Annotated in this window: 59 protein-coding genes and 1 tRNA gene (1 of these 60 only partly in view); 28 read left to right on the forward strand and 32 right to left on the reverse strand. The window is 67.5% G+C overall.

Annotation, left to right across the window (positions count from 1 at the left end; translation table 11 throughout):
• Positions 1–48: 48 nt before the first annotated feature.
• Together vapC and GO615_RS05970 are read right to left on the reverse strand one after the other, a co-directional pair.
• Positions 49–480: a type II toxin-antitoxin system tRNA(fMet)-specific endonuclease VapC gene (gene vapC / locus GO615_RS05965; protein ID WP_211166975.1), complete on the reverse strand. Its 432-nt coding sequence runs from the start codon at positions 478–480 to the stop codon at positions 49–51.
• A gap of 5 nt (positions 481–485) precedes the next feature.
• Entirely contained in the window at positions 486–716 is a 231-nt protein-coding gene (locus GO615_RS05970) for an AbrB/MazE/SpoVT family DNA-binding domain-containing protein (RefSeq protein ID WP_018988896.1), read from the reverse strand.
• A 207-nt stretch (positions 717–923) separates the two neighbouring features.
• Here GO615_RS05970 and GO615_RS05975 point away from each other — a divergent pair, with 207 nt between their 5' ends.
• The 6 genes from GO615_RS05975 (at position 924) to GO615_RS06000 (ending at position 6,818) form a co-directional block, all read left to right on the forward strand.
• A complete protein-coding gene (locus GO615_RS05975) occupies positions 924–1,823 on the forward strand; it encodes a LysR family transcriptional regulator (protein ID WP_169126133.1) in 900 nt (299 codons plus the stop codon).
• A gap of 153 nt (positions 1,824–1,976) precedes the next feature.
• Positions 1,977–2,795 carry a putative hydro-lyase gene (locus GO615_RS05980; RefSeq protein ID WP_169126134.1) on the forward strand — a complete coding sequence of 273 codons (819 nt, stop codon included), beginning with the start codon at positions 1,977–1,979 and terminating at the stop codon, positions 2,793–2,795.
• 74 nt (positions 2,796–2,869) lie between these two features.
• Positions 2,870–4,102, forward strand: coding sequence for an MFS transporter (locus GO615_RS05985; RefSeq protein WP_169126135.1), 1,233 nt, complete (start codon positions 2,870–2,872; stop codon positions 4,100–4,102).
• Between the two features lie 109 nt (positions 4,103–4,211).
• On the forward strand, positions 4,212–4,979 hold the full coding sequence (gene pxpB, locus GO615_RS05990; RefSeq protein WP_169126136.1) for a 5-oxoprolinase subunit PxpB: 768 nt from the start codon (positions 4,212–4,214) through the stop codon (positions 4,977–4,979).
• Entirely contained in the window at positions 4,976–6,055 is a 1,080-nt protein-coding gene (locus tag GO615_RS05995) for a 5-oxoprolinase subunit C family protein (protein WP_169126137.1), read from the forward strand. The genes pxpB and GO615_RS05995 overlap by 4 nt, the downstream gene beginning before the upstream one ends.
• Positions 6,048–6,818, forward strand: coding sequence for a LamB/YcsF family protein (locus GO615_RS06000; protein ID WP_169126138.1), 771 nt, complete (start codon positions 6,048–6,050; stop codon positions 6,816–6,818). Before GO615_RS05995 ends, GO615_RS06000 begins: the two co-directional genes overlap by 8 nt.
• A gap of 104 nt (positions 6,819–6,922) precedes the next feature.
• On the opposite strand, the gene GO615_RS06005 is transcribed toward GO615_RS06000, so the two are convergent.
• Both GO615_RS06005 and GO615_RS06010 read right to left on the reverse strand, forming a co-directional pair.
• Positions 6,923–7,717 carry a TIGR01458 family HAD-type hydrolase gene (locus GO615_RS06005; protein WP_169126139.1) on the reverse strand — a complete coding sequence of 265 codons (795 nt, stop codon included), beginning with the start codon at positions 7,715–7,717 and terminating at the stop codon, positions 6,923–6,925.
• Between the two features lie 130 nt (positions 7,718–7,847).
• Positions 7,848–9,821: a DNA topoisomerase IV subunit B gene (locus GO615_RS06010; RefSeq protein WP_169126140.1), complete on the reverse strand. Its 1,974-nt coding sequence runs from the start codon at positions 9,819–9,821 to the stop codon at positions 7,848–7,850.
• A 167-nt stretch (positions 9,822–9,988) separates the two neighbouring features.
• Here GO615_RS06010 and GO615_RS06015 point away from each other — a divergent pair, with 167 nt between their 5' ends.
• Positions 9,989–10,420 carry a gamma-glutamylcyclotransferase family protein gene (locus GO615_RS06015; RefSeq protein WP_169126141.1) on the forward strand — a complete coding sequence of 144 codons (432 nt, stop codon included), beginning with the start codon at positions 9,989–9,991 and terminating at the stop codon, positions 10,418–10,420.
• 32 nt (positions 10,421–10,452) lie between these two features.
• On the opposite strand, the gene GO615_RS06020 is transcribed toward GO615_RS06015, so the two are convergent.
• Together GO615_RS06020 and mutL are read right to left on the reverse strand one after the other, a co-directional pair.
• Positions 10,453–11,406 (reverse strand): hypothetical protein, encoded by a 954-nt coding sequence (locus GO615_RS06020; protein WP_169126142.1) that lies wholly within the window; start codon positions 11,404–11,406, stop codon positions 10,453–10,455.
• Positions 11,407–11,498: 92 nt separating this feature from the next.
• The gene (mutL, locus tag GO615_RS06025; protein WP_169126143.1) at positions 11,499–13,421 is read right to left on the reverse strand and encodes a DNA mismatch repair endonuclease MutL; all 1,923 of its coding nucleotides are present in this window, start codon (positions 13,419–13,421) and stop codon (positions 11,499–11,501) included.
• Positions 13,422–13,652: 231 nt separating this feature from the next.
• On the opposite strand from mutL, the gene purN reads away from it, so the two are divergent.
• The 5 genes from purN to GO615_RS06050 are packed head-to-tail and all read left to right on the forward strand — an operon-like array spanning position 13,653 to position 18,679.
• Positions 13,653–14,333, forward strand: coding sequence for a phosphoribosylglycinamide formyltransferase (gene purN / locus GO615_RS06030; RefSeq protein WP_169126144.1), 681 nt, complete (start codon positions 13,653–13,655; stop codon positions 14,331–14,333).
• Positions 14,312–15,493, forward strand: a complete 1,182-nt coding sequence (locus GO615_RS06035) for a DUF3108 domain-containing protein (RefSeq protein WP_169126145.1) — start codon at positions 14,312–14,314, stop codon at positions 15,491–15,493. Before purN ends, GO615_RS06035 begins: the two co-directional genes overlap by 22 nt.
• A gap of 9 nt (positions 15,494–15,502) precedes the next feature.
• Complete coding sequence (locus GO615_RS06040) at positions 15,503–16,786, forward strand: RsmB/NOP family class I SAM-dependent RNA methyltransferase (protein WP_169126146.1); 1,284 nt, start codon at positions 15,503–15,505, stop codon at positions 16,784–16,786.
• Positions 16,773–17,363: a phospholipase D family nuclease gene (locus GO615_RS06045; protein WP_169126147.1), complete on the forward strand. Its 591-nt coding sequence runs from the start codon at positions 16,773–16,775 to the stop codon at positions 17,361–17,363. Before GO615_RS06040 ends, GO615_RS06045 begins: the two co-directional genes overlap by 14 nt.
• Positions 17,360–18,679: a mechanosensitive ion channel family protein gene (locus GO615_RS06050; protein WP_339380147.1), complete on the forward strand. Its 1,320-nt coding sequence runs from the start codon at positions 17,360–17,362 to the stop codon at positions 18,677–18,679. Before GO615_RS06045 ends, GO615_RS06050 begins: the two co-directional genes overlap by 4 nt.
• Positions 18,680–18,689: 10 nt before the next feature.
• Here the strand turns inward: GO615_RS06050 and queD are convergent, their stop codons facing one another.
• Positions 18,690–19,145, reverse strand: coding sequence for a 6-carboxytetrahydropterin synthase QueD (queD, locus tag GO615_RS06055; RefSeq protein WP_169126148.1), 456 nt, complete (start codon positions 19,143–19,145; stop codon positions 18,690–18,692).
• 107 nt (positions 19,146–19,252) lie between these two features.
• Here queD and GO615_RS06060 point away from each other — a divergent pair, with 107 nt between their 5' ends.
• On the forward strand, positions 19,253–20,107 hold the full coding sequence (locus GO615_RS06060; protein WP_169126149.1) for a radical SAM protein: 855 nt from the start codon (positions 19,253–19,255) through the stop codon (positions 20,105–20,107).
• A 24-nt stretch (positions 20,108–20,131) separates the two neighbouring features.
• Here GO615_RS06060 and GO615_RS06065 read toward each other — a convergent pair whose 3' ends face one another.
• Positions 20,132–20,434: a helix-turn-helix domain-containing protein gene (locus GO615_RS06065; RefSeq protein WP_169126150.1), complete on the reverse strand. Its 303-nt coding sequence runs from the start codon at positions 20,432–20,434 to the stop codon at positions 20,132–20,134.
• Between the two features lie 260 nt (positions 20,435–20,694).
• Here GO615_RS06065 and GO615_RS06070 point away from each other — a divergent pair, with 260 nt between their 5' ends.
• From GO615_RS06070 to GO615_RS06080, 3 genes are all read left to right on the forward strand, one after another.
• The gene (locus GO615_RS06070; protein WP_169126151.1) at positions 20,695–21,921 is read left to right on the forward strand and encodes an aspartate kinase; all 1,227 of its coding nucleotides are present in this window, start codon (positions 20,695–20,697) and stop codon (positions 21,919–21,921) included.
• 51 nt (positions 21,922–21,972) lie between these two features.
• Positions 21,973–22,066 (forward strand) — tRNA-Ser (locus GO615_RS06075).
• A 173-nt stretch (positions 22,067–22,239) separates the two neighbouring features.
• On the forward strand, positions 22,240–22,428 hold the full coding sequence (locus tag GO615_RS06080) for an NF038104 family lipoprotein (RefSeq protein WP_169126152.1): 189 nt from the start codon (positions 22,240–22,242) through the stop codon (positions 22,426–22,428).
• A 113-nt stretch (positions 22,429–22,541) separates the two neighbouring features.
• Here the strand turns inward: GO615_RS06080 and rplS are convergent, their stop codons facing one another.
• The 4 genes from rplS to rpsP all read right to left on the reverse strand — a co-directional run bounded on the left by rplS (position 22,542) and on the right by rpsP (position 24,578).
• Entirely contained in the window at positions 22,542–22,919 is a 378-nt protein-coding gene (gene rplS / locus GO615_RS06085) for a 50S ribosomal protein L19 (RefSeq protein ID WP_169126153.1), read from the reverse strand.
• An 82-nt stretch (positions 22,920–23,001) separates the two neighbouring features.
• Entirely contained in the window at positions 23,002–23,790 is a 789-nt protein-coding gene (gene trmD / locus GO615_RS06090) for a tRNA (guanosine(37)-N1)-methyltransferase TrmD (RefSeq protein WP_169126154.1), read from the reverse strand.
• A gap of 7 nt (positions 23,791–23,797) precedes the next feature.
• Complete coding sequence (rimM, locus tag GO615_RS06095; protein WP_169126155.1) at positions 23,798–24,304, reverse strand: ribosome maturation factor RimM; 507 nt, start codon at positions 24,302–24,304, stop codon at positions 23,798–23,800.
• 22 nt (positions 24,305–24,326) lie between these two features.
• A complete protein-coding gene (rpsP, locus tag GO615_RS06100; RefSeq protein WP_018988869.1) occupies positions 24,327–24,578 on the reverse strand; it encodes a 30S ribosomal protein S16 in 252 nt (83 codons plus the stop codon).
• Positions 24,579–24,775: 197 nt separating this feature from the next.
• On the opposite strand from rpsP, the gene GO615_RS06105 reads away from it, so the two are divergent.
• A complete protein-coding gene (locus GO615_RS06105) occupies positions 24,776–26,287 on the forward strand; it encodes a cyclic-di-GMP receptor FimW-related protein (protein ID WP_169126156.1) in 1,512 nt (503 codons plus the stop codon).
• Between the two features lie 159 nt (positions 26,288–26,446).
• On the opposite strand, the gene GO615_RS06110 is transcribed toward GO615_RS06105, so the two are convergent.
• Positions 26,447–27,652: a YihY family inner membrane protein gene (locus tag GO615_RS06110; RefSeq protein WP_169126157.1), complete on the reverse strand. Its 1,206-nt coding sequence runs from the start codon at positions 27,650–27,652 to the stop codon at positions 26,447–26,449.
• A gap of 87 nt (positions 27,653–27,739) precedes the next feature.
• Here GO615_RS06110 and wrbA point away from each other — a divergent pair, with 87 nt between their 5' ends.
• Complete coding sequence (wrbA, locus tag GO615_RS06115) at positions 27,740–28,342, forward strand: NAD(P)H:quinone oxidoreductase (RefSeq protein ID WP_169126158.1); 603 nt, start codon at positions 27,740–27,742, stop codon at positions 28,340–28,342.
• Complete coding sequence (locus GO615_RS06120; protein WP_169126159.1) at positions 28,339–28,698, forward strand: DUF2069 domain-containing protein; 360 nt, start codon at positions 28,339–28,341, stop codon at positions 28,696–28,698. Before wrbA ends, GO615_RS06120 begins: the two co-directional genes overlap by 4 nt.
• Before the next feature lie 61 nt (positions 28,699–28,759).
• On the opposite strand, the gene GO615_RS06125 is transcribed toward GO615_RS06120, so the two are convergent.
• From GO615_RS06125 to GO615_RS06140, 4 genes are all read right to left on the reverse strand, one after another.
• Positions 28,760–30,295, reverse strand: coding sequence for a 2-isopropylmalate synthase (locus GO615_RS06125; protein ID WP_169126160.1), 1,536 nt, complete (start codon positions 30,293–30,295; stop codon positions 28,760–28,762).
• 425 nt (positions 30,296–30,720) lie between these two features.
• On the reverse strand, positions 30,721–31,458 hold the full coding sequence (locus tag GO615_RS06130) for a cytochrome b/b6 domain-containing protein (protein WP_169126161.1): 738 nt from the start codon (positions 31,456–31,458) through the stop codon (positions 30,721–30,723).
• Positions 31,455–31,970 (reverse strand): diheme cytochrome c, encoded by a 516-nt coding sequence (locus GO615_RS06135; protein WP_169126162.1) that lies wholly within the window; start codon positions 31,968–31,970, stop codon positions 31,455–31,457. Before GO615_RS06135 ends, GO615_RS06130 begins: the two co-directional genes overlap by 4 nt.
• 20 nt (positions 31,971–31,990) lie before the next feature.
• Positions 31,991–32,407 (reverse strand): DUF1924 domain-containing protein, encoded by a 417-nt coding sequence (locus tag GO615_RS06140; RefSeq protein WP_169126163.1) that lies wholly within the window; start codon positions 32,405–32,407, stop codon positions 31,991–31,993.
• Positions 32,408–32,609: 202 nt separating this feature from the next.
• Between GO615_RS06140 and GO615_RS06145 the strand changes: the two genes are divergently transcribed.
• Genes GO615_RS06145 through GO615_RS06160 form a run of 4 tightly spaced genes read left to right on the forward strand, consistent with a single transcriptional unit; the run spans position 32,610 to position 35,958 of the window.
• Positions 32,610–32,945, forward strand: a complete 336-nt coding sequence (locus tag GO615_RS06145) for a PepSY domain-containing protein (protein WP_169126164.1) — start codon at positions 32,610–32,612, stop codon at positions 32,943–32,945.
• Complete coding sequence (locus GO615_RS06150) at positions 32,945–33,607, forward strand: response regulator transcription factor (RefSeq protein WP_169126165.1); 663 nt, start codon at positions 32,945–32,947, stop codon at positions 33,605–33,607. Before GO615_RS06145 ends, GO615_RS06150 begins: the two co-directional genes overlap by 1 nt.
• Positions 33,595–34,962: an ATP-binding protein gene (locus tag GO615_RS06155; RefSeq protein ID WP_246262172.1), complete on the forward strand. Its 1,368-nt coding sequence runs from the start codon at positions 33,595–33,597 to the stop codon at positions 34,960–34,962. Before GO615_RS06150 ends, GO615_RS06155 begins: the two co-directional genes overlap by 13 nt.
• A gap of 54 nt (positions 34,963–35,016) precedes the next feature.
• On the forward strand, positions 35,017–35,958 hold the full coding sequence (locus GO615_RS06160) for a YcjF family protein (protein ID WP_169126166.1): 942 nt from the start codon (positions 35,017–35,019) through the stop codon (positions 35,956–35,958).
• A gap of 36 nt (positions 35,959–35,994) precedes the next feature.
• Here the strand turns inward: GO615_RS06160 and GO615_RS06165 are convergent, their stop codons facing one another.
• The 8 genes from GO615_RS06165 to GO615_RS06200 form a co-directional block, all read right to left on the reverse strand.
• Positions 35,995–37,263 carry a sensor histidine kinase gene (locus GO615_RS06165; protein ID WP_169126167.1) on the reverse strand — a complete coding sequence of 423 codons (1,269 nt, stop codon included), beginning with the start codon at positions 37,261–37,263 and terminating at the stop codon, positions 35,995–35,997.
• Between the two features lie 51 nt (positions 37,264–37,314).
• Positions 37,315–37,986: a response regulator transcription factor gene (locus tag GO615_RS06170; RefSeq protein ID WP_169126168.1), complete on the reverse strand. Its 672-nt coding sequence runs from the start codon at positions 37,984–37,986 to the stop codon at positions 37,315–37,317.
• Between the two features lie 46 nt (positions 37,987–38,032).
• Entirely contained in the window at positions 38,033–39,925 is a 1,893-nt protein-coding gene (locus tag GO615_RS06175) for a sulfatase-like hydrolase/transferase (protein WP_169126169.1), read from the reverse strand.
• A gap of 158 nt (positions 39,926–40,083) precedes the next feature.
• Entirely contained in the window at positions 40,084–40,887 is an 804-nt protein-coding gene (pssA, locus tag GO615_RS06180; RefSeq protein WP_169126170.1) for a CDP-diacylglycerol--serine O-phosphatidyltransferase, read from the reverse strand.
• 103 nt (positions 40,888–40,990) lie between these two features.
• Complete coding sequence (locus GO615_RS06185) at positions 40,991–41,641, reverse strand: phosphatidylserine decarboxylase (protein WP_169126171.1); 651 nt, start codon at positions 41,639–41,641, stop codon at positions 40,991–40,993.
• Between the two features lie 69 nt (positions 41,642–41,710).
• Positions 41,711–42,727 carry a ketol-acid reductoisomerase gene (gene ilvC / locus GO615_RS06190; RefSeq protein ID WP_169126172.1) on the reverse strand — a complete coding sequence of 339 codons (1,017 nt, stop codon included), beginning with the start codon at positions 42,725–42,727 and terminating at the stop codon, positions 41,711–41,713.
• A 112-nt stretch (positions 42,728–42,839) separates the two neighbouring features.
• Entirely contained in the window at positions 42,840–43,331 is a 492-nt protein-coding gene (ilvN, locus tag GO615_RS06195) for an acetolactate synthase small subunit (RefSeq protein WP_050417078.1), read from the reverse strand.
• Positions 43,332–43,351: 20 nt separating this feature from the next.
• Positions 43,352–45,061: an acetolactate synthase 3 catalytic subunit gene (locus GO615_RS06200; protein ID WP_169126173.1), complete on the reverse strand. Its 1,710-nt coding sequence runs from the start codon at positions 45,059–45,061 to the stop codon at positions 43,352–43,354.
• 120 nt (positions 45,062–45,181) lie between these two features.
• On the opposite strand from GO615_RS06200, the gene GO615_RS06205 reads away from it, so the two are divergent.
• The 5 genes from GO615_RS06205 (at position 45,182) to pepN (ending at position 49,793) form a co-directional block, all read left to right on the forward strand.
• Positions 45,182–45,751, forward strand: a complete 570-nt coding sequence (locus tag GO615_RS06205; RefSeq protein WP_169126248.1) for an RNA polymerase sigma factor — start codon at positions 45,182–45,184, stop codon at positions 45,749–45,751.
• Positions 45,748–46,119, forward strand: coding sequence for a DUF3619 family protein (locus GO615_RS06210; protein ID WP_169126174.1), 372 nt, complete (start codon positions 45,748–45,750; stop codon positions 46,117–46,119). Before GO615_RS06205 ends, GO615_RS06210 begins: the two co-directional genes overlap by 4 nt.
• On the forward strand, positions 46,092–46,541 hold the full coding sequence (locus GO615_RS06215; protein ID WP_169126175.1) for a DUF3106 domain-containing protein: 450 nt from the start codon (positions 46,092–46,094) through the stop codon (positions 46,539–46,541). Before GO615_RS06210 ends, GO615_RS06215 begins: the two co-directional genes overlap by 28 nt.
• Positions 46,541–47,032 (forward strand): RDD family protein, encoded by a 492-nt coding sequence (locus GO615_RS06220; protein ID WP_169126176.1) that lies wholly within the window; start codon positions 46,541–46,543, stop codon positions 47,030–47,032. Before GO615_RS06215 ends, GO615_RS06220 begins: the two co-directional genes overlap by 1 nt.
• A 73-nt stretch (positions 47,033–47,105) precedes the next feature.
• Complete coding sequence (pepN, locus tag GO615_RS06225) at positions 47,106–49,793, forward strand: aminopeptidase N (RefSeq protein ID WP_169126177.1); 2,688 nt, start codon at positions 47,106–47,108, stop codon at positions 49,791–49,793.
• Positions 49,794–49,851: 58 nt separating this feature from the next.
• On the opposite strand, the gene GO615_RS06230 is transcribed toward pepN, so the two are convergent.
• The 7 genes from GO615_RS06230 to pcnB form a co-directional block, all read right to left on the reverse strand.
• Positions 49,852–50,304, reverse strand: a complete 453-nt coding sequence (locus GO615_RS06230) for a CBS domain-containing protein (protein WP_169126178.1) — start codon at positions 50,302–50,304, stop codon at positions 49,852–49,854.
• Positions 50,305–50,437: 133 nt separating this feature from the next.
• A complete protein-coding gene (gene panC / locus GO615_RS06235; RefSeq protein ID WP_169126179.1) occupies positions 50,438–51,265 on the reverse strand; it encodes a pantoate--beta-alanine ligase in 828 nt (275 codons plus the stop codon).
• Between the two features lie 24 nt (positions 51,266–51,289).
• A complete protein-coding gene (gene panB, locus GO615_RS06240) occupies positions 51,290–52,105 on the reverse strand; it encodes a 3-methyl-2-oxobutanoate hydroxymethyltransferase (protein ID WP_169126180.1) in 816 nt (271 codons plus the stop codon).
• A 78-nt stretch (positions 52,106–52,183) separates the two neighbouring features.
• Positions 52,184–52,825, reverse strand: coding sequence for a deoxynucleoside kinase (locus GO615_RS06245; protein ID WP_169126181.1), 642 nt, complete (start codon positions 52,823–52,825; stop codon positions 52,184–52,186).
• A gap of 15 nt (positions 52,826–52,840) precedes the next feature.
• Positions 52,841–53,203, reverse strand: coding sequence for a DMT family protein (locus GO615_RS06250; RefSeq protein WP_169126182.1), 363 nt, complete (start codon positions 53,201–53,203; stop codon positions 52,841–52,843).
• 24 nt (positions 53,204–53,227) lie between these two features.
• Entirely contained in the window at positions 53,228–53,740 is a 513-nt protein-coding gene (gene folK, locus GO615_RS06255) for a 2-amino-4-hydroxy-6-hydroxymethyldihydropteridine diphosphokinase (RefSeq protein ID WP_169126183.1), read from the reverse strand.
• Positions 53,737–54,339, reverse strand: the 3' portion of a protein-coding gene (pcnB, locus tag GO615_RS06260) for a polynucleotide adenylyltransferase PcnB (RefSeq protein WP_169126184.1). Its footprint extends 756 nt past the window's final position; 603 of the gene's 1,359 nt are visible here — the last part of the coding sequence; its start codon lies off the right edge, out of view; its stop codon occupies positions 53,737–53,739. The genes folK and pcnB overlap by 4 nt, the downstream gene beginning before the upstream one ends.

Genomic DNA, 54,339 nt, shown 5'->3' on the forward strand with positions numbered 1-54,339 from the left:
GGGCCGGCGGGGGGCTGCTGAAGAGGTCCAGGGATTCGGAGTCTGTGGTCATCGAGCGTTCAAATAGGTAGCGGCGGGTTCCATCAGGTTCGGTTCCACCCAGTTTTCCAGGTGGAGGCCGTCGACCCGCGCGAATTCACGAGAGTTGTTGGTGACCAGGATGCAGCCGAGCGTCAACGCGTGGGCGGCAATCTGGGTGTCGAGGGCGCCGATCGGGGCGCCGCGGCGTTCGAGTTCGGTGCGCAGTTCCGCGTAGTGCCAGATCGCGTGGTCGTCGAAGGGAGCGATCTCGAGTGGCAGCAGGAAGGTTTCCAGCGCGCTGCGGTTGCGGGCCGAGCCGCTTTTCGCGACGCCATAGGCGAGTTCGGCGGCGGTGATCGCCGACACGCCGATGTCGCCGATCGCATGTGCTTCGAAGCGGGCACGCACGTGGGCCGGGCGGTGGTTGATGAGGTAGATGCAGATGTTGGTGTCGAGCATGTACCTCACGGCAGCAACGCCTCCCGGGCGGGCTGCTCGGGCTGGTTGCGTTCGATCGCGAAGCCCGGCTCGAACGCATCGAGCGCCGCGAAAAGCGTGCCCCAGCCGCGGCGCGGAAGCAGGACGACCGCGTCGCCGACGCGCTTGATGAACACCTCGTCGCCTTCGAAGCGGAATTCCTTGGGTAGCCGCACGGCCTGGCTGCGGCCATTGATGAACAATTTGGCGGTTTCCATGTGGGCCTCGATAGTGGCGTATCTATCGTTAGTATATATCAGCGCCCGTGGCGCCGGCCGATGCGAGGCAAATTGCACCGGCGAACCGATCGGCCTAAAGTCCTTGTCGCCGCCAGTCGGCGAAAGCGCGCATTCTGGCAGCGTTCCGGGCCGAAATTCAAGAATGTCGAGCCTTGTCGGCCCTTCCTCATCACACCGATCTCATCCATGAACCTGCGTTTCGTCGAAGCCTTCCTGTGGGTGGCGCGCCTGAAGAGCATCACGCGCGCCGCGGACAAGCTGTGCCTGACGCAGTCCGCGGTGTCGAGCCGCATCGCCAGCCTGGAGGAGGAGCTGGGCGTGGCGCTGATCGACCGGCGCGAGCGGCACTTCCGCCTTACCAACTCCGGCAACCGCTTCCTCATCTACGCCGAACGCCTGCTCGCGATCCAGCGCGAGCTGAAGGACGAGATCGGCATCGCCGAGCCGCAGGCGATGACGATGCGCATCGGCTGCATCGAGTCGGTGCTGCATACCTGGCTCATCCCGCTCGTCGAGCACCTGCGCCGCACGCAGCCGCACATCGAATTCGAACTGGCGGTGGAAATGACGCCCGTGATCACCGAGCAGTTGCGCCGCGGCGGCCTGGATCTCGCGTTCGCCGCCTTGCCGGCGGCGGGCGAGGGCATTCGCGTCACCGAACTGCCGTCGCTGGAGATGGTGTTCGTCGGACGTCGCAGGGAAGCGGAACGCGTCGGAAAATGGACCTTGCCGGAGATCCTCGAACACGACGTGCTGACCTTCCAGCGCGGCTCGCAGCCGCATGTCGCGCTGATCGAAGTGATCCGTCGCGCGGGCCTGGAGAGCGGGCGCATCCACACGATCTCGTCGATCTCGGCGCTGGCGCGGATGGTCGAGGGCGGTTTCGGCTTCGCGACCTTGCCGCGTGCCACGGTGCCCGGATTCGCCCGTGGGGCCGATCTCGCCGTGCTCGATTCCGAACCGCGTCTCGCGCCGCTGCCGATCCATGCGTCGTATTGGGCCTACCCGGGCGCGCCGCAGATGGAGGCTGCCGTACAGGAGGCGATCGCCTTCGTGCGCGGCTTCCCGATCGACGGCACGACTTGATCGCGCTTGTCGCGCAGGCGGATCAGCTGCGGCCGGCATCGAAAAAATCGATGAGCTCACAAAGAAATTTTGCGTTTGTCTAGCTTTCTGCCCTTGCCGATACTTTGATCACGACGCGATCACAGCGTCGGGCAAAGGATGAGGAGGCAGTCGGTGGAAAGGAATCTTGACAGGGCAGTTGCGTCCGCTGAGGAACTGACGACCGGGGTCGCCGCACGCCGCGCGATCCGGGCGGGGCTGTGGACGTCCCACACCAGCGGCATCGCACCGGGGCACGTGCAGGGCAACGTCGTGATCCTGCGTTCCCGCGACGCCGACGAATTCCTGCGCTTCTGCCAGCGCAATCCCAAGCCCTGCCCGCTGCTGGCGGTGTCCGAGCCGGGCGAGCCGCTGCTGCCGACGCTGGGTGAGGACGTCGACATCCGCTTCGACGTGCCGCGCTATCGCGTGTGGCGCAAGGGCGAGCTGGTCGCCGAGCCGACCGCGATCGACGAGCTGTGGGAATCGGACTTCGTCACCTTCGTCATCGGCTGCTCGTTCTCTTTCGAGCAGGGGCTGCTCGAAGCGGGCATCCCGCTGCGCCATATCGCCCAGGGACGCAACGTCGCGATGTACCGCACCAACATCCCCACCAACCCGGCCGGCAAGTTCCACGGCCCGATGGTCGTGTCGATGCGCCCGATGACCGCGGCCAACGCGATTCGCGCGATCCAGGTCACGTCGCGCCTGCCCAACGTGCATGGCGCACCGGTGCATTTCGGCGACCCGGCCGAGATCGGCATCGCCGACCTCGCCAAACCCGATTTCGGCGATGCGGTCGAGATCCTGCCCGGCGAAGTCCCCGTCTTCTGGGCCTGTGGCGTGACGCCGCAATCGGCGGTGATGGAAGCCCGCCCCGAGCTGTGCATCACGCACGCGCCGGGCTTCATGCTCGTCACCGACCTCCTGAATCACCAACTCGCCTTTTCCTGAACAGAGCCTTTCTTCGCTGCACTCCGGCACAGACCGGGGACGGCGTGTGTCGAACCACCTAAAGGAGATCCACCGTGTGGATTAACGAGACCACCAAGAACGAACGCAAGACGCTGACCGCCGCGTTTGCCGGCTATGGCGTCGATGCGTTCGACTACATGATCTACACCTTCCTGATCCCGACGCTGATGGCGGCGTGGGCGATGAGCAAGGTCGAGGCGGGCTATATCGCCACCGGTGCGCTGATCACCTCCGCCATCGGTGGCTGGGCCGCCGGCATCCTCGCCGACAAGTACGGCCGCGTGCGCGTGCTGCAATGGACCGTCATCTGGTTCACGCTGTTCACCTTCCTGTCCGGCTTCACGAATTCCTTCGAGCAGCTTTTCTTCACCCGCGCGATGCAGGGCTTCGGCTTCGGCGGCGAATGGTCCGTCGGCGCGGTGCTGATCGCCGAGATGATCCAGCCGAAGAACCGCGGCAAGGCGGTCGGCCTGGTACAGAGCAGCTGGGCCGTGGGCTGGGGCCTGTCGGCGATCGCGTTCTGGGCAGTGTATGCGCTGATGCCCGCGGAGTATGCGTGGCGTGTGCTGTTCTGGATCGGCATCCTGCCGGCCGGGCTGATCTTCTACATCCGCCGCAACATCCACGATCCCGAAGTCTTCCACGTTGCCCGCGCCAAGGTGAAGGCCGAGGGCGGCGGCAACTTCCTCGAGATCTTCTCGCCGCGCCTGCTGCCGACGACGATCTTTGCCAGCCTGCTGTCGACCGGCATGATGGGCGCCTACTACGCGGTCACGACCTGGCTGCCGACCTTCCTCAAGATGGAGCGCGGGCTGTCGGTGCTGGGCACCAGCGGCTACCTGCTGGTGCTGATCCTCGGCTCCTTCGTCGGCTACCTGACGAGCGCCTGGCTGTCGGACCACCTCGGGCGGCGCCGCTGCTTCATGCTCTTCGCCACCTGCGCCGGCGCCCTGGTCTACAGCTACACGCTGCTGCCGATCAACGACACGATGATGCTCTTCCTCGGCTTCCCGCTCGGCTTCTTCCTGTCCGGCATCTTCTCGGGCATGGGCGCCTTCCTCGCGGAACTCTTCCCGAACGAGCTGCGCGGTTCGGGCCAGGGCTTCTGCTACAACTTCGGGCGCGCGGTCGGCGCGACATTCCCGGCACTGGTCGGCTATCTGAGCACCAGCATGCCGCTCGGCGAAGTGATCGGCATCCTCGCCGTAGGCGGCTACCTGCTGGTGATCGTCGCCTGCCTGCCGCTGCCCGAGACGCGCGGCCGGGATCTGGTCCTGCAGAACTGAGCGGGTCGGCGCTCTGCAAGGCTTCCCGCGCCGTGTCGTACGGCAGGGTGCGGGAACTGCCGAACGCAATTCACTGGGCGCGAGCCCTCCCCAGCGGAATAATCCCGCCATGACTACTGAGCTTGCACATCCGCCCGCGCGTCTGTTGAGCGTCGGCGACGCTGCCTGGACGGTCGAGTTCGGCAACGCCATCGACCCCGCGATCCACGGCCGCGTGCTCGGCTTCTCCAGCCTGCTCGACACCCTGTCGAACGACGGCCGCCTCGACGGCGTCGTCGAATGGGTGCCGACCTTCCGGTCGGTGACGGTCCACTTCGACCCGCTGCGCACCGACGCGATGGCGTTGCACGACCTGCTCGCCGACCTCGCCGGCAAGAGCGGCAGCCTGTCGGCGGCCGGCTGCCGCTGGCGCATCCCGGTCTGCTTCGATGCCGATTGCGCGCCGGATCTCGACGAGGTTGCTGCCGCCAAGGGCATGCCGCGCGAGGAGGTCGTGCGCCTGATGACGGAGACCGTCTTCACCGTCTACATGCTGGGCTTCCTGCCCGGTTTTCCCTACCTCGGCGGCCTGCCCGAGGCGCTCGACATGCCGCGGCTCGCGACGCCGCGCAAGGTCGTGCCGTCGCGCTCGATCGCGATTGCCGGCCGCATGTGCGCCGCCTATCCGTGGGAAAGCCCGGGCGGCTGGCACCTGCTGGGCCGTACGCCGCTGCGCCTCTTCGACGCGGCCAACGCGCGCCGTCCGGCCTTGCTGGCGCCCGGTGACCAGGTGGTGTGGCAGGCGATCGACCACCAGACCTTCGATGCGCTCGAGCTGGAATGTGCCGCCGGCCGCTTCGACCTGTCGAGCCTGCTGACCGAAGGAGAGACGGCATGAGTGCGGTCCTTGAAATCATCGACGCCGGCCTTGCCGTCAGCGTGCAGGACCGCGGCCGCACCGGCTACCGCAACATCGGCGTGCCGGTGTCCGGGGCTCTCGATCCGGTGCTGATGGCGGCGGCGAACGCCCTCGTCGGCAATCCGTCGGACGTTGCCGTGCTCGAAGTGGGCCTCTCCGGACCGTCGCTGAAGGCGCTGTCCGGCACGGTGCGCGTCGGACTCTCCGGCGAGATGGGCGCGCAGCTCGTCAATACGCGCGGCCAGGTGCTGAAGGTGGCGCCGTGGCAGACGGCGACGCTGTTTCCCGGCGACGTCATCCGCATCGGTGGCGTATCGCACGGCGTGGGCTACGTTGCGCTCTCGGGCGGCGTGCAGGTGTCCGGGCAGCTCGGCAGCCGTTCGACCTACCTGCGCGCCGCGATCGGCGGGGTGCAGGGCAGGGCGCCGAAGGTCGGCGACCGCCTGCAGTGCGACGCGGTGCGCGGCGACCCCTGGCTCGAATACCGCGCCCGTGCGCCCTGGCACCACGACACCGGGCCGATCCGCGTGATCCTCGGGCCGCAGGAGGACCACTTCACGCCCGAGGCGCTGGCGAACTTCCTGTCGCGACCCTACGCCGTGACGCGCGACATGGACCGCATGGGCCTGCGCCTCGATGGTGAAAAGCTCGCCCACAACGACAAGGGCGCCGAGATTGTCTCCGACGGCGTCGCCCCGGGCACGATCCAGGTGCCCGCCAACGGCCAACCCATCGTGCTGATGGCCGATTGCCAGACCTCGGGCGGCTATCCGAAGATCGCGACGGTGATCCGCGCCGACCTGCCGCGGCTCGCCCATGTGCGGCCGGGCGACGAGTTGCGCTTCGTCGCGGTGAGCCATGCCGAGGCCGCAGCGGCCTTGCGCGAACAGGTCCGGCGGCTTGCCGAGTGGATCGGCATGATCCAGAGTTTCCGCCCGCCCGGCGTCATCGACGAGGCCGCGCTGTACGGCGCGAACCTCATCTGTGGCGCCGTGCGTGGCGACGAATGGAACCTGCACGGCGTCAATCTGCAATTTGGAGCACAGCATGTCTGAGCGCATCAACCTCAACGCCGACCTCGGCGAAAGTTTCGGCGCCTGGAGCATGGGCGAGGACGCGGCGATGCTGGAGGTCGTCAAGTCGGCCAACGTCGCCTGCGGCTTCCACGCGGGCGATCCGCTCGTGATGCGCCAGACCGTCGCGACCGCGAAACGCTGCGGCGTGAGCCTGGGCGCCCATCCGGGCTTCCCCGACCTGCAGGGCTTCGGCCGCCGGCGCATGGACGTGCCCGCCGCGGAACTCGAAGCGATGCTGATCTACCAGATCGGCGCGCTCGCCGGCATGGCGCGCGCCGAAGGCATGGCGGTGACCCACGTGAAGCCGCACGGTGCCCTGAACAACATGGCCTGTGCGGACGCGAAGCTGGCGGCGACGGTGGCGCGTGCGGTGCGGGCGTTCGATCCGAACCTGATCCTGCTCGCGCCGGCGCTTTCGCAGCTCGTCATTGCGGGGCGCGAGGCGGGGCTGCGGGTCGTCGAGGAGATCTTCGCCGACCGGGCGTATCTGGACGATGGCAATCTCGTCCCGCGCTCGCAGCCGGGCGCGATGGTGCATGGTGCGGATGCCTGCCTGCGCCACGTGCTCGCCATGCTCGAAGCCGGCGCGCTGATCTCGATCAACGGCAAGCGCCTGCCGGTCAAGGCGCAGAGCATCTGCGTGCATGGCGACGACGCCGAGGCCGTCGCGACCGCGCGGGCGCTGCGCGATGGCTTGCAGCGCGCGGGTTACCAGCTGGTGTCGATTCCCGAGCTCGCCTGATCACGCGGCGCAGGGTTCTTCACACCCGTTCGGGCTGAGCCTGTCGAAGCCCTGCCAATGCCCTTCGACAGGCTCAGGGCGAACGGATGTATCCGATCGACGCCTTAACCGCCGAGCGCGAGCAGACGCGTGACCGCGTCGGCGAAGTCGTTGGCGACGAGGCTGGGCCGGATCGCCGGATCCGCCTCGTCGCCCGCGCGGAACTTGCCGGTGCGCACCAGGATCGCCGGGATGCCCGCAGCGAGCGCCGCACCGATGTCGTCGTGCAGGTCGTCGCCGATCACGACGGCGTCCGCAGCCGACACGCCCAGTTCGGCCAGGGCCGTGTCGAAGAAGGCCGCCGACGGCTTGCCGACGACCTCCGCCTGCACGCCGCTGCTGAATTCGAGCCCTGTGACGAAGGCACCCATGTCGAGCGACAGGCCGTCCTCTTCCATGAAATAGCGGTTCCTCGCCATCGCGATGAAGCTGCCGCCCGCCATCAGCAGGCGGAACGCGACGTTGAGCCGCGTGTAGTCGAGCTGCGGGCCCATGTCGCCCATCACGACGGCATCCGGATGTTCGGCGCTTGGCCCCATCTCCGCCGCAAGATCGGGATGGACCAGATACATGGGCTTCAGGCCGCGCGCGCGCACCAGCTGCTGCGCCGCGTGCGGCGCGGTCTGGAGCTCGTCCTCGTCGATCGCGAAGCCCATGCGCTGCAGTTTCGCGACGAGGCTGCGTCGCGGCGTGCGTGTCGTATTGGTCAGGAAGCGCAGCGGCAGCCCCGCGTCGCGCAGGCGGGCCAGCGCGTCGATCGCACCGCCGATCGCGCACTCACCCACGTGCAGCACACCCGCCAGGTCGATCAGCGCGGCCTTCGGTCGGTGGACAAGCGATGGGACGGTACTGGGGCGCATCGGCGACTCCTCGCGGCTCGAGGGTTCGAACATTTCCAGGCTTCGCGGTTCAAAGGGGCCGGCTGCGGCGCGATGCCGAAATCGCGCCGTCGACGGACGACGCCCGAACTGCGATCCGCTCAGCCGCGACTCAGATGTCCGCTTCGACCGTATCGCCCTTCGCTTCCATCCAAGCGCGCCGGCCCGAGGCTTCGCCCTTGCCCATCAGCAGCGTGAACATCTTCAGCGTGTCGTCGAGCGCATCGGCGCGCACCTGCACCGGCAGCACGCGGCGCGTCGCCGGGTCCATCGTCGTCTCGCGCAGCTGGTCGGGGTTCATCTCGCCCAGGCCCTTGAAGCGGCCGACCTCGATCTGCTCGGGCCTGAAGCCTTCCTTCTCGACGCGGTCGCGGATTGCCGCGAGCTCGCCGTCGTCGAGCGCATACAGGCGCCGCGCCGGGCGCTTCTTCCCTTGGGCCGGTACGTCCACGCGATACAGCGGCGGCTGCGCGACATAGATGTGGCCGCGCGCGATCAGCTCCGGGAAGTGGCGGAAGAACAGCGTCAGCAGCAGCGTCTGGATATGCGCGCCGTCCACGTCCGCGTCGGACATGATCACGACCTTGCCGTAGCGCAGCCCCGAAATGTCCGGATTGCTGCCCGCCGCGTGCGCATCGACGCCCAGCGCGACTGCGATATCGTGGATTTCGGCGTTCGCGAGCAACCGGTCGGGGTCGATCTCCCACGCGTTCTGCACCTTGCCGCGCAAGGGCAGGATCGCCTGCGTCTCCTTGTTGCGCGCCATCTTCGCCGAACCGCCCGCGGAGTCGCCCTCGACGAGGAAGAGCTCGTTCTCGGCGATGTCTTCCGATTCGCAGTCGGAGAGCTTGCCCGGTAGCACCGCGACGCCCGAGGTCTTCTTCTTCTCGACTTTCTGCGCGCTCTTCTGCCGCGCGAGCGCCTGCTTGATCGACAGCTCCGCGATCGCCTTGCCGGCCTCGACGTGGTTGTTCAGCCAGATCTCGAAGGGGTCGCGGATCATCGACGACACGAGCTTCACCGCCTCGCGCGAGTTGAGCTTTTCCTTCACCTGGCCCTGGAACTGCGGGTCCAGCAAGCGCGCCGAGAGCACGAAGCTCATGCGGCCCGCGACGTCTTCCTGCTGCAGCTTCACGCCGCGCGGCAAGAGCGCATGGTGCTCGATGAAGCTCTTCACCGCATCGAACACGCCCGCGCGCAGGCCGCTCTCGTGCGTGCCGCCTGCCACCGTCGGGATCAGGTTCACGAAGGACTCGGACGGCACCGACTGCTCGAACCAGCCGATCACCCAGGCCGCGCCTTCGCCCGGCGCGAAAGTCGCATCGTCCTTGTCAGCGTACTTCTCGGCCATGTAGAGCGGTGCGACCGCTTCGAGGTCGCCCGCCTGCTCGCGCAGGTACCCGGCCAGCCCGTCCGGGTAGGACCAGGTCTTGGTCAGCGCCGGCCCGTTCGCCTGCTCGATGTCGAGCCGCACCGACACGCCCGACAGCAGCACCGCCTTCGAGCGCAGCAGGCGCTCGATCTCGGCCTGCGGCACGCGCGGGTTCTCGAAATACTTGCCGTCCGGCCACACGCGCACGCGCGTGCCGCTCTGGCGGCCGCAGTCGCCGACGATCGCGATCGCGCCGATGTTCTCGCCGCCCTCGCTGAAGTCGATGCGATGGACCTTGCCCTCGCGTTTCACCTCCACCTCGACGCGCGTCGACAGCGCATTCGTCACCGCGACGCCGACGCCGTGCAGGCCGCCCGAGAAGGCGTAGGCGCCGTTGCCTTCGCGTTTGTCGAACTTGCCGCCGGCGTGCAGGCGCGTGTAGGCGAGCACGACCACCGGCACGCCTTCCTCGGGGTGCAGGCCCACCGGAATGCCGCGGCCGTCATCGGCCACGCTCACCGAGCCGTCGAGGTGCAAGGTCACGTGGATCTTCTTCGCGAAGCCGCCGAGCGCCTCGTCCGCGGAGTTGTCGATGACTTCCTGGATGATGTGCGCCGGCGAGTCGGTGCGGGTGTACATCCCGGGCCGTTCGCGCACCGGTTCGAGTCCCTTGAGGACGCGGAAGGACGATTCGTCGTATTGCTTGCCTGTCATGGTGTCTGAGCTGTGTTGCGGTCCGGCCAAGTGCCGGGAGGCGTGCAAGGATACCCGCTGCGCGACCTTCTGGCACGGCGGTGTTGGCGGGGGCGCGAAAGGACGCGGCGTCTCGCAGCGCTTTCGCACCTAGAATGAGGCTTTGTCGTCGCCGAGGGCGCGGGGCCATGCAGCATTGCTTTACCTACGGTTCGCTGATGTGCGAGGACATCATGGCGGCGGTCTGCGGCGCGCGCAGCCGCTTCGTCGCCGCCTCGCTGGACGGCTATCGACGGCAACCGGTGTGCGGGCAGGCATATCCGGGGATGGTGCCGGCGGCGGAGGCGTGCGTAGCGGGGGTGTTGTATCTGGACCTGCCGGCGTCCGCATGGCTGCGGCTCGACCGTTTCGAGGGTGAGGAATACGAGCGCCGGCGGGTCGTCGTGCGGCTGCCGGACGGGCGGACGGAGACCGCGTGGACCTACGTCTTCCGCCCGAAATATGCGGCGCGGCTCGTCGACGGGGAGTGGGATTTCGAGCGCTTCCTGCGCACCGGCAAGGCGCGCTTCACGGCGCAGTATGTCGGTTTCGACGCCCTGGAGGGCGACGGCCCGGCGTGACGCGAGGGGAGGGCCGCTCCCGGGGCCATGCGCTATCGCTCCATCTGCTGCTCGTTCCTGCCGCGCCGGCCGCGTTCCTCTTCCTGCTGCGGCTGTTTGCGTCCGTGGGGCTGGGCGCCGCCACCGCGGTCCTGCGGCGCGCGCTCGTCCATGCGCGGGCCGCCCATCTGGCGGTCACGCATGTGCCTTTCCTGCATCCGTTGTTCGCGCGCGGGTTCCATCCGGCGCGGTTCCATCTGTCTGGGTTCCCGTTGCCGCGGCTCCATCTGCCGGGGCTCCGGCTGCATTCGTTCGGTGCGCCGCTGGACGGGAGCGTCGGGAGCCGAACGCGGGCGATCCTGCTCGATCGTGCGCGGAGGGCGTTCGCGGCGCGTGGCTTCGCGTTCCTCCCGATCCGGCCCTCGCATCCTCGGGGGCGCCGGCGGCGGCAGGAACTCGCGGGCTGTGGCGTCGCGTGGCCGGTAGCGGTAATGCTCACCGCTCAGGTTCCGCTGTTCGTGGATGTCGCGCGGATAGCGGTCGCCCGAGTAACGTCGCTGATAGATCGGCAGCGGTGCCGGCGGCGGTGCTGCGCGGCGGTCCCAGCGGTCCCAGCCGCGACGGTGTTCCGCCCAGTCGTCGCCCCAGTGCTCGCGCCAGCGCGGCGGGGCCTCGCGGCGCCAGGTGCGGAAATAGATCGGCGGGTCGCGGTAGTAGCGCACCGGAATCCGCAGGATGAACACCGGCACGGCCAGCGGCGCGACGAGCGTCCACGGGCCGTTGTACCAGGAACTCACGTACCAGTCGTCGTCGTAGAACACCCAGTACAGCCCGTCGTAGAAGAAGAAGTTCCCGGCCACCCGCGGCGCGTAATACACCGGATAGCCGGGTACCCGCACAAGCTGCGGATATACCGGCAGGTTGATGCCGATGAACACCTGTACGGAGGCCGTTGCCGGCGTGATCCCGGCCAGCAGCAGCCACAACACCACCAATAGCGTGCGCATGCTCATGTCTCCTTCGCGTAGGTTCCGCGAGTGGCGTTTCGTCGCGCGTATACCTTTATAGATCGCGGAGGTGCCTCGGCGTTCGTGACCGCCTACTGCCCGCGCATGAAGAAGCGGTCGAGATCGCCCATCGTGAGCTGGGTCCAGGTCGGGCGGCCGTGGTTGCACTGGTCGGCGCGCTCGGTCGCCTCCATGTCGCGCAGCAGCGCGTTCATCTCGGGAATCGTCAGGCTGCGGTGCGCGCGCACGGCGCCGTGGCAGGCCATCGTCGCCAGCAACTCGTTGCGCCGCGCGGTGATCACCTCGGAGGCCGGATACTCGCGCAATTCCTCGAGAAGCTTCCTCATCAGTTCCGCTACCGACGCACTGGCGAGCAGTGCCGGCACCGCGCGCACCGCCAGTTCCTGCGGGCCGGCAGGGGCCACCTCGAAGCCCATGCCGGCGAGCACCTCGGCGCATTCCTCGGCGGCGGCCATGTCCTTCGCGCTCACCGAAAACACCGCCGGGATCAGCAGGCGCTGCACCGAAGGCGTGCCGTCGAGCACCGTCTTGAGCTTCTCGTAAAGGATGCGCTCGTGCGCCGCGTGCATGTCGACGAGCACGAGGCCCTTCGCGTTCTGCGCGAGGATGTAGATGCCGTGCAGCTGCGCGAGCGCGTAGCCGAGCGGCGCGGAGTCGTCGCCATGCAGCGGCAGCGGATTCGAGAGCGCAGCCGATGCCGCATTCGCCGGGCGGCTGGAGGCGGGCGTGAAGGCGGTCGGCCGGAAGGTGTCGGCCACAGGCGTCGGGGCCGTGCCGCCGGTGGCTTGGCGTGCGCCGCCGACGAAATCGAAATAGCTGCGGCTCGCGGACTCCATCGCCAGGCGCCCCTGCACGGGTGGTGCACTGCCGTAGCCGCCGAACGCCTGCGGGCGGCGGGGTTCGGTATCTGCCGCGACATTTCCGTGGACGATCCCGCGGTTCGGCGCAGTCTCGTCGACGGCCGCCGACGCATCGGCCTGGTCAAGGGCGGACGCCGCACGGCCGGCCAATGCCGCGCCCGACTCGGCGAGCGTGCGCGACAGCGCGTGGAACACGAACTGGTGGATCGCGCGCGATTCGCGGAAGCGCACCTCGATCTTGGCCGGGTGGACGTTCACGTCCACGCCCGCCGGGTCGAGTTCGAGGAACAGCACGTAGGCCGGATGCCGCTGGCCGTGCAGGATGTCCGTGTAAGCTTGGCGCACCGCGTGCGTGAGCAGCTTGTCGCGCACGAAGCGGCCATTGACGAAGAAATACTGCGCGTCGCGGCTCGCGCGTGAATACGCGGGCAAGGAGGCGAAGCCAGACAGGCGCAACGGCCCCGCATCGGCGTCGAGCGCGCGCGCCTGCGCGAGGAAATCGTCGCCCATCAGCGCCGCGACGCGGCGGGCGTGGTCGGCTACCGGCAGGCGATGCACGACGCGGCCGTTGTGTGCGAGCTGCAGCGCGATGTCGGGCCGCGCGAGCGCGACGCGGCGAAACATCTCGTCGCAGTGCGCGTATTCGGTGCCTTCCGACTTCAGGAACTTGCGCCGCGCCGGGGTGTTGTAATAGAGGTCCGCGACATCGACGACCGTCCCTGCGCCGAGCGCGGCCGGCGCGATGCTGCGTTCGCTGCCGTCGATGCGCCACGCGTGCGCGCTGCCCTCGGCGCGGCTCGTGAGCGTCGTGCGCGCCACCGCTGCGATCGCCGCCAGCGCCTCGCCGCGGAAGCCCATCGTGCCGACGCGCTCGAGGTCGTCGAGATTCGCGATCTTGCTCGTCGCGTGGCGCTCCAACGCCAGCGCGAGTTCGTCCTTCGCGATGCCGCAGCCGTCGTCGGCGACGCGGATGCGCCGCACGCCGCCCTGTTCGAGCTGCACGTCGATCGCGCGCGAGCCCGCATCAACCGCGTTCTCCAGCACCTCCTTGAGCACCGAGGCCGGCCGTTCGACGACCTCGCCGGCGGCGATCTGGTTGATCAGGAGGTCGGACAGCAGGTGGATCGAGGGCATGGGGGCGGGGGAAAGCGCGATGCAACGCGCAATTATACGGAGTCCGTCCGGGCTCCGGTCGCCGCGTGGCAGCGGCCGGGTTTCGGGGCCGCGGCCCCCTTCCGGTATGATTGGCGGAAATCCACCCGCCGCATGCAGCCCTCCGCCCGCCCGCGGAACCAGGCCGGCCGGTCCCTGTCCCATTCCCCCGACGCGCAAGCGCGCATCCGAAACGAACGCCAAGAAACCTGCATGAAGTCCATCGTCATCCTCATTTCCGGCCGCGGCAGCAACATGGAAGCCATCGTTAACGCGGGCATTCCGGGCGCGCGCATCGCCGCGGTGATCAGCAACCGCCCGGACGCGAAAGGGCTCGCATTTGCCGCCGCGCGCGGCATCCCCACCGCCGTCGTCGACCACAAGGCCTTCCCGTCGCGGGAAGCCTTTGACGCCGCGCTGGCCGAGACGATCGATACGCACGGCGCGGAGCTCGTCGTGCTCGCCGGCTTCATGCGCGTGCTCACCGACGCCTTCGTGCGCCGCTACGAGGGGCGCCTCATGAACATCCACCCCTCGCTGCTGCCGTCCTTCCCCGGCCTGCACACGCACCAGCGTGCGATCGAGGCGGGTGTGCGGGCGCACGGGGCAACGGTGCATTTCGTGACCCCCGCGCTCGACTGCGGGCCGGTCGTGATCCAGGCGGTCGTGCCCGTTTTGCCGGGCGACGACGAGGACAGCCTGTCGGCCCGCGTGCTCCGGCAGGAGCACCGCATCTACCCGCAGGCGGTGCGCTGGTTCGTCGAGGACCGGCTGACGGTCACCGCGCAGGGCCAGGTGCGCGTGCGTGACGAAGCGGTCGATGAGGCCGGGTGGACGATCCCGTCGCTGGATCGCGTTCCCGGGGCCGGAGCGTGCGACAGCCGACCGTCCTGATCCTCGCCGCGGGCGTTTCGGTGCTCGCGCACGCGCTCGTGCTGAGCCTGCCCGGCTGGCCCGTGCACATCGGCGAAGAGTCGCCGGTGCTGCATGCGACGCTGGTGATTCCCGAGCCGCAGCCCGTGGTGGCGCTCGCGCCGGTCGCGCTGCCTCCGCCGCCGCCCGTCGTGCCGGAAATGCCCAAGCCGCGGCCCAAACCGAAGCCTCGCCCCGCGCCCGCGGTCCCGCTGACGGCACCATCGGTCGGAGAAAGCGGCGAGATTGCCATCGCGGCGCCGGCCGCGGCCGAGGCGCCGCCTGCGGCGGAGCTGCCGCCGGCCGTCGATGCCGCGCCCGTTGCCGACGTTGCGCCGGAACTCGTCGCGGCTGCCGACCTCAAGGGTTTCAGCATCGCCGGATGGCCCGAGCGCGGCAGCATCCGCTTCCGCGTGCATCTGGGCGAAGGCGGTTTCGCCGTCGGCGAGGCGCAGCACGAGTGGTCGCACGACGGCAAGCGCTACCGCATGTCCGTCGCCGTCCGCACGACGGGGGTCGTCGGCATGTTCCGGTCCTTCCACTATGCTCAAAGCAGCGAGGGCAGCGTCGGGCGGGAAGGCCTCAAGCCCGAGCGCTTCAGCGTCGAGCAGACGCGCAAGACGCCAGCCAGCGCCCGGTTCGACTGGGATGCAGGGAAGGTGACGATGACGCGCGGCGCCAAGGAACGTGTCGCCGAGCTGCGTCCGGGCGACCAGGACCTCCTGAGCCTGTGGCACCAGATCGGTATCGTCGGCGCGGTCAGCGGATCGACCGAGCTGAACGTTATCACCGGACGCGAGGCCACGCCCTCGACAGTCGAAGTGATGGGGCCCGAGAAGCTGCCGCTGCCGATCGGGCTGCTGGAGACCCTGCGCGTGCGGGCCGAGGCGCGCAACGGCAGCCTGACCATCGACATCTGGCTCGCGCGCAACTACGGCATGCTGCCGGTGCGCATCCGCGTCATCGACGACAAGGGCGAGGTGCTCGACCAGCAGGCCGTCGAGCTGCGCCTGTCGCCTCCCGGATCGGCTGGCGAGGAGCCCCCGGTGGCGGGGGGCGGTGGCGGCACGGAGGCGGAAGAAGAAATGATCGAATTGCGGGCGGAGGACAATGCCTTCGCCCATCCAACCATCGGAAACTGAAGAACAACTATGGCAAGACATGAAGAGGCTGCCTCGCGCGGCCTGCTGATCCACGCCGCCCAGGTCCTCGGGGCGGTGCTCACCTTCGAACATCCGGCCGACGTCGTCCTCTCGCGTCACTTCCGCGAGAATCGGGAGATCGGCCATCGCGACCGCGGCTTCATCGCCGAGGCCGTCTACGGCATCGTGCGTCGCCTGCGCTGGCTGCGCCGCCTCGTCGGCGAGGACGCGCGCCCGCGCACCCTCTTGCTGGCGTGGCTCGCGCGTGGCGAGGGCTGGCCGATGCGCAACTTCGAAGGCCTCGCGTCGGCAACCGAGCGCGACTGGATCTCGGGGATCAAGGCGAAGGAACTCGACGACGGCTCGCTCGCCGAGCGCGCAGACATGCCCGACTGGCTCGCCGAACGCCTGCTCGCGACGCACGACGAGGCTGCGCTGCTAGAACTCGCGCACAGCCTGAACCGGCCCGCGCCGCTCGACCTGCGCGTGAATGTGTTGAAGAGCGATCGCGACAAGGTGCTCGCCGCCTTCAAGGAGAACGGCATCCAGGCCGGCCCCTGCCCATACTCGCCGCAGGGCATCCGGCTGGCCGGCAAACCGGCGCTGCAGAAGCACCCGTTGTTCCTCGACGGCTCCTTCGAAGTGCAGGACGAAGGCAGCCAGCTGCTCGGCTTCCTCGTGCAGCCCAAGCGCGGCGAACTGGTCGTCGACTTCTGCGCCGGAGCCGGCGGCAAGACGCTGCAGCTCGGTGCGCTGATGCGCTCGACCGGCCGCCTGTACGCCTTCGACGTGTCGGAGAAGCGCCTCGCCAAGCTCAAGCCGCGCTTTGCCCGCGCCGGCCTGTCGAACGTGCACCCGGTGCTGATCGCGCACGAGCGTGACGCCAAGGTGAAACGTCTCGCCGGCAAGGCCGACCGCGTGCTGGTCGACGCCCCGTGCAGCGGTCTTGGCACCCTGCGCCGCAACCCCGATCTCAAGTGGCGCCAGACGCCCGAGTCGGTCGCCGAGATGGTCGCCAAGCAGGGCGCGATCCTTGAGTCCGCCGCGCGCCTCGTGAAGCCGGGCGGGCGGCTCGTGTATGCGACCTGCAGCCTGCTCGCCGAGGAGAACGACGGCATCGTCGACGCCTTCCTCGCCGCGCATCCGGCGTTCCGCCAGGTCAGTGCGGCGGACGTGCTCGCCAAGCAGGGCATCGCGCTCGACACCGGCGAGCGCCTGCGCCTGACGCCGCGCGCACATGACACCGACGGCTTCTTCGCCGCCGTGCTGGAGCGTGTGGATGCAGTGGAGTGATGCACGGGGGCGGCTGCTCGCAGGCGTCGCCCTCGCGTTATTCGCCGTGGCGGCGCAAGTCGCCACGGCCAGCCAGCGTCTGCCCGCGCGCGGTTCGGTCGAGGTCGCGTTCTCCCCGGCCGATCGACCCGAGGCGCTGCTCATCGACGTCATCGACGACGCGCGCAAGACGCTGCATGTGCAGGCCTACGCCTTCACCAGCAAGCCGATCGCCCACGCGCTGATCGGTGCGCACCGTCGTGGCGTACGCGTCGAAGTCCTCGCGGACGCTAAGATGAACAAGCGCGGCAAGGGCAACGTGCTGCCCGATCTGCTCGCCGCCGGCATCCCGGTCTCGCTCGAGACGCGCTTCGCCGCGGCGCATAACAAGGTCATGATCGCCGACGCCGAAGGCCCCGCCTGCGCGCTCGTCACCGGCTCGTTCAACTTCACCAAGTCCGCCGTCAAGCGCAACGCCGAGAACCTCCTGGTGCTGCGCGACAACTGCACGCTGACACAGATCTACCTCGACAACTGGCGCCGCCACCGCGCGGACGCCACCCGCGTTACGCGACTGCCCTGGAAACCCGGAACGTGACAGAAGAGATTCGTTTCGCCGCCATGCTCACGGATACCTGGAGCGACCTGCAGAGTCCCTCCGTCCTGTGGCAGCTCGGCTCCCTGGCCGGCTGCCTCGCGCTTGCCTGGCTGATCGAGCGCGCCATGCTCGAGCGCGTCGCGCGTCGCGGCGACCCCGCTACCGCCGCCCAGCGTTTCGGCCGCAGCGGCCTGCGCCGCGTGCTGTTCCCGCTCTCCGCGCTGATCTTCGTGTTCGCCGCGCGCGCCGTGCTCGCCAAATACCAGAGCGTGCACCTGCTCAATCTCGCGGTGCCGCTGCTCACCTCTTTTGCCGCGATCCGCTTCGTCGTCTTCACCGTGCGGCAGGGCATCGGCCGCTCGAGCTGGCTGGGCAACTTCGAGCGCGTCTTCGCGTCCCTCGCGTGGGCCGTGGTCGCGTTGCATATCCTCGGCTGGCTGCCGGAAGTGATCGATGCAATCGAGAGCGTGTCCTTCAAGGTCGGCAGCCAGAAGCTCTCGTTGTGGACGCTGCTGCAGGGCGCCGGCATGGTGATGTTCACGCTGCTGATCGCGTTGTGGGCGGCAGGGGCGCTGGAGCGCCGGCTGAGTGCCGCCGCGGGAATCGACGACAGCATGCGCCTCGTCCTGATGCGGGTCGCCAAGGCGCTCCTGATCGTCATCGCCGTGCTGGTCGCGCTGCCGATGGTCGGTATCGACCTGACGACGCTGTCCGTCTTCGGCGGCGCGTTGGGCGTGGGTCTCGGCTTCGGTCTGCAGAAGATCGCCGCGAACTACGTTTCAGGCTTCATCATCCTGCTCGATCGTTCGCTGCGCATCGGCAACCTCATCTCGGTCGGCACCGAGCGCGGCGTCGTCACGCAGATCAACACCCGCTACACCGTGCTGCGCGCGGCGAGCGGCATCGAATCGCTGGTGCCGAACGAAACCTTGATCGGGTCGGTCGTGCAGAACGAAACTTACAGCGACACGCGCATTGTTGTGCCAATCAACATCCAGGTGAGTTATGCGGCCGATCTGGAGCGCGCTATGCGGATCCTCGTCGAGGCGGCCAGGACGCAGGAACGCGTGATCGCGGACCCCGAGCCGAAGGCCTTCGTCGTGGCTTTCGGCGAGAACGGCATCGACCTGCGCCTCGCGGTGTGGATCGCCGATCCGCAGGAAGGCACGCTGGGCGTGATCTCGCACATCAACATGGAAGTGTGGAAGCGCTTCCGCGCCGAGGGCATCGAGATTCCCTACCCGCAGCGCGAAGTGCGTGTCGTGCACGGCGAAGCCGAGCTGGCGCAGGCGGTCGCTGCCGCTGCGGCCGATTGACCCGCCGGCGTCAGAGGCCGGCGTCGCCCCGCACGGCGTCGGCCCAGCAGTTCGGCGTTTCGTACAGGCGCACGCGCTCGAGACGCAGGTGGTTGCCGTAGCTGTCGTGGTAGCGCGGATCGAGGATGCGGAACGCTTCGCGCGCCAGGTTCTCTGCGGTCGGCACGCAGTCGAGCACCACCGTCTTGTGGCCCGGCATCGAGCCAAGGAACTGCATGACCTGCGTATCGCCGCGGAACACCAGGAAGGCGTGGTCCCACACGTCCACGACATGCGCCTTGGCGATCGTCTTCACTTCGCCGAAATCCATCACCATGCCATTCACGGGCTGACCGGCTGCCTCGATGATCCCGCCGGACAGCGTGATCTCGATCGCGTAACGGTGTCCGTGCAGGTGGCGGCACTGGCTGGCATGGTCCGGAATCCGGTGGCCTGCGTCGAATTCCAGGCGGCGGGTGATGCGCATGATTGACCTCGGGAGTGCAGGGCGCGGATTATAGCACCCGTCCCGATCGGCCCCTTTCGGGCCTCCATCTTCCCCCTTTTCGACCGCGATTCGCGGCACCTTCGGCAATGGCCTCCAGCGACCGGCAACTCACGATCCGCAACCACGACCGCGACCTCGCGGGCCTCACCTATGTCTATCCGGTGCTGTCGCGCCGTGCCGGCGGGGTGTCGGTCGGCATCAACCTCAATCCCAACAATGCGTGCAACTGGCATTGTGTCTACTGCCAGGTGCCCGATCTCGTGCGCGGCAGCGCGCCTCCCATCGACCTCGGCCAACTCGAGGCCGAACTGTCGGGTTTCCTCGATGCGCTCGTCAACGGCGATTACCTCGAGCGTCATGTCCCGGAGGGGCTGCGCCAGGTCCGCGACATCGCGTTCTCAGGCAACGGCGAGCCGACCAGCGCCGCCGAGTTCGCCGACGCGATCGGGATCGCCGTACGGCTGCGGGCGCAATTCGGATTCGGCAGCGAAGTGCCGCTGCGCCTCATCACCAACGGCAGCCTGATGGGACAGGCGACGGTGCGCGAAGGCGTGCGGCGCCTGGGCGAAGCGGGCGGGGAAGTGTGGTTCAAGCTCGATTCGGGAACGCGCGCCGGCATGCGCCGCATCAACGGCGTCGGCCCCGATCCCGAAGCGGTCGCGCGCCGCCTGCTGGCGAGCGCCGAGCGCTGCACGACCTGGGTGCAGACCTGCATGTTCCGTTGGGATGGACAGGCGCCGTCGGAGGCGGACATCGCCGAGTATCTGGCGGTGCTGGAAAAAACCGGCGTCGAGCGATTGGCCGGGGTGCTGCTTTACGGCATCGCGCGCCCCTCGATGCAGCCCGAGGCGCCGCGCCTGTCTCCGCTCACCGAGGCCGAACTCGAGGCGATCGCCGAGCGCATAAGAAAAACGGGGCTGACGGTTCGCGTCAGCCCCTGATGACCATCTGCTACTCCGCCCGGGTTAGCGCGACGTGCGCTCCTTGCGCTTCGCGCGGGCTTCCTTCTTCAGCGTCTTGAACAGGTCCGGGTTCGAAGCCTTCAGGAACTCGGCCACTTCGACGTCTTCCTTCTTGACCTTGTTGATATCGATCTGCTCGATGTGAACGAGGCGCAGCAGGGCCTGCACGGGACGCGGAATGTTGCGGCCGCTCTCGTAGCGCGATCCCCCACTTTGGGTAACGCCGATCTTCGACCAGAACTGCGACTGGTTCAGACCGAGTTTGCGGCGAATCTCGCGAACATCAATGGTTTCAGTGCTTTTCATCTCTTGGGCCTCTGTTGTGAAGTCGGTTGTGCTATGAGGTTTAGCTGCGCCCGGAGGCGATCATACGACTTAAGTCATATGGTACCCAAAGTATAGATTACTATTCCGGACAAATACAACGGGAAAATCAAAAGTCCTAGGGTTAACCGCAATCCATAAGTGCCCAAGTTGGGTTTGAGGGAGCGGGTCACGTCGCTCAGCAAAGTCCACTCGCTTTCGCTAGAATTGCGTGTTTTATCCACGGCTATTTGGATACGACGATGGCACTGATAGTTCAGAAGTACGGCGGCACCTCCGTTGGCAATCCGGAACGCATCAAGAACGTCGCCCGCAAGGTCGCGAAGTTCCAGGCGGCCGGCCATCAGGTGGTGGTGGTGGTGTCCGCGATGAGCGGCGAAACCAACCGCCTGATCGCGCTCGCGAAGGACGTGGCGAGCAATCCCGATCCGCGCGAACTGGACGTGGTCGTATCGACCGGCGAACAGGTCACCATCGGCCTGCTGTGCATGGCGCTTCAGGACATCGGCGTCAAGGCGAAGAGCTACACCGGCGGCCAGGTGCGCATCCTCACCGACAGCGCGCATACGAAGGCGCGCATCCTCAACATCGACGAGGCGCCGATCAAGAAGGACCTCGACGAAGGCAATATCGTCGTCGTCGCCGGCTTCCAGGGGGTGGACGAGCACGGCGCCATTACCACCCTCGGCCGCGGCGGCTCCGATACCACCGGCGTTGCGCTGGCTGCCGCGCTGAAGGCCGACGAGTGCCAGATCTATACCGATGTCGACGGTGTCTACACCACCGACCCGCGCGTCGTGCCCGAAGCGCGCAAGCTCGACAAGATCACCTTCGAGGAGATGCTCGAGCTCGCCAGCCTCGGCTCCAAGGTGCTGCAGATTCGCTCGGTGGAATTCGCGGGCAAGTACAAGGTCAAGTTGCGCGTCCTCTCCAGCTTCCAGGAGGAAGGCGAGGGCACGCTCATCACTGTTGAGGAAGAGCAGAACATGGAACAACCCGTCATCTCCGGTATCGCCTTCAACCGCGACGAAGCCAAGCTCACGGTGCTCGGCGTGCCCGACAAGCCGGGTATCGCGTACCAGATCCTCGGTCCGGTCGCCGATGCCAACATCGAAGTCGACATGATCATCCAGAACGTGAGCAAGGACGGCACGACCGACTTCTCGTTCACCGTCGCCCGCGGCGAACTGGACAAGGCCGTGAAGGTTCTCGAGGCCGTCAAGGAGCATATCGGCGCCCGCTCCATCGTCACCGACCGGACCATGGCCAAGGTTTCCATCGTTGGCGTCGGCATGCGTTCGCACGCCGGAGTTGCCTCGCAGATGTTCCGCACGCTCGCAGAAGAGGGCATCAACATCCAGATGATCTCGACGTCCGAAATCAAGATCTCGGTCGCGATCGAGGAGAAGTACCTCGAGCTCGCCGTGCGCGTGCTGCACAAGGCCTTCGGCCTCGACGTCGCTGCATAATTAAGTTTGACCGGCAGGCCCGGAGTCGCTATGATGTCGGGCTCAAAGGTTGGAGAGTTGGCCGAGAGGTCGAAGGCACTCCCCTGCTAAGGGAGCATACGGGCTAAAACTCGTATCGAGGGTTCGAATCCCTCACTCTCCGCCAGCCATACAGAAAAAGCCGCCGATTCCTGGCGGCTTTTTTCTTTTGTGTGCGGGGCGGGGATACCAGCCGAAACACACCGGACTCGGGGCGTGTTGAATAATCCCGGATCATTGCGTCGGCGGGAAGGGCTGCGCGGCTGAGGGCGCGTGCTATCGGAAACGGACTGGGTGGAAATGAGCGTGAAAAATGTGCTGTTCCTGGTGGCGTGCGCCGCGATGCTCGGCGGATGTGCGGTGTTTGCCGTTGCCGATGCGGCTGTCACGGTGGTGGCGACAACGGTCAAGGTGGGCGCCAAGGTCGTGGGCGCCGGTGTCGATGCCGTGATTCCGGATGACGATGATGAGGACGCGAAGAAGGAGTAGTCGCGTCCGGTGCGAGGTGGGCGGGTGTTGGCGGTCTCGCCGTATCCATCCTCGAGGATGAAAAAACGGGCCCCGCGGGGCCCGTTCCATTTGCTGCTGGCTGAATCGCGCAATCAGCCCTGCTTGGCGGCGCTCTTGTAGTTGAGCTTTTCCTTGATACGAGCGGACTTGCCCGAGCGCTCGCGCAGGTAGTAGAGCTTGGCACGACGCACGTCACCGCGGCGCTTGACTTCGATGCTGTCGACCAGCGGGGAGTAGGTCTGGAACGTACGCTCCACGCCTTCGCCCGACGAAATCTTGCGCACGATGAAGTTGGAGTTCAGGCCACGGTTGCGCTTGGCGATCACCACGCCTTCATAGGCCTGCAGACGCTCGCGCGAGCCTTCCTTGACCTTCACCTGCACCACCACGGTGTCGCCGGGGGCGAACTCGGGGATGGTCTTGTTCAGGCGGGCGATTTCTTCCTGTTCGAGCTGCTGAATCAGGTTCATTGTGCGACTCCTGTCGATTCAATGGCACTTGGCCTTGCGGCAGAGCAGGACGTGCCTGATGCGCGCGGTTTGTATTCGGGCTTCAGGCTTGGCCTTCTGCCCCTGCTTGCTCCTGCCTGAGTTCCTCAAGCAGTGACAATTCTTCCTTGCTCAGTCTGCGCCCTTCCAGCAGGTCCGGGCGTCGGCGCGAGGTCGTGCCCAGCGCCTGCTTCAGTCGCCAGCGACGGATCGCTGCGTGGTTGCCGGAGAGCAGCACCGCCGGCACCGGCTCGCCTTCGTAGATCTCGGGCCGCGTGTAGTGCGGGCAATCCAGCAGCCCGTTCACGAACGAGTCCTCGATCGCCGATACGGCGTCGTTCAGCGCGCCCGGCAACTGGCGCACGATCGCGTCGAGCAGCACCATTGCCGGTAATTCGCCGCCCGACAGCACGAAGTCGCCGAGCGAAATTTCCTCGTCGACGCAGCGGTCTATGAGTCGCTGATCGACGCCTTCATAACGTCCGCACAGCAGGGTCAGTGCGGGCAGTTCCTTCAGTTCCAGCACCTTCGCGTGGTCCAGCGGCCGGCCTTGCGGCGACAGGTAGATCACGCGTCCAGCGGCGCCGTGCAGCGCCTGTTGCGCCGCTTTAGCGCGACCGATCGCCTTTTCCAGCGGCTCGGCCATCATCACCATTCCGGGGCCGCCGCCGTAAGGGCGGTCATCCACGGTGCGGTGCGGATCGTCCACGAAATCCCGCGGGCTGTGGAAGGCGATGTCATAGAGACCGCGATCCAGTGCGCGCCGCGTGATGCCGCTGGCGGTCAGCGCCGCGAACATCTCGGGAAACAGGGTGATCACGTCGAAGCGCCTTGCGGCGGCTGGTGTGCTCACCCCGTCTTCACCAATCCTTTTGCCAGTCGACCCGGATCGTCCGGCTCGACAGGTCTACCTTCAGCACGTAGGCGGCGACGAAGGGGATCAGTCGTTCCTCTTCGCCGTCGCGGACCTGCAGCACATCGTGGGCACCCGTGGACATCAGGGCTTCGACCGTGCCGAGCGATTCGCCCGACTGGTTGATGACCGCAAGGCCCACCAGGTCGCCCCAGTAGTACTCGTCTTCGTCGGTGCCGGGCATCGCCTCGCGTGGCGCGGCGATGTAGCGTCCCTGCAGCGCCTCCGCGCCATTGCGATCCGTCACGCCTTCGAACGAGGCGATGAGGCCTGCGCCATGCTCGCGGAAGCCGGCGAGTTTCAGCGGCTGCCATGCCTCATCGGGAGCTTCGGCCTTGTCGGCCAGCCACCATTGGGGCATTTCACGCCAGGCGAGCGGGTCGTCCCCGAAGGGGTGTACCTTGACCCAGCCCTTGACGCCAAAAGGGGCGACAATGCGCCCCAGTACCATCATGACTGCAAAGAATCCGGCAGGATCAGGCGGCGGCTTTCGCGGCCTGCTTGGCCAGGCGCTCGACCGTCGGCGACAGCTGGGCGCCGTTCTGCTTCCAGTAGGCCAGACGCTCGGCGTTGATCACGAGACCCTTTTCGGACTCGGCTGCCATCGGGTTGTAGAAGCCAACGCGCTCGATGAAGCGGCCATCGCGACGGTTGCGCGAGTCGGCGGCGACGATGTTGTAGAACGGGCGCTTCTTGGCGCCACCACGGGCAAGGCGAATGACGACCATTGGGGTGTCCTGATGAGTGGATGCGAAAAGCAGGCGATTGTAAGGCAAGCGAGCGAGGGAGACAAGTGCGGATAAGGATTTGTCCGGAGAAAGGGGAGGGCCGATCCCCGCGCAAGGTCCGCGGGCTGCGGGGCTCCGCTCAAAAGCGTGATTCTTGAATAGAATGGGAGGACGTCTCAAAGCGGAAGTTTTCCCCGATGCCTGCATCCGATCCGGTTCCCGAACAGTTGGCTCCCGTGCTGGAGTGGCTGGCGAGCGAGCCGGCCGACGATCCGCGCGCGGAGCTGAACGCCTTGCGGGGGCATCTTGGGGGGCTGCCGGAAGCCGCCGTCGGGCAGTGTATCGATGAGTTCGAGGCGAGGGTCCTGGACGTGTGCGGCCGCCTGAAGCCGCGTCTTCTCAATGCCGCATTGCCCCTTTCGCATGAACTGCACGCGGTCGCGGGGGAACTCGTCGAGGCTCTGCTCGAGGTCGCCGGAAAGCTCGGGGAGATGGCTGCCGCGACACGCGAGCGGTGGCGTCCTGCGCGCCGTGGTGATGCGTTGGCGATGACGGGGCGTGCCTTGAGCCTGGTGCATGAGGCCTTCGTCGTCGCCGCGATGGGCGGCGGAGTTACGCCACCCGGTCTGTGGCTCGCGGCGTATGGCATCGTCGCAGCGGGAGGCGGCTTCGGCGCGCTGGTGTCGGCGAGGCCAGAGACGGCCGCCGCCGATGCCCTGCATGCATTGAAGCGTCTGCTCGCGCTGGCGGTGCTGCAGCCCGAAAGCCTGACGGCGCGCGAGCTGGTGTGGGCGAACGATTATCTCGAAGGGGTTGCGGACGAGGGGGCGTTGTCGACGGAATCCCTGCAGCCTGCGGCGTCGTCCTTCTGGATCGATCCGGGCGAGGATCTCCCGCCGATTGCGACGATCCGCAGTGCGGCGCCGGCGGCCGAGGGGCTGGTGTATTTCTCCGCTTTCGCGGTGTCGCGTGCGCTTTCGGGGCAGCTCGACTGGCTCAAGGAGCGCATGGCGGAGGCCGAGACCGTGGGCCTGGAACTCGACGGCGAGTTGCTCGAACCGGATGCATCCGGGTTGCCGGTGGGGCTGACGCCGGTGGAGATGGTTTCGCTGCTACAGCGCATGCGGGATCGTTGGGCGCTGCCGCCGAATCGTGGCCAGTCGCGCCGGGCATACCGGTATTCGGTGCAGGTGTGTGTGGGCCTGCGCGCGGTCTGGGAGGCTGCACGCTCGGATGGGGCGACGGAACGCATCTCCGAGTGGATGGTGTACAACGAGAGCCCCGGCGGCTATGCGCTGATGTCCGTCGAGGGCGTGACGGGCAGCCTGAGCGCCGGGATGGCCGTCGCGCTGCGGCGGGATGCGGGGCATCCCTGGGCGGTGTGCATCGTGCGCTGGATCCGCAGCGACAGCCCCGGGCAGGTGGAACTGGGCCTGCAGGTGGTGGCGCAGACTTGCACGCCGGTGACGATCGGCTTCCGCGGCGCCGAGGTGAGTTCCACGACGCACGCCCTCATCCTGCCGCCGCTGCCCGCGCTGCGCCGCAATCAGGCGATCCTCGCACCGGCGGGAACGTATGCGTCGCGGCGCTTCGTGCTGGTGCACGAGGGTGAGCGTCTCTATGTGGCACAGGCCCGTGTGCTCAGCCTCGACATGCAGACGGCGAACGTCGAGCTGTTCCAGTACGAGGTCGATCCTTACCCGATCTAGTGGTCTGCTTCGCAAATGCCGTGACACGAAAGCGCGTCTTGCGACCCGTGGCGGCGTTGCTCATCCTCGCAATAGCTACTGCTATTGCTCCGGTTCGCGCCTTGCCACAGCTCGCAATCCATCGCTTTCGTCCAGTCCCTTGATTTACGAAGCCGACCACTAGGTGTTCTGCTGCGTGGCCAGCGCCGCGATCGAAATGTCTGCGGCGCGGAGCGCGTTGTCGATGCGTTCGGCCGTGTCGCGCGACAGGTCGTTGCGGCCTGCCTTGCGCCAGCCCGTCGGCGACAGCGCTAGGCGGCAGATGACATCGGCGAACCCGATGCTGGCGGCGTCGCGGGTGAGCAGCCAGTTGCCGTCCTCGGTGCGCGCGACCCAGCCGGCTTCGCACAGGTCGCCGAGCAGGCTTTCCCCTTCGTCGCCGTTGAGACGGGCTGCCTGGGTCAGCGGCTCGAAGGCGACGGTGCGGCCTTCGGCCTGCGCGCGCGCGAGCATCGTCAATACTGTGGTTGCGGCCCATGCGCGGTCGCCGGCGAAGGGCGCGAGGACGCGCGTGCGCTCGAAAAATCCGGGCAGCGATGCGCTCAGGATCGCTCCGAGCAGGATCACGACCCACGACAGGTAGAGCCACAGGAGGAAGATCGGCACGGTCGCGAAGGTGCCGTAGATCAGGGTGTAGGTCGGGATGCGCGTGAGGAAGAGGGCGAAGAGCTGCTGCATCAGCAGGAAGGCGAGCGCCGCGGTGGTGCCGCCGGCAAGCGCATGGCTCGGGCGTACCTTGTGGTTGGGCACGGCGAAATACAGGAAGGTGAACACGACGCACAGCAGCGCCGCCGACACCAGCGTCGAGAAGGCTTCGACGACCCACGATCCCTTCCCGGCCAGCGCGACGGAGCTGGCGACCAGGTGGCCGGTGGCGAGCGCGCTGGCGCCGAGGGCGACCGGGCCCAGCGTGAGCGTCGACCAATGCACGGTCAGGCGCGTGAGCAGCGGACGCGGGCGGCGTACGCCCCAGATCTGGTTGAACACGCGGTCTATCGTCATCAGCAGCATCAGCGCGGTGACGACCAGCGCGGCGGTGCCGATCAGCGTGAGCTTGGCGGCTTTCTGCGAGAACTGGAAGGCGTAGGTGGCGATGATCTTGCCGGCACGGTCCGGCAGGAGGTTTTCCAACAGGAATATCTTGAGCGAGGCGCCGAGCTCGGAAAAGGCCGGGAAGTTGCTGAAGAGCGCGATTACGACGGTGACCAGGGGCACGAGGGCGAGCAGCGTCGTGAAGGCGAGGCTGCCGGCAACCTGGGGGCAGCGGGTGGCGACGAAGCGCTGCGCGACGAGGCGCAGGAAATCGCGTGCGGGATGCAGGGGCATGACGGACATGCGGTGAATGGATGGGATGATGCCGGGCCGGTGCCGGAGGGGCGGCTATAATGCCGCAATTCGATCCAGACCGTTCAGATGAAAGAGATTCTCGTACTGTATTACAGCCATCGCGGCTCGGTGAGGGCGCTTGCCGAACAGGTCGCGCTGGGAATCCATCAGGTGCCGGGCGCGGCGGCGCGGGTGCGTACCGTGCCGAAGGTGTCGACGGTGTGCGAGGCGGTCGAGGACGAGATTCCTGCGTCGGGGCCACCCTACGTCGAGGTGCGCGACCTCGAGGAATGCATCGGGCTGGCGATCGGCAGTCCGACGCGCTTCGGCAACATGGCGGCGCCGATGAAGTACTTTCTCGACGGGCTCGCGGGGCCGTGGGTGAATGGCACGCTGGCCGGCAAGCCGGCGTCGGTGTTCACGTCGACGGCGAGCCAGCACGGGGGGCAGGAGACGACGCTGCTGTCGATGATGCTGCCGCTGTTGCACCACGGCATGCTCGTCATGGGCCTGCCCTACACGGAGGCGGCCCTCAATCGCACGCGCACCGGCGGCACGCCGTATGGGGCGAGCCACGTTGCGGGGGCGGACGGCAATCCCGCGTTGAGCGCCGATGAGATCGAGCTCGCGATCGCACAGGGGCGTCGGCTCGCCGAAACTGCACTGACGCTGGCCGCGGGGCGGGCATGAACGCGCGCACCCTGAACCTCGCGGCGACGGTGCTGCTCGTCGCACTGATCGCGCTGTGCGTGCTGTGGGAGGCGTGGCTTGCGCCGCTGCGGCCGGGCGGCTCGTGGATGATCCTGAAGGCGCTGCCGCTGATGGCGGCCTTCCCGGGCGTGCTGAAGGGGCGGCGCTACACGTGCCAGTGGCTGTCGATGCTGGTGCTGCTGTACTTGGTCGAAGGCGTGGTGCGGGCGACGGACGCGGGGCTCGCCGGGATGCTCGCGGTCGCCGAAGCGGTGCTGGCGGCGCTGCTCTTTGCCTGCGCGGTATGGTACGCGCGGGTGTCCGCACCCTCGCGGCAGGGGGGCGCGTCGGCCTGAGCCGGCGGGATGCGGCTGCGGTGCATGGGCGCGGGGCGCTTGCCCGTGCCCATGCATCGGGTCAGAGCTGCGGGTTCAGTTTCTCGAACTTGCCGTGCAGCTTGTTGAGCGCGTTGAGGTAGGCCTTCGCCGACGCGACGATGATGTCGGTATCGGCGCCCTGGCCGTTCACGACCTTGCCGTCCTGCGACAGGCGCACGGTCACTTCGCCCTGTGCGTCGGTGCCGGTGGTGATCGCGTTCACCGAGTACAGCAGCAGTTCGGTGCCGCTCTTGGCGACTGCTTCGATGGCCTTGAAGGCGGCATCCACGGGGCCGGACCCTTGGGCGCTGGTGCGCGTCTCCTTGCCGCCGACGGCGATCGTGAGCTCGGCTTGGGGCGTCTCGCCGGTCTCCGAGTGGAAGCGTGAGGCGAGCAGGCGGAAGTGCTCGTGTTCGGGCGTGACGCCTTCGTCGCTCATCAGTGCGTGGAGGTCCTCGTCGAAGATCTCGTGCTTCTTGTCGGCGAGTTCCTTGAAGCGCGCAAAGGCGTGGTTGAGCTGGTCCTCGGACGACACGACGATGCCGATCTCCTGCAGGCGGCTGCGGAAGGCGTTGCGGCCCGAGTGCTTGCCGAGGACGAGCTTGTTGGCGCCCCAGCCGACATCCTCGGCGCGCATGATCTCGTAGGTCTCGCGGTGCTTGAGCACGCCGTCCTGGTGGATGCCGGATTCGTGCGAGAAGGCGTTGGCGCCGACGATGGCCTTGTTGGGCTGCACCGGGAAGCCGGTGACGCCGGACACGAGTTTCGACGCGGGCACGATCTGCGTGGTATCGATGCGCGTGTCACAGGCGAAGACGTCCTGGCGGGTGCGCACGGCCATGACGATCTCCTCGAGCGCGGCGTTGCCGGCCCGTTCGCCCAGCCCGTTGATCGTGCACTCGACCTGGCGTGCGCCTGCCAAGACCGCGGCGAGCGAGTTGGCGACCGCGAGGCCGAGGTCGTTGTGGCAATGCACGGACCAGATCACCTTGTCGGAGTTGGGTACGCGCTCGATCAGGGTGCGGATGGTGTTCGCATACTGGCTGGGCACGTTGTAGCCCACCGTGTCGGGCACGTTGATCGTCTTCGCACCGGCGTCGATGACCGCGGTGAAGATGCGTACGAGGAAGTCGATCTCCGAGCGGCCGGCGTCCTCGGCCGAGAACTCGATGTCGTCGGTGTATTCCTTCGCCCAGCCGATCGCCTTCACCGCCTGCTCGACGACCTGGTCCGGCGTCATGCGCAGCTTCTTCTCCATGTGGATCGGGCTGGTCGCGATGAAGGTGTGGATGCGCCCGCGTGCGGCCGGGCGGATCGCCTCGCCCGAACGCCGGATGTCGTTCTCGTTGGCGCGGGCCAGCGCGCACACGGTCGATTCCTTGATCGTCTCGGCGATCGCGCGAACCGATTCGAAGTCGCCGTTCGACGCCGCGGGGAAGCCCGCCTCGATCACGTCGACGCGCATGCGCTCGAGCTGGCGGGCGATGCGCAGCTTCTCTTCCTGCGTCATCGAGGCACCGGGGCTTTGTTCGCCGTCGCGCAAGGTGGTATCGAAAATGATCAACTGGTCTTTCATCGTCGGCTCCTGCTGGGATGTTGGAATACCGGATATGACAAGCGGCCTGCGTCGGGACGCGGGCGAAAGTTTGACAACACGAGGGGATGGGGTCTGATTTAGCGCGCGGGGCGCAGCAGCGGGCCGGGCAGCAGCAGGTCCGCCGGGAGAAGGCGTCGCGACAGGAGGAGGTGGCCGCTGACGGAGTTCATGCGTACGACTATAAACCGCGGATTTGGCCGAAGGCAAGGACGGCACGCTAAACCTCAGAAAGTCTGCACGGGGCTTGATGCGCGGCAATGTGGGAGCGGCTTCAGCCGCGAAGCGGTGGTGTCGCAAAGTGATCCGCTCATTCGCGGCTGAAGCCGCTCGCACAGGTTCGAACGAGCCCGGCGGCGTCCATGTTCAGATGCTGCCGTGGCGCGCGATAGGGGCGCGAAGTCGGCCTAATCGTCGTCGTGGTGTCGGTCCTGCGCGTCGGCGGTCGCGCTCGGCTGCGGCAGCCATGCCTCGGCCGCGCCGCTCTGGTAGGCCCACCAGAAGCCCAGTACGGCGACGAGGAGGGCCGTGCCGACGACGCGGTGCGCGTGGCGGATGCCTTGCGCCGGCGCGCCGGGCTTGTTTCCGGTGAACATCGCGCGGACGAGATTCTCGCGGTGCAGCAGGCTGCTGACGACGACGCCCGCTATATGTACCAGGACGATGGCGAGCATGGTGCTGGCCGCGCCTTCGTGCAGTTCCTCGAGCCACTCGCCGCCGATGTCCTGGTAGGTCGCAAAGCCGCTCAGGGCGATCAGCGCCCCCAGGCCCAGCATCGCGAAGATCGCGACCGCGCCGGCGGGGTTGTGGCCGAGGTAGTGCCGAGGCTTCATCGCGAGGAGCGATTTCAGGTAGGAAACGAGCTCGCGCGGCGGGAAGACGAAGCTCGCGAAACGCGCGTAGCGGGTGCCGACCAGTCCCCACAGGACGCGGAACACGGCGAGCCCGGCGAAAGTGTAGCCGAGCATGACATGCAGGTCGCGCAGGCGCTCCGAGTCGGACGTCAGCCAAGCGCCGGCGAAGCACAGCGCGAAGCTCCAGTGGAAGATGCGTGTCGGGAGGTCCCACACGCGCACGTTGGTGGCCGCTTCGGCGGCGCGGGACGCCCCGCCGGCGGCGCTGGGGGTGGTGATGCTGGTGTTCATGAGCGTGCTCCGTTCCTGGGGATGCGGATGTCGCGTTCGCTGTAGTCGCCCTCGGCCGCGTTGCGGTGGCAGGCGGCACAGTTGGCGGCGCTCTTGACGGCTTCGCTGCGGAAGATGCCCGGCGTGATGCCGTCGTGGCCGTCGCGGTGCTCCTTGCGGAACCAGGGGGTATCGCTGATGCGCAGCTGCGGGCGCCCGTCGCTGCCCGAGGTGTCGCGCCGCGCGGCGTTGGCGACGAGGAATTTCGTGATCACGGCCGAGGTCTCGGCATCGAGGCTGGCGTCGGAGCCGAAGTGCTTGTCGAGCCCGGCCATCATCGCGCGCCACGAGCCGGTGCCCAGCAGGGCGGGCGGGAAGGCGATGTGGCAGCTGCCGCATTCGCTGCGATATTCGGGGTGATTGATGTTCATGCGCTTGTTCTCGTCGTCGTCGGCGAGCGCGAGGCCGGCTGCGCCGGCGGCGACGACAAGGGCAAGGGCGCGCAGGGCGCGGGTGGGGAAGGTGGCGGTCATGTCATGGTGCTCCGTGTGGGTCAGCGGGGGGAATTCATCAGCCAGGCGACGACGTCGGCCTTCTCCGCGGGCGTGCAGACGCGACCGAGCACGTCCTTGCAGTTGCGCCCGAACCACTTCTCGACCGAGCGGGTGCTCGCGAGGCGCTCGGGATTGGCTGCCGGCGCCATCGGCTCGATCGCCTTGCCGGTGTTGGCGTGCTTGCCGCGTGCCGCGGGATTCTTCGTGTGGCAGGTGGAGCAGCTCCACTCGCCGCCGTGCGTGGTGGTGAAGAACTTTTCGCCGCGTTCGGCCGAAGCGCTGAAGCCGGGGGCGGATTGCCGCGCTTCGTTCTGGTAGCGGGCGAGGAAGTCGGCGGGGGTCTCCGCGGCGCGGGCGACTCCGCCTGCGAGCACTGCGGTGCCGGCGAGGAGGATCCACAGGGTGTGGCGTTTCATGTTTGCTCCTTCTGCTGATGGTGGAACAATGTCCTTGGAATCGGATCGCCGGAGTGTCCGCTCCGGTTTCGGAACGTACTTTGCGCGGCGCAGCCTGAACGCAAGGTGAAGGCGGCGTTCAGCCGCCGTTCAGTCCGGGGGCCGTACAAGGGATGCCGGAGGGCGGCGCGCACGGTGCACGCCGCAGGAAAGGGAGGAGTCGATGCGCACGCTGGTGACATCGGGTGTCGTGGGGATGGTGGTCGCGGCCTTGTCGATCTTGCCGGCTGCGGCCGGCGGGGACGACCACGATCACGACCGCGCGCGTGCGGCGCTGGAACGCGGGGAAGTGCTGCCGCTGCGCACGATCCTCGACAAGGTGGAGCGCGAACATCCGGGCAAGGTCGTCGACGTCGAGCTCGAACGCGAGCACGGGCGCTGGATCTACGAGATTCGCCTGCTGCGCGGCGGCGGCGCGCTCGTGCGGCTGGACGTCGATGCGCGCGACGGCACCGTGCTCGGCATTCGAGCGCGCGGCGACAAGGGAGGGAAGCGCTGATGCACATCCTGGTCGTGGAAGACGAGCCGACGCTCGCGGCGCAGCTGTCGCAGGCCTTGCGCGAGGCGGGCTACGCGGTCGATTGCGCCGGGAACGGGCGCGATGCGCATTTCGTCGGCGAGGTCGAATCGCTCGATGCGGTGGTGCTGGACCTCGGCCTGCCGCAGATGGACGGGCTGACGGTGCTGAAGAAGTGGCGTGCGGCGGGGCGGACGATGCCGGTGCTGATCCTGACTGCGCGCGACAACTGGCACGAGAAGGTGGCCGGCATCGATGCCGGCGCCGACGATTACCTGACCAAGCCCTTCCACATGGAAGAGCTGCTCGCCCGCGTGCGCGCGCTGATCCGGCGCAGCGCGGGGCACGCGAGCCCGGAGCTGCGTTGCGGGCCGGTGCTGCTCGACACGCGCGGCGGGCGGGTCACCGTCGACGGGCAGGCCGTGACGCTGACCAGTCACGAGCTGCGGGTGCTGAGCTATCTCATGCACCGCAAGGGTGAGGTGGTCTCGCGCGCCGAGCTGACCGAGCATATCTACGCACAGGACTTCGAGCGCGATTCGAACACCATCGAGGTCTTCGTCGGGCGTCTGCGCAAGAAGCTGCCGGCGGGCCTGATCGAGACCGTGCGCGGCCTGGGATACCGCCTCGCATGCCCGGAATGAGCGTGCGCGGCTCGCTGCGTGCGCGGCTGCTGGCCGGCAGCGTGGTATGGATCCTGGGGGCGTTGACGATCACCGGGTGCGTGCTCGGCGATCTCTTCCGCCGCCACGTCGAGGATCGCTTTCAGGCCGAACTGCGCATCCACCTCGACCAGCTCACCGCGAGCATCGAACTCGCCCCCGAGGCGGACCTGCGCCTGCGCACCGACCTGAGCGACCCGCGCCTGCGCAAGCCGCTGTCAGGCTTCTACTGGCAGGTGGACCGCGAGGGTACGGAGACGGCGCGCGGCGTGCTGCGCTCGCGCTCGCTGTGGGATGCGACGCTCGCCGTGCCGCCGGACGGTCCGCGCGATGGCGAGGTGCATGTGCATCGCATCGAAGGGCCCGATCGCGAACGCCTGGTGATGATGGAGCGCATAGTGCGGCCGGAGGAAGCCGCGGGCCAGCCGTTGCGGCTGATCGTCGCCGCCGACGAACGCGGTATGACGAACCCGGTGCGCGAATTCGTCGGGCTTCTCGTCACCGCGCTGGGTGTGCTCGCGGCCGGGGTGATCGCCGCGGTGCTGCTGCAGGTGTCGGTGGGGCTCGCTCCCCTGAAGCGCCTGCGCGAGCAACTCGCCGAGGTGCGCGACGGTCGCAGCCGGCGCCTGGAAGGGATCTTTCCGAACGAGGTCCGGCCGCTCGTCGACGAACTCAACGCGGTGCTGCAGCACGATGCCGAGGTCGTCGAGCGCGCCCGCACGCAGGCCGGCAATCTGGCGCACGCGATCAAGACGCCGCTCGCTGTGCTCGGCAATGCGGCGCTGCGCGAGGAAGGGCCCCTCGCGCGCCTCGTGGCCGAGCAGGTCGCGACGGCTCAGCGCCAGGTCGATTACCACCTCGCGCGTGCGCGAGCTGCGGCGGCGACGCAGGTTCCCGGCTTGCGCAGCGTGCTGCGGCCGGCCGTCGAGGGGCTCGTGCGCGTGATGCAGCGCGTGCATGCGGAACGGAATTTGCACATCGCGATCGAAGCGATTCCCGGCGATGCGGCCTTCCGTGGCGAGGAGCAGGACCTGCAGGAGATGCTCGGCAACCTCATCGACAATGCGTGCAAGTGGGCGCGCGCGTCGGTCGGCGTGAGTGCGACGGTGCGCGCCGGCGAGCTCGTCGTCACCGTCGACGACGACGGGCCCGGCCTGCCGCCGGAGGCGCGCGAGGCCGTATTCGCACGTGGCATGCGCGCCGACGAGGCGGTGCCCGGATCGGGGTTGGGCCTTGGCATCGTGCGCGACCTGGCCCAGCTCTACGGCGGGCGCATCGAGCTGGGCCAGGCGCCGGCCGGGGGGCTGCGCGCCACGCTGTTCCTGCCCGCTGCTTGAGATCGTCGGGTCGGCCCCAACTGAAACCCTATTGTTGTTGCGAGAAGAGAAACGATGACTCCCGAACAGAACCGCTCCCTGATCACCGTCTGCCTGATGGCGGCCTTCGCCGACGGCCACAACGACCCGCGCGAGCGCGAGCACGTGCGGCGTACCGCCGAGTCGCTGTCGGCCGGTGCCGGCCTTGACGTCATGTCGCTGTACCAGGACGTCCTGCTCAAGCGCGTGACACTCGAGCAGGCCGCTGCCGGACTGGATACGCCCGAGATGCGCCAGCTCGCCTTCGAGATGGCGGTCGGCGTATGCGATGCCGACGGCGTGCACAATGCCGGCGAGACGGCCTTCCTCGAGCGCCTCGGCGCCCTTCTGCAGCTCGGGCGCAGCGACGCGGACGCGATCGTGAACCAGGCCGACGCGCTCGCCGGAGCGCCGGTCGACAAGCCCTTGCCGGAGCTGGCTTCAGCCCCGATGCCGGCCGGGCCCGATCAGGCCGAGCTGGACAAGATGATCCTCAATGCCGCGATCCTCAACGGTGCGCTCGAACTGCTGCCCGAGTCGCTCGCGTCGATGGCGATCATTCCGCTGCAGACCCGTCTCGTGTATCGCGTCGGCAAGGCCCACGGCTTCGAGCTCGACCGCGGCCACATCACCGACTTCCTCGCGACCGTCGGCGTCGGCCTGACCTCGCAATATGTCGAGCAGTTCGGCCGCAAGCTCGTCGGCGGCCTGCTGGGCAAGGTGCTAGGCAAGGTCGGCCGCACGATAGGCAGCGAGGCGACCGGGTCGGCGTTCTCCTTCGCGACGACGTATGCGCTGGGGCACGTCGCGAAGCGCTACTACGCGGACGGCCGGCGTCTGGACGGGACCGCCCTGAAGTCCGCCTTCGGCCAGCTCTTCGACAACGCCAAGGGATTGCAGCAGCGCTACGCACCCGAAATCGCCGAGCGTGCCCGCACGCTGGACCTGAAGAAGCTCACCTCCGAGCTCACGCGCTGAACGGCAGCCGGGCCGCCGTCGCGGCCCGGCTCCGCATCAGGCGGAGCGCAGCTCCACCCGGAATTCGCAACCGCAGCCCTCGCGCGGGGCCAGGGTGATCCGCCACCCCTGCCGGTCGCAGATGCGCTGCACCAGCGACAGCCCGATGCCGATGCCGTCCCCGCGCGTACTGCCGCCGCGGGCGAACGGCCGGAACACCAATGCGCGCTCGGCCTCCGGAATCCCCGCGCCGGAATCCAGCACCGAAAAACCGCCATCGCGCAGCACCACGCGCACGAAGCCCTCATCGGTGTAGTGGATCGCGTTGCGTATGAGGTTCGTCATCACCGCGCGCAGCAGGGGGGCCGGATAGATGCCGTCGTCGACGCTTTCGCTGACGAGGTCCAGCGCGAGGCCGCGCTGCGCCGCCTCCGGTTGCCAGCGATGCAGCTGCTCGGTCGCCACCGCGGCGAGCGAGGTGCCCGCGAGCTTCGTGCCGCGCTCTTGCGGCGCACGCGCGAGGCCGAGGAAGGTCTCCACCAGTTCCTGCATCTCGGCGCAGGCGCGGCCGACGCGTTCGACCTGCGCGCGCTGTTGCGGCGTGAGGCCCTGCGCCTCGAGCAGTTCGCACGAGCTGGCGATCACCATCAGCGGCGTGCGCAGCTCGTGGCTCACGTCGCTGGTGAAGAGCTGCTCGCGTTCGAGCGCCTCGCGCAGGCTCCCGAGCGTCTCGTCGAAGGCGGAGGCCAGCTTTCCGACTTCGTCCTCGGCATACTCGGCGGCGAGTGGCGGTGCGAGCGGAAGCAGCTGGTCGCGGTGCTGTACCTGTCCCGACAGGCGCACCACCGGCGAGATCACGGTGCGCGCGAGCGCCCGCCCGAGCAGGGCTGCGGCGAGGATGGAGATCACGACGCCCGCCGCGACCGCGACGAACAGCATCGTCTCGCGCCGCTCGAAGTCCTCCTGGTCGAGTACGAGGACATAGCGTTTGCCGTCCCGGTCGCGCACCTGCACGTGATAGGCCTCGTCGTCGTTCTCGATTTCATGCAGACCTTCGTGCAGCGGCGCGAGCCACGCCGGCAGCGAGGCACTCGCTCCGACCGGTGCGACATAGAGGTCCAGACCGGGTCCCAGCGCCGGAAACCGTCCCTCGTCCGATTCCTCGATGATGAAGTCGAGCTGGCGGTTCATCGCATCGCTCACCAAACGGGTTTCCACCGTGTTGATGGCGTTGACGACGATCAGCGCGAAGAGGCCGGCCACGACGGCGGCCATCAGCACGAAGGCTGCGACGATGCGCGAAGCGAGGCTCTGGGGTGCCGCCATGTCAGCCCTTTCGCTGTGTTGCGGTGCGCAGGGTTTCGCCCGTGCGTACCATCAGGCTGCGGCAAGCCGGTAGCCGACGCCGTGCACGGTATGCAGCAGCGGGTTGCCGAAGGGCTTGTCGATCTGCTGTCGCAGCGTGTGGATGTGGCTGCGCAGGCTGTCGCTGTCCGGGGGCGAATCGCCCCACAGCGCGCTCTCGAGCGCCTCGCGCCGGACCACGCCGGGGCTCTTCTGCATCAGCAGTTCGAGGAGCTTGAGACCGATCGGCCCCACGTGCAGGGCCTGCCCCGCGCGCATGACCGCGAGCGTGTCGAGGTCGTACTCCAGGTCCGCGACGCTGAGCACGCGCCGGCCGCCGCCGCGGCTGCGCTTGAGGACGGCGGCAATGCGCGCCGCGAGCTCGGACAGGGCGAAGGGTTTGGTCAAATAATCGTCCGCGCCGGTGCGAAAGCCCTGCAGCCGGTCATCGAGCGTGTCGCGTGCGGTCAGCATGATCACGGGAACGTGGCTGCGCTCGCTGTCGCGCAGGCGCTGGCACAGCGTGAAGCCGTCCATGCCGGGCAGCATCACGTCGAGCACGATCAGGTCGTAGTGCTGCGTCGCGGCGAGATGCAGGCCGGTCAGTCCGTCCTGTGCGCAATCGACCTCGTAGCCCTTGAGCGCGAGGTAATCCGCGAGATTCGCAAGAATGTCGCGGTTGTCTTCCACCAGCAGTAGCCGCATGCGGATTCCAGTCTCCAGTCCGGGGGAGGGGGTGACGCCCCCGTCATTATCCGCGGTGTCGGCTGAATCGCGCCAGATTGGCCATGATCTCCACCATCGCCGACCGGATCGACGCGATCGCCCCGTCCGCGCTGGCGAGCGGGCGGTCGTCGCCGTCGGTCGCCTCGTTACGCACGGCCCCGATCGCGTTGATCGGGAAGGTCACCTTGTAGTCGTTGCCAATGTAGGCGAGGCGGTTCCAGTCCGCCACCACCGCGTAATCGCGGTGAAAATCCGGGGCGAGCAGGTCATGGCCCAGCGAGTAATCCTCGGCGGGATTCTGCACGCCGAGCAGCGGCATCAAGGTCGCGGGAAGGTCGAGGTGGCTGGTGATGCCGGTGACGACTTGCGGCGGTCGGCCGGGGACCCGGATGACGGCCGGCGTGCTCGTCTGGAAGCGGTTGAACTCCGCGCTGTGGCCCCAGCGGCTGCGTTCCATGAACTCCTCGCCGTGGTCACCGAGCACGATCACGATGGTGTTCTCGAGCAGGCCGCGCTTGCCGAGGTGATCGATCATGCGTCCGATCTGGCTGTCGACGTGATGCGCCGCGTTGATGTAGCGGTTCTTGATCTGCCCGATCTGCGCGCCGAAGTCCGCCGTCAGGTAGTTGAAGTCCTGCAGCACCGGGGTGGCGATCTCGGCCTCGGGCGGATAGTCGTAGTTCGCGTGCGTCGACTCGAAGAACATGTAGGTCATGAACGGGCGTGCCGGATCGCGCTTGTCGATGAAGTCGATCAGCGCATCGATGTTGCGCACGTCGCGCTGCCAGGCCGGTGCACCGCCTTCCAGCGGATGCAGGTCTTCCGTCCGCATGTTGGCGAACACCGTCTTGTCGAAGGCCGGGTAGGTGAAGCGCTGGCTGGTGTTCAGGCTGAACTGGTAGTTCTGCTGCTGCAGCACGTCCATCAGCACCGGCGCCCGGCGTGCGGCCAGCATCGGGAACCAGTAGTTGCCGTACAGGCCGTAGAACATCGAGAACACGCCCATCTGCGTCATGTTGCCGCCGCTGAAGTGCTTCTCCAGGCGCACGGCGTCGTTCGAGAATGCCCACAGGCGCGGCATGATCTTCGGGTCGAGCATGTCGAAGCGCAGCGACTCCGCGACCAGCCACACGATGTTCAGGGGTTTCTCCGGCGCGACCACGCGCAGCGGCTGCTGCGGATAGCTCAGGCTCTCGTCGCGCACCTGCATGCTGCGCGCGCCGGCCTGATCCACCTTGACGCCCAGGTTCTGCGCGAAGTTGCGGAAGGTCAGCGGCTGGTACAGGGGAAAGTGCTCGCTGGCGAACAGGATAGGCTGGTAGTTCGACATCTCGCTGTAGCCGTAGGCGATGCGCTCGCCGGTGGTCAGCACGAAGAACAGCGCGATCGCCCACGCCCCGCGCAGCCTCCACCCGCCCGCGCTCGCGTTGCGCCGCATCACCCACACCCAGGCTGCCGCCTGCAGCGCGCACAGCGCGAGGACGATCGCGCCGGCGGTGATCTCGGTGCTGCGGCTGGCGCCGAGCGAGGCGATGCCGCCCGGCGTGAACACCAGGTTCACGACGAAGCCGTTGATGTGGAAGCCGTACATTTCATGGATCACGCGGTCGGCGAAGAGCAGCACCTGCGTGAGCCCGGTCAGCGCGATCATCGTTGCGCCCAGGATCGAGGGTCCGCGTCGAAAGGACTTCCGGGTGCCCAGCAGCCGGCGCAGTCCATGCCCGATGGCGACACCTGGCAGCAGGTACATGAAGGCGTAGGACAGCGTCGCCGCGAGCGTCCAACCGGCCACCGCGGGAGTCGCATAGTCACTCGCCCCCTGCTGCGAGAACAGCTGCGCCAGCGCCACCAGCCAGGTGATCAGGAAGTAGGCGTTGAGCTTGCGGCTTGTGGGCAGGGCGAAGGGCTGGGCGGACATGCAGGACTCCGGATGCGGGCAGGCGTGGATGCTCGCAGTCCGGCCGTCAAGCGGCGCTCAAGACCTGGTGAAGAATTCGTGAAAGCCCGGGAATCGGGCGCCCGGCAGGAGGCGGTGGCCGGGAGAGGGCGGACGCGCGCGCGTCCGCCATGCGTCGCCTATTTCGACGCGGAGTCCTCTTCGTCCGCGGCGTCGCCCGCAGCCTGCGGCGCAGGTGCGGCAGCACCCGTTCCTCCGCGCCGCTGCTTCATCCAGCGCATCGCATACACGACGTAGCCGGAGCCGGCGTAGACGAGGAAGAGTCCGAAGAGCACGCCCGGCGGGTAGCTCGACACCAGCGCGAACGCCATCACCAGCGCGATCACGACGATGAAGGGCACGCTCTTGCGCAGGTTGATGTCCTTGCCGCTCCAGAACAGCACGTTGCTGACCATCGACACGCCGGCGAAGATCGTGAGCATGCCCGCGAGCCAGCGCACGTCCTGGCCGGCAAGACCCAGGTCGGTGACGACCCACACCAGGCCGGCCACCAGCGCGGCCGCAGCCGGGCTCGGCAGGCCCTGGAAGAAGCGCTTGTCGACGACGTCGATGTTGGTGTTGAAACGGGCCAGGCGCAGCGCCGCGCCCGCGCAGTAGATGAAGGCGGCGATCCAGCCGAACTTCCCGGTGTCCTTGAGCGCCCACTCATACACCACCAGTGCGGGGGCCGCGCCGAAGGACACCATGTCGGACAGCGAATCGTACTCGGCGCCGAAGGCGCTCTGCGTGCGCGTCAGGCGCGCGACGCGGCCATCCAGGCCGTCGAGCACCATCGCCACGAAGATCGCCACGGCCGCTACCTCGAAGCGTTGATTCATCGCCTGCACGATCGCGTAGAAGCCGGCGAACAGGGCGGCGGTGGTGAACAGGTTGGGCAGGATGTAGATGCCGCGGCGGCGTTTTTCGTTCGAGATCAGTGGCATGGAATATGACGTTCCTGCGCAGGGCCGGTGCGCGTGGTGGCCGGTTGCCGATTCTAACGCAGCGACGGGCGGCCGGGATGACCGCCCCGTCGGCGCTGCGCGATCAGGGAAGCTCGGCGAGGATGGTGCTGGAGGCCGAGACCTTGTCGCCGATCGTCACGCGCGCGCGCGTGCCCGGCGGCAGGTAGAGATCGACGCGCGAACCGAAGCGGATGAAGCCGTAGCGCTGGCCGCGCGCCACCTTGGCGCCCGGTTCGACATAGCACAGGATACGGCGGGCGACGAGGCCGGCGACCTGCACGCAGGTCACGTCCTGACCGTCGCGCGTCACCAGGTGCAGCGCGTTGCGTTCGTTCTCCACCGAGGCCTTGTCGAGCGCGGCATTCACGAAGCGTCCCGCGTTGTACCAGCGCTGCTTGACTTCACCATCGACGGGAATGCGGTTCGAATGGACGTTGAAGACGTTCATGAACACGCTGATCTTCACGCAGTCGCGGTCGAGGTAGGGGTCGCGGACCGGCTCGATCGCCACGATGCGGCCGTCGGCCGGCGACAGGACATCCTTGGCTCCTTGCGGGATCGGGCGCGGCGGGTCGCGGAAGAACTGCACGACGAACGCGAACACGATCCAGAAGGGCAGGGCCCAGCCGAAGCCTGCCGAGGTGTTGATCACCAGCGCGACGACCAGCGCGATCGCGATGAACGGCCAGCCTTCGCGAGCCAGGATGGGATGAGGATAGTTGCTGTTGGACATGGCGAATCCGATATGAAAAAGGCAGGGCCCGCGCGCACGGCGCAGCCCGGCCTGTTATGCCGATGCGGCTCAGTTCTTCGACTGGTCGACCAGCTTGTTCTTCTTGATCCAGGGCATCATGTCGCGCAGCTGGCCACCGACCTGCTCGATCGGGTGGGCTGCGTTCAGACGGCGACGCGCGGTCATCGACGGGTAGTTGGTCTTGCCTTCCTGGATGAACATCTTGGCGTACTCGCCGGTCTGGATGCGCTTCAGCGCGGCGCGCATGGCTTCGCGCGACTGTGCGTTGATGACTTCCGGGCCGGTCACGTACTCGCCGTACTCGGCGTTGTTCGAGATCGAGTAGTTCATGTTGGCGATGCCGCCCTCGTACATCAGGTCGACGATCAGCTTGAGCTCGTGCAGGCACTCGAAATAGGCCATCTCCGGCGCGTAACCGGCTTCGGTCAGCGTCTCGAAGCCCATCTTTACCAGCTCGACGGCGCCACCGCACAGCACGGCCTGCTCGCCGAACAGGTCGGTCTCGGTCTCTTCACGGAAGTTGGTCTCGATCACGCCGCCCTTGGTGCCGCCGTTGGCCGCCGCGTACGACAGCGCGATGTCCTTGGCCTTGCCCGAGCGGTCCTGATGGACGGCGATCAGCGAGGGCACGCCACCGCCCTTCAGGTACTCGGAGCGCACGGTGTGGCCGGGACCCTTGGGGGCGACCATGATCACGTCGAGGTCCTCGCGCGGCACCACCTGGTTGTAGTGCACATTGAAGCCGTGCGCGAAGGCGAGGGTCGCGCCCTTCTTGATGTTCGGTTCGATGTCGTTGTAATACACGCCCGGGATGTTCTCGTCCGGCAGCAGGATCATGACGACGTCGGCGCCCTTGACGGCCTTGGCGACTTCCTCGACCTTCAGGCCGGCCGCTTCGGCCTTCTTCCACGAGGCGCCGTCCTTGCGCAGGCCGACGGTGACCTTGCAGCCCGAATCCTTCAGGTTCTGGGCGTGGGCGTGGCCCTGCGAGCCGTAGCCGATGATGCTGATCTTCTTGCCCTTGATGAGGGAGAGATCGGCGTCCTTGTCGTAATAGACTTTCATGCTTTTCCTTTTTGCTTTCGGTGGGGATGTCTTCCGGCGCCCGCCATGATAGCGGCGGGCATGCCGGTCGCAAACGCTTGGGTGCTTGTCCGGAAGGGGCGCGGGGCCGGGGTCAGACCTTCAGGATGCGGTCGCCGCGGCCGACGCCGCAGACGCCGGAGCGCACCGTTTCAAGGATCAGCGCCGGGTCGATGGCGCTGATGAAGGCATCGAGCTTCGACTGGTTGCCGGTCAGTTCGATGACGTAGGACGTGTCGGTGACGTCGATGATGCGCGCGCGGAAGATCTCCGCCATGCGCTTCATCTCCTCGCGGTCCTTGCCGGTTGCGCGGACCTTGGTGAGCATCAGCTCGCGCTCGATGTGCGCGGCCTCAGAGATATCGACGACCTTGACCACCTCGACGAGCTTGTTCAGCTGCTTGGTGATCTGCTCGATGATGTCGTCCGATCCGGTGGTGACGATGGTCATGCGCGACATCGAGGCATCCTCGGTCGGCGCGACGGTCAGGGATTCGATGTTGTAGCCGCGGGCGGAAAACAGGCCCGACACGCGCGACAGGGCGCCCGATTCGTTCTCGATCAGCAGGGAGATGACGTGTCTCATTTATTGTCTCTGGTCGATGCTTACAGGTCTTCGGCGGACAGGATCATCTCGGTGAGCCCCTTGCCGCCCTGAACCATGGGGTACACGTTTTCGGTCTGGTCGATCTGGAAGTCGAGGAACACCAGATCGTTCTTGCGTGCGAAGGCCTCGCGCAGCGCGCCCTCGACGTCCGACGGGCGCTCGACGCGCAGGCCGACATGGCCGTAGGCTTCGGCGAGCTTGGCGAAGTCGGGCAGCGAATCCATGTAGGACTCGGAGTAGCGCTCGCCGTGGAAGAGCTGCTGCCACTGGCGCACCATGCCGAGGTAGCGGTTGTTCAGGTTGCAGATCTTGATCGGCAGGCGGAACTGCTTGCAGGTCGACAGCTCCTGGATGTTCATCTGGATCGAGGCTTCACCCGTCACGCATGCGATCTGCTTGTCCGGATTGGCGAGCTGGGCGCCCATCGCGTACGGCAGGCCCACGCCCATCGTGCCGAGGCCGCCCGAGTTGAGCCAGCGGCGCGGCTTGTCGAAGCGGTAGTACTGGGATGCCCACATCTGGTGCTGGCCCACGTCGGAGGTCACGATGGCCTCGCCGCCGGTGACTTCCCACAGCTTCTGGATCACGAACTGCGGCTTGATGATCTCGTCCGAGTTCTTGTACTTCATGCACTCGCGGCTGCGCCATTCGTCGACCTGCTTCCACCACGAGCCGAGCGTCTCGGGGTTCGGGCGGGCGGCGTTGGCCTCGAGCTGGCGGATCATCTCCTCGAGCACTTCCTTGAGGTCGCCGACGATGGGCACGTCGACCTTCACGCGCTTCGAGATCGACGAGGGGTCGATGTCGACGTGGATGATCTTGCGCGGCTCTTCGGCGAAGTGGTCCGGGTTGCCGATCACGCGGTCATCGAAGCGGGCGCCGACGGCGAGCAGCACGTCGCTGTAGTGCATCGCCATGTTGGCTTCGTAGGTGCCGTGCATGCCCGGCATGCCGAGGTACTGGCGATCGCTCGCGGGGTAGCCGCCCAGGCCCATCAGCGTGTTGGTGATGGGGAAGCCCAGCATGCGCGTGAGCTTGGTGAGCTGCTCGGCCGCGTTCGCGAGCACCACGCCGCCGCCGGTGTAGATCATCGGGCGCTTGGCTTCGAGCAGCAGCTGCACGGCCTTGCGGATCTGGCCCTGGTGCCCCTTGATGACGGGGTTGTACGAGCGCATCGAGACCTCCTTCGGGTACTCGAACTCGCACTTGTGCATCGACACGTCCTTGGGAATGTCGACCAGCACCGGACCGGGGCGGCCCGTCTTCGCCAGGTAGAAGGCCTTCTTCATCGTCGCGGCGATGTCGCGCACGTCCTTGACGAGGAAGTTGTGCTTGACGCAGGGACGGGTAATGCCGACCGTGTCGACCTCCTGGAAGGCGTCCTGGCCGATCGCGGCGGTCGGGACCTGGCCGCTGATGATGACCATCGGGATCGAGTCGCAGTAGGCGGTGGCGATGCCGGTAACCGCGTTGGTCGCGCCCGGGCCCGAGGTCACCAGCGCGACACCGACGTTCTCGGTGCTGCGGGCGTAGCCGTCGGCGGCATGCACCGCGGCCTGCTCGTGGCGCACGAGGACGTGGCGCACCTTGTCCTGGTTGAACAGCGCGTCATAGATGTAGAGTACCGCGCCGCCCGGATAGCCGAAGACGTAATCGACCTTTTCTTCCTGCAGACACCTGATTACAATTTCCGCTCCAGTCAGCACCATCGCAAACTCGCTATTCTTACGTTCCGAAACGCTGAACGTTACCGGTCAGGCGCAGTTTGGTCAAGGCTGCTGCGGCATCGCACAATGGCCTGAATAACCGGTTTTCATAAGGATCCAGAACTGGCTAACCGGGCAGAACTCTCCGCCTTTCTCCAGGGTGTCGAAAAGCGCGCTTTCAAGCAGGCGGTGTATGCGCTGCGCAATGACGACGCGGCCCTGGATGCGGTGCAGGATGCGATGCTCAAGCTCTCGGTCAGCTATGGCGAGCGGCCTGCGAGCGAATATCCGATGCTGTTCCAGCGCATCCTGCAGAACGTCATCTATGACGCACTGCGGCGGCAGAAGGTGCGCAACACGTGGACGACGCTGCTGTCGTCCTTCGTCGGCGACGACGAGCAGGACAGCGACAACGATCCGCTCGACACCCTCGCAGGTGCGCCCGACGAGGCGAGGGCCGACACCCCGCACGGGCAATACGAGCGAACCCGCATGCTGGCAGCGATCGAGCGCGAGATCGAGCGCCTGCCGCCCCGTCAACGCGAAGCCTTCATCATGCGTTATTGGGAAGAAATGGACATTTCCGAGACTGCCGCCGCGATGGGCTGCTCGGAGGGGAGCGTGAAAACCCATTGTTCGCGCGCCACGCAGACGCTGGCGGCGGCCCTGAAAGCGAAGGGAATCGAGTTATGAACGAGGAGGCTTTTGCCCGCAAGGTCGCGGCTCAGCTTTCGGTCGCGGCGCGCGGCGTTGACGGCGACGTCGCGGACCGTCTGCGGCTCGCGCGCGAGCGTGCGCTTGCGGCGCACAGACCGGCGCTGCCAAGTGTCGGCGCACGGATCGCCAGTGCGCTGCGGCGGCTGTTCCCGCCCATGATGAGGCCGGCAGCGGTCGCCGCCGCGATCCTCGTCGCCGTGCTGGCGGGCGATTACTGGACGACCTGGCTGCGTGTGAACGAAATGGAGGAGGTCGATACGGCGCTGCTGATCGACGACCTGCCGATCGACGCCTATCTCGACTCGAATTTCAAGGCATGGCTGCAGGACGACTCGCAATCCTGATCCTTGCGGCCGCCCTGAGCGGTCCGGTCCTCGCGGTCGCGCCGATCGGCGCGCCCTCGTGGTCGGGGCTGACCGCTGCGCAGCGTTCGGTGCTCGCGCCGCTGTCGGACGACTGGAACGCAATGAGCGAAGTCCAGCGCCAGCGCTGGCTGGGGGTGGCCGACCGATATTCGCGTCTGACGCCCGAAGAGCAGGCGCGTATCAGTGCGCGCATGCGTGACTGGGCAAATCTGCGGCCCGACCAGCGCGAGCGCGCCCGCGATCAGTACCGCGCACTGCGCAGCATGCCGCGCGAGCGGCGCGAATCGCTGCAGGAGCAGTGGCAGCGCTACCGCAGCATCTCGCCCGAAGAGCGCCAACTCAAATCCGGCCCGCGCATCGTGCGCCCCCTTCAACGACCGCCCGTGCGCGGCAACAAGTAATGAAGAAAACAGTCTCCAGTCGCAACGCTCCGGATCCGTCACGCAAGCTTCAATCCCGTTCCGCACCCCAGGTGCAGGCGGTGGAACTGGCCGGCCTGCGCCGCCGGCTCGCCAGCCTGCTGTACGAGGCCCTGCTGTTGCTGGGCGTGCTCGCGCTGGTCTTCATGGTTCCGTATCTGTTGCTCGGCGTCTTCTTCGGCATCGCGCCGGCCGGGTGGGTTGCATGGCTGCACATCTACCTCGCCCTGGGCGCGTACTTCATCTGGTACTGGCGGCGCCGTGGCCAGACGCTCGCGATGCAGACCTGGAAGCTGCGCCTCGTCACCGCCGACGGTCATGCTCCCAGCGTGGCGACCGGCTGGCTGCGCTACACGCTGGCGTGGCCGTCGCTGCTGTGTTTCGGCCTGGGGCTCGCGTGGGCGCTGGTCGATCGCGATCGCCAGTTCCTGCACGACCGGCTTGCCGGCACGCGCATCGTCCTGCTGCCCTGAGGCGGGCGTCGCTCGGCGCGGGGGGCGTATACTCGCGGCTTGTCCCCATAGCGGCCGGACAACCGGAGAAAGAATGAAAAGCGAACACGCCCCGACCATCCAACGATCCGACTACACGCCCCTGGCGTGGAACATCGAAGACATTGAGCTGCATTTCGCGCTCGACCCCGTGGCAACCCTGGTGACGAGCCGGATGCGCTGCGTCCGTCGCGCGTCGCGGGCCGAGCCCCTGCGCCTGCTGGGCGAGGAGCTCGAGCTGGTGAGCGTGAGCATCGACGGTCGCCCGGCTGAAGACGGCCAGCTCAAGCGGGGCGAGGGCTGGCTGGAGATCGCGCTCGATGCCGACCGCGTGGAGATCGGCATCGTCACGCGCATCAATCCGCAGGCGAACACCGCGCTGTCGGGCCTGTATGTGTCGCGTGGCGGCTTCTTCACGCAGTGCGAGGCCGAGGGCTTCCGGCGAATCACCTATTTCCCGGACCGCCCCGATGCGATGACACGCTTCACGGTGACGCTGGAAGCGGACGCGGTCGATTATCCGGTGCTGCTGTCGAACGGCAATCTCATTGCGCAGGGGGCGCTCGAAGGTGGCCGCCACTTTGCGAAGTGGGTCGATCCCTTCCCCAAGCCGTCCTATCTCTTCGCGCTGGTCGCGGCGAAGCTGGTCGCGCTGGAGCGCCGTGTCGAAACGGCGTCGGGGCGCGAGGTGCTGCTGCAGGTATGGGTGGAGGAGGGCAATCTCGACCGCACCCCGCACGCGCTGGACTCCCTGGTGCATTCGCTGCGCTGGGACGAGGAGGTGTTCGGCCTGGAGCTCGACCTCGACCGCTTCATGATCGTCGCTGTCAGCGACTTCAACATGGGCGCGATGGAGAACAAGGGCCTCAACATCTTCAACGCGAAGTACGTGCTGGCGAAGCCCGACACGGCGACCGACGTCGATTATGAAAACATCGAGAGCGTCGTCGCGCACGAGTACTTCCACAACTGGACCGGCAACCGCGTGACCTGCCGGGACTGGTTCCAGCTCACGCTCAAGGAAGGCCTGACGGTGTTCCGCGACCAGCAGTTCTCCGCGGACATGCTGGCCCGGGCGGCGGGCGAGGCGGGCGCAGCGTCGGCACGGGCGGTCAAGCGCATCGACGACGTGCGCGTGCTGCGCGCGGCGCAGTTCCCCGAGGACGCGGGGCCGATGGCGCATCCCATCCGGCCGGAGCGCTACCAGGAGATCAACAACTTCTACACCGCGACGGTGTACGAGAAGGGTGCCGAAGTCATCCGCATGCTGCATACCCTTCTGGGCGCGGAGGGTTTCCGCAACGGCATGGACCTGTACTTCAGCTATCACGACGGCCAGGCGGTGACCTGCGACGACTTCGTCGACTGCATGGCGGAGGCGAACGGTTACGAGCTCGACCAGTTCATGCTCTGGTACAGCCAGGCCGGCACGCCGCGGGTGAAAGCGTCCGGTACCTGGGACGCGACGGACGGCAGCTACACGCTGACGCTGTCGCAGCACACGCCGCCGACGCCGGGGCAGCCCGACAAGTCGCCGCTGGTGATCCCGGTTGCGGTGGGCCTCATCGGACCGGACGGCAAGGATCTGCCCCTGAGCCTGGACGGGGAAAGCCACGGCGGCGCGACGACGCGCGTGCTGGTGCTCTCGGAGGCGGAGCAGACTTTCCGCTTCACCGGCCTGGCCGCCGAGCCGGTGCCTTCGGTGCTGCGCGGGTTCTCTGCGCCGGTGGTCCTCGAACTGGACGAGAGCGACGAGCGGCTGGCATTCCGCATGGCGCACGACGCCGATGCCTTCAACCGCTGGGACGCCGCGCAGCGTTACGCGGAGCGCGTGATCCTCGCGCTCGCGGCGGATGTCGCCGCAGGGCGTGCGCCGGCGCTGCCGGACGCATTCGCCGCGGCATTCCGCGCCCTCCTGAACGACGGGGCGCTCGACCCGGCCTTCCGCGCGCAGGCCGCGGCGCTGCCATCGGAAACCTATCTCCTCGAACGGATGGAGCCCGCCGATCCGGCCGCGCTGCGCGTCGCGCTGATGCAAGTGATGCGCGACCTGGGCACGGGGCTCGCGGCAGACTGGCTGGCGATCGAGGCGGCAATGGAGGTGCCGGGCGAGTATCGCTATCACCCGGGCGACGCGGGTCGGCGTGCGCTGGGCAATCTCGCGCTGAAGTATCTCGCGGCCGGCGGTGTCGCCGAGGGGCTGGCGCGCGCCGAGGCGCGGTTCGCGCGCTTCGGCAACATGACCGAGGGTTTCGGTGCGCTCGCCGCCCTGGTCCAGAGTGCGAGCCCCGCGCGTGAGGCGGCGCTGTCGCGCTTCCACGAGCGTTACCGCGACGATGCCCTGGTGCTGGACAAGTGGTTCGCGCTGCAGGCCTCGGCCTGGCGCTGGGACCCAAGTGCGGCGCCGGTGCTCGGGCGCGTGCGCGTGCTGATGGACGATCCGGCCTTCAGTCTCGCCAATCCGAACAAGGTGTATGCGCTGCTGGGGAGTTTCTTCCGTGCGAACGCGGCCGAGTTCCACGCGCCGGACGGCAGCGGGCACGCGTTCTGGGCCGATCAGGTGATCGCGCTGGATGGCCGCAATCCGCAGGTGGCGGCGCGCATGGCGCGGGCGCTGGAGAACTGGCGGCGCTTCACGCCGGCTCTGCGGCAGAGCATCCGTGCGCAGATCGAGCGGGTCGCCGCGACGCCGGGGCTTTCGCCCGACGTCGCGGAGATCGTCGGCAAGGCGCTCGCGGACTGAGTCCCGGGCGTGCGCCCGAAGGACGAGCGGGCCGCGATGTACGCGGCCCGCGTGGTGTTCAGGTGGTGAGTTCGCCGGCGATGTAGTTCGACAGGTGGCTGATCGTCTTTTCCTGCTGGTCGATGATGGACTTGACCACGTCGCCGATCGTGACGATGCCGACGATGCGGCCCTGCTCGACCACCGGCAGGTGACGGAAGCGGTTTTCCGTCATGATGTTCATCACCGCGTCGATCGCCAGGGCGGGGGTGATCGTGCACACGTTGGGGGTCATCACGTCGCCTACGATGGCTTCGCGCGAATTGAGGCCCTTGAGGACCAGCTTCCGCGCGTAGTCGCGTTCGGTGAAGATGCCCACGAGGCGTTCGTTCTCGACGACCAGCACCGAGCCGATGTCGTGTTTCGCCATCATTGCAAGGGCGTCGAGGACGCTGACGCCGGGCGTCACCGAGTGCGTCGTCGAGCCTTTCTGTTCGAGAATCTGTCGCACTGTCACTGTCGTCGCAAGCATCGTGTCCCTCCGTTCGTGTTAGGCATTCACGCGGTTCTCCCGGACATCGGGAGCATGCTGGCATAGCTTGAAACGAACCGCGCGCGGATGCAAGTGCGCAATGACCGGCGGGGCCCTAGCGGCCCCGGGCGCGTCAGATTTCGAGGTTGTCGATGAGGCGGGTGCGCCCGAGCTTGGCGGCGGCGAGCACCACCAGGGGATCGTCGGCGTGCATGGGCGGCTGCAGGTCGGCGCGGCGGCGTACGGCGATGTAGTCGGGCTTCCAGCCGTGGGCGGCGAGTTCGGCAACGGCTTCGGTCTCGAGCTTGAGGAAGTCGTGATCGCCGCGGCGCACGGCCTCGCAGATGCGCGCGAGCTGGCGATAGAGGCGCGGGGCCTCGGCGCGTTCTTCGGGCGTGAGGTAGCCGTTGCGCGAGGACAGCGCGAGCCCGTCGGCCGCGCGCACGGTCTCGCCGGGCAGCACTTCGACGGGAATCGCGAGCTGGCGCACCATGTTGCTCAGCACCATGAGCTGCTGGTAATCCTTCTTGCCGAATAGTGCGACGTCCGGCTGCACGATGTTGAGCAGCTTGAGCACGACGGTGGCGACGCCGCGGAAGTGGCCGGGGCGGAATTCGCCCTCTAGGATGCTGATCTGCGCCGGCGCGGGGTCGACGTGGTAATGCTGCGGCTCGGGGTACATCACGCTCTCGTCCGGTGCGAACACGTGCGCGACGCCTGCTGCCTCGAGCCGCTCGCAGTCCGCCGCGAGCGTGCGCGGATAGCTGTTGAAATCCTCGCTCGGCCCGAACTGCAGGCGATTGACGAAGATGCTGGCGATGACGCTGTCGGCCTTCTCGGCCGCCTGGCGCACGAGATCGATGTGGCCGTCGTGGAGGTTGCCCATGGTCGGGACGAAGGCAACCTTGCCGGCGGCCCTGCGCGCGGCGCGCAGGCTGTCGATGGAGCGGTGGATCTGCATGGCGTATTCCCTTCGGGAGGGCGGTCAGTAGCAGTGTTCGGCGGCGGGGAAGCTGCCGTCCTTGACCGCGCGGACGTAGTTGGCCACGGCTTCCTCGATGCTGGCGGCGCCGGGCATGAAATTCTTGACGAAGCGCGCCTTGCGGCCCGGATAGACCCCGATCATGTCGTGCAGCACGAGCACCTGGCCGTCGCAGGCGGGGCCCGCACCGATGCCTATCGTGGCCATCGAGGTGAGGCTGGCGGTGACCTCGCCGGCAAGGGTGGCGGGGACCATCTCCATGACCATGAGGGCGGCTCCGGCCTGTTCGAGCGCGTGTGCGTCGGACTTGAGCTGCGCGGCGCCCGCTTCGCTGCGGCCCTGCACGCGGTAGCCGCCGAGCTGATTCACGGACTGAGGCGTGAGGCCGATGTGCGCGCACACGGGCACGCCGCGTTCGACGAGGAAGCGCACGGTCTCGGCCATGAAGGCGCCGCCTTCGAGCTTGACCATGTGGGCGCCGGCCGCCATCAGGCGCGCGGCGTTGCGCAGCGCCTGTTCGGGGCTTTCCTGGTAGCTGCCGAAGGACATGTCGGCAACGATGAACAGGCGGGTGTTGGCGCGGGCAACGCACTCGGTGTGGTAGACCATCTGGTCGACGGTCACCGGCAGGGTCGACTTCTGCCCCTGCACCACGTTGCCGAGGGAGTCCCCGACCAGCGCGACGTCCACGCCGGCGCGTTCGAGCAGTGCGGCGAAGCTCGCGTCGTAGCAGGTGAGCATGGCGATCTTGCGCCCTTCGCTGCGCATCTTGGCAAGCTCGGACAGGGTGACGGGTTTTTCGTCCTGGAGGTAGCTCATCGGGGTTCCTCGGAAGAGGCGCGGGTCATTCTTGAGTTGCGCGCGTGTGCAGGCCGTTTCGGTCCGCCGGCCGTCCGCTCAGGCGGCGTAGCCGAAGAATTCTCGATAGCTGCGCATGTTGCGCAGGCGATCGAGCAGGAGTTCGAAGTCGTCATCGTGGTCGACCGGGTTGAGGACTTCGGCATCGACGATGAACAGCGGCGCTGCGTCATACTGGTAGAAGAAGCGTGCGTAACGTTCGGCGACGCGTTCGAGGTACTGCTCGGTGATGCGCCGCTCGGTGTCGAGGCCGCGCCGGCGCACGCGTTCGACCAGCGTTTCGGGCTTGGCCTGCAGGTAGATGATGAGGTCGGGCTTCGGCGGGGCTGCGGGCTTCATCGCATCGAACACGCGCTGGTAGAGCGCGAGCTCGTCGGGGGCGAGGTTCAGCGCCGCGAACAGCGGATCCTTGTCGAGCACGAAGTCGGACACGACGCGCTGCTGCTTCTCCATCGCCTCGGCGACGATGCCGAGCTGGTCGAAGCGCTGGAACAGGAAGTGCAGCTGGGTCGACATCGCCCAGCGCTCGGCGTCCTGGTAGAAGCGGCCGAGGAAGGGGTTGAGTTCGGGCTGCTCGAACAGCGCCCGCGCGTCGAGGCGTTCCGCCAGCCGCCGTGCGAGCGAGGTCTTGCCCGCGCCGATGGGGCCTTCGACCACGATGTAGCGTGCCTTGTCGAACATGCAGCAGAGTCGCCTTTAGTTTCTGAAGATGAAATATACCGCGCCAAGCATACACAGGGCGGCCCAAAGGTAGTCAAGCTTGATCGGCTGCTTCATGTACAGCACGACGAAGGGGACGAAGACCAGCAGGGTGATGACTTCCTGCATGATCTTGAGCTGGGCGAGGTTCAGCTCGCTTGCGCCGATGCGGTTCGCGGGCACCTGCAGCAGGTATTCGAAGAGGGCGATGCCCCAGCTGACGATGGCTGCGACGAACCAGGCCTTCGACTGCATGTTCTTGAGGTGCCCGTACCACGCGAAGGTCATGAAGACGTTCGATGCGGTGAGCAGCATCGCGGTCTGCACCCAGGCGGGCAGGGTCTGCATCCAGGCAGTCATGGGCGACTCGGTGTTGCAGGCGGATCAGGAAACGCGCTCGATGCGCTGGTCGCCCACGGCGTCGAGCAGGTCGGCGGCGCGGCCATGGCCGGGAATCGCAGTGTCCGGCGCGATTTCGGCCAGCGGGACGAGGACGAAGGCCCGCTGGTGCATGCGCGGATGCGGGATCTCGAGACCCGGTTGGGAGATCGTCGCGTCGCCGTAGAGGAGCAGGTCGAGATCGAGCGTGCGCGGGGCGAGCTCGGTTTCGCGCCTGCGGCCGTGCAGCGCTTCGAGCGTCAGCAGGGTGTTGAGGAGCTTCTGCGCGGGCAGCGTGGTTTCCACTTCGGCGACGGCGTTCAGGTAGTCCGGGTGACCGGTGACGCCGATCGGTGCGGTGCGGTAGAGGCCGGAACGCGCGACGAGGCGGGTGCCGGGCAGGGCGTCCAGGGCGGCGAAGGCGCTGTCGAGTGCCGCGGCGGTATCGCCCAGGTTGGCGCCGAGGGCGATGAACGCGCGCACCGGGTTGCCGTGCGGCAGCGGGCGGTGGGGGCTCATGACGCGTCGCTGCTCGCGGTGGCCTCGGCTGCGGCCGGTTTGCGCCGGCGTCGGCGCCGTTTGCGCTCGGCGGTTTCGCCGGCGGACGGCGCCGCGGCGAGAAGGGCCTCGCGCGCGTCGTGGCCGGCGTGGGCGAAGCGATCCCACCATTCCGGCAGCGCGGCGTCGATCTCTCCGGACTGGGCGCGCAGGCGCAGGAAGTCCCACGCGGCACGGTAGCGCGGTTGTTCGATGAGGCGATAGGGGGTCTTGCCGGTGCACTTGTCGAAGCGCGGCTGCAGGGCCCAGATTTCCTTGATGTCGCCCACGATGCGCTTGGTGATCGCGAGCTTGCCGGCCTGCTTGTCGAGCACTTCGTCCATCGCCGCGAAGAGCGCGGGCTGGGTGTGCTCGCCGTCCTTCCTGCGCGCTTCCCAGTTGGCCAGCACTTCGTGCCACAGCAGGGTCGCGAACAGGAAGCCCGGTGAGACGGGCTTGTCGGCGCGCACCCGCTCGTCGGTGTTCTCCAGCGACAGCCACACGAAGCGCTCGCCCAGCGGCTGTTCGAGGATCACGTCGAGCAGCGGCAGCAGGCCGTGGTGCAGGCCCTCCTCGCGCAA

Source organism: Aromatoleum evansii, from assembly GCF_012910805.1.
Classification (GTDB): domain Bacteria; phylum Pseudomonadota; class Gammaproteobacteria; order Burkholderiales; family Rhodocyclaceae; genus Aromatoleum; species Aromatoleum evansii.

Bases quoted from the DNA above. Each gene is read 5' to 3' on its own strand.
- GO615_RS05975 (WP_169126133.1), top strand. From the start codon at position 924: ATGAACCTGCGTTTCGTCGAAGCCTTCCTGTGGGTGGCGCGCCTGAAG.
- GO615_RS06080 (WP_169126152.1), top strand. From the start codon at position 22,240: ATGAGCGTGAAAAATGTGCTGTTCCTGGTGGCGTGCGCCGCGATGCTC.
- GO615_RS06065 (WP_169126150.1), bottom strand. From the start codon at position 20,434: ATGAAAAGCACTGAAACCATTGATGTTCGCGAGATTCGCCGCAAACTC.
- GO615_RS06020 (WP_169126142.1), bottom strand. From the start codon at position 11,406: ATGCGCACGCTATTGGTGGTGTTGTGGCTGCTGCTGGCCGGGATCACG.
- GO615_RS06150 (WP_169126165.1), top strand. From the start codon at position 32,945: ATGCACATCCTGGTCGTGGAAGACGAGCCGACGCTCGCGGCGCAGCTG.
- pxpB (WP_169126136.1), top strand. From the start codon at position 4,212: ATGACTACTGAGCTTGCACATCCGCCCGCGCGTCTGTTGAGCGTCGGC.
- GO615_RS06170 (WP_169126168.1), bottom strand. From the start codon at position 37,986: ATGCGGCTACTGCTGGTGGAAGACAACCGCGACATTCTTGCGAATCTC.
- GO615_RS06015 (WP_169126141.1), top strand. From the start codon at position 9,989: ATGCAGCATTGCTTTACCTACGGTTCGCTGATGTGCGAGGACATCATG.
- GO615_RS06070 (WP_169126151.1), top strand. From the start codon at position 20,695: ATGGCACTGATAGTTCAGAAGTACGGCGGCACCTCCGTTGGCAATCCG.
- GO615_RS06220 (WP_169126176.1), top strand. From the start codon at position 46,541: ATGAAGAAAACAGTCTCCAGTCGCAACGCTCCGGATCCGTCACGCAAG.
- GO615_RS06145 (WP_169126164.1), top strand. From the start codon at position 32,610: ATGCGCACGCTGGTGACATCGGGTGTCGTGGGGATGGTGGTCGCGGCC.
- GO615_RS06040 (WP_169126146.1), top strand. From the start codon at position 15,503: ATGGCAAGACATGAAGAGGCTGCCTCGCGCGGCCTGCTGATCCACGCC.
- rimM (WP_169126155.1), bottom strand. From the start codon at position 24,304: ATGATGGTACTGGGGCGCATTGTCGCCCCTTTTGGCGTCAAGGGCTGG.
- GO615_RS06105 (WP_169126156.1), top strand. From the start codon at position 24,776: ATGCCTGCATCCGATCCGGTTCCCGAACAGTTGGCTCCCGTGCTGGAG.
- folK (WP_169126183.1), bottom strand. From the start codon at position 53,740: ATGAGCCCCCACCGCCCGCTGCCGCACGGCAACCCGGTGCGCGCGTTC.
- GO615_RS06245 (WP_169126181.1), bottom strand. From the start codon at position 52,825: ATGTTCGACAAGGCACGCTACATCGTGGTCGAAGGCCCCATCGGCGCG.
- GO615_RS06200 (WP_169126173.1), bottom strand. From the start codon at position 45,061: ATGGTGCTGACTGGAGCGGAAATTGTAATCAGGTGTCTGCAGGAAGAA.
- queD (WP_169126148.1), bottom strand. From the start codon at position 19,145: ATGCGCATCACCCGCCGCCTGGAATTCGACGCAGGCCACCGGATTCCG.
- GO615_RS06110 (WP_169126157.1), bottom strand. From the start codon at position 27,652: ATGCCCCTGCATCCCGCACGCGATTTCCTGCGCCTCGTCGCGCAGCGC.
- GO615_RS06165 (WP_169126167.1), bottom strand. From the start codon at position 37,263: ATGGCGGCACCCCAGAGCCTCGCTTCGCGCATCGTCGCAGCCTTCGTG.
- GO615_RS06175 (WP_169126169.1), bottom strand. From the start codon at position 39,925: ATGTCCGCCCAGCCCTTCGCCCTGCCCACAAGCCGCAAGCTCAACGCC.
- ilvC (WP_169126172.1), bottom strand. From the start codon at position 42,727: ATGAAAGTCTATTACGACAAGGACGCCGATCTCTCCCTCATCAAGGGC.
- panB (WP_169126180.1), bottom strand. From the start codon at position 52,105: ATGAGCTACCTCCAGGACGAAAAACCCGTCACCCTGTCCGAGCTTGCC.
- pepN (WP_169126177.1), top strand. From the start codon at position 47,106: ATGAAAAGCGAACACGCCCCGACCATCCAACGATCCGACTACACGCCC.
- purN (WP_169126144.1), top strand. From the start codon at position 13,653: ATGAAGTCCATCGTCATCCTCATTTCCGGCCGCGGCAGCAACATGGAA.
- GO615_RS05970 (WP_018988896.1), bottom strand. From the start codon at position 716: ATGGAAACCGCCAAATTGTTCATCAATGGCCGCAGCCAGGCCGTGCGG.
- GO615_RS06160 (WP_169126166.1), top strand. From the start codon at position 35,017: ATGACTCCCGAACAGAACCGCTCCCTGATCACCGTCTGCCTGATGGCG.
- GO615_RS06120 (WP_169126159.1), top strand. From the start codon at position 28,339: ATGAACGCGCGCACCCTGAACCTCGCGGCGACGGTGCTGCTCGTCGCA.
- panC (WP_169126179.1), bottom strand. From the start codon at position 51,265: ATGCAGATCCACCGCTCCATCGACAGCCTGCGCGCCGCGCGCAGGGCC.
- GO615_RS06125 (WP_169126160.1), bottom strand. From the start codon at position 30,295: ATGAAAGACCAGTTGATCATTTTCGATACCACCTTGCGCGACGGCGAA.
- pssA (WP_169126170.1), bottom strand. From the start codon at position 40,887: ATGCCACTGATCTCGAACGAAAAACGCCGCCGCGGCATCTACATCCTG.
- GO615_RS06140 (WP_169126163.1), bottom strand. From the start codon at position 32,407: ATGAAACGCCACACCCTGTGGATCCTCCTCGCCGGCACCGCAGTGCTC.
- rpsP (WP_018988869.1), bottom strand. From the start codon at position 24,578: ATGGTCGTCATTCGCCTTGCCCGTGGTGGCGCCAAGAAGCGCCCGTTC.
- GO615_RS06045 (WP_169126147.1), top strand. From the start codon at position 16,773: ATGCAGTGGAGTGATGCACGGGGGCGGCTGCTCGCAGGCGTCGCCCTC.
- GO615_RS06215 (WP_169126175.1), top strand. From the start codon at position 46,092: ATGGCTGCAGGACGACTCGCAATCCTGATCCTTGCGGCCGCCCTGAGC.
- GO615_RS06230 (WP_169126178.1), bottom strand. From the start codon at position 50,304: ATGCTTGCGACGACAGTGACAGTGCGACAGATTCTCGAACAGAAAGGC.
- GO615_RS06005 (WP_169126139.1), bottom strand. From the start codon at position 7,717: ATGCGCCCCAGTACCGTCCCATCGCTTGTCCACCGACCGAAGGCCGCG.
- GO615_RS06010 (WP_169126140.1), bottom strand. From the start codon at position 9,821: ATGACAGGCAAGCAATACGACGAATCGTCCTTCCGCGTCCTCAAGGGA.
- rplS (WP_169126153.1), bottom strand. From the start codon at position 22,919: ATGAACCTGATTCAGCAGCTCGAACAGGAAGAAATCGCCCGCCTGAAC.
- GO615_RS06155 (WP_246262172.1), top strand. From the start codon at position 33,595: ATGCCCGGAATGAGCGTGCGCGGCTCGCTGCGTGCGCGGCTGCTGGCC.
- GO615_RS06250 (WP_169126182.1), bottom strand. From the start codon at position 53,203: ATGACTGCCTGGATGCAGACCCTGCCCGCCTGGGTGCAGACCGCGATG.
- GO615_RS06060 (WP_169126149.1), top strand. From the start codon at position 19,253: ATGGCCTCCAGCGACCGGCAACTCACGATCCGCAACCACGACCGCGAC.
- GO615_RS06185 (WP_169126171.1), bottom strand. From the start codon at position 41,641: ATGTCCAACAGCAACTATCCTCATCCCATCCTGGCTCGCGAAGGCTGG.
- GO615_RS06135 (WP_169126162.1), bottom strand. From the start codon at position 31,970: ATGACCGCCACCTTCCCCACCCGCGCCCTGCGCGCCCTTGCCCTTGTC.
- GO615_RS06000 (WP_169126138.1), top strand. From the start codon at position 6,048: ATGTCTGAGCGCATCAACCTCAACGCCGACCTCGGCGAAAGTTTCGGC.
- mutL (WP_169126143.1), bottom strand. From the start codon at position 13,421: ATGCCCTCGATCCACCTGCTGTCCGACCTCCTGATCAACCAGATCGCC.
- vapC (WP_211166975.1), bottom strand. From the start codon at position 480: ATGCTCGACACCAACATCTGCATCTACCTCATCAACCACCGCCCGGCC.
- GO615_RS06210 (WP_169126174.1), top strand. From the start codon at position 45,748: ATGAACGAGGAGGCTTTTGCCCGCAAGGTCGCGGCTCAGCTTTCGGTC.
- ilvN (WP_050417078.1), bottom strand. From the start codon at position 43,331: ATGAGACACGTCATCTCCCTGCTGATCGAGAACGAATCGGGCGCCCTG.
- wrbA (WP_169126158.1), top strand. From the start codon at position 27,740: ATGAAAGAGATTCTCGTACTGTATTACAGCCATCGCGGCTCGGTGAGG.
- GO615_RS06130 (WP_169126161.1), bottom strand. From the start codon at position 31,458: ATGAACACCAGCATCACCACCCCCAGCGCCGCCGGCGGGGCGTCCCGC.
- GO615_RS05995 (WP_169126137.1), top strand. From the start codon at position 4,976: ATGAGTGCGGTCCTTGAAATCATCGACGCCGGCCTTGCCGTCAGCGTG.